At 70.9% G+C, this 55,515-nt stretch carries 49 protein-coding genes and 1 pseudogene (1 of these 50 only partly in view); 29 read left to right on the top strand and 21 right to left on the bottom strand.

Features of this window, described 5'->3' with window-relative positions; translation table 11 throughout:
• A protein-coding gene (locus tag QZ749_RS20285; protein WP_296950502.1) for a cation:proton antiporter crosses the window boundary here: on the bottom strand, window positions 1–963 show its 5' portion. The gene continues 246 nt to the left of window position 1, outside the view; only the first 963 of its 1,209 coding nucleotides appear in the window; it begins with the start codon at window positions 961–963; its stop codon lies beyond the left edge, outside the window.
• Window positions 956–2,035 (bottom strand): hypothetical protein, encoded by a 1,080-nt coding sequence (locus QZ749_RS20280; protein WP_296950498.1) that lies wholly within the window; start codon window positions 2,033–2,035, stop codon window positions 956–958. Before QZ749_RS20280 ends, QZ749_RS20285 begins: the two co-directional genes overlap by 8 nt.
• A gap of 203 nt (window positions 2,036–2,238) precedes the next feature.
• Here QZ749_RS20280 and QZ749_RS20275 point away from each other — a divergent pair, with 203 nt between their 5' ends.
• Window positions 2,239–3,303, top strand: a complete 1,065-nt coding sequence (locus QZ749_RS20275) for a serine hydrolase (RefSeq protein WP_296950496.1) — start codon at window positions 2,239–2,241, stop codon at window positions 3,301–3,303.
• Between the two features lie 81 nt (window positions 3,304–3,384).
• A complete protein-coding gene (locus tag QZ749_RS20270) occupies window positions 3,385–4,107 on the top strand; it encodes a cupin domain-containing protein (protein WP_296950494.1) in 723 nt (240 codons plus the stop codon).
• Here QZ749_RS20270 and QZ749_RS20265 read toward each other — a convergent pair.
• Complete coding sequence (locus QZ749_RS20265) at window positions 4,056–4,349, bottom strand: hypothetical protein (RefSeq protein WP_296950491.1); 294 nt, start codon at window positions 4,347–4,349, stop codon at window positions 4,056–4,058. The genes QZ749_RS20270 and QZ749_RS20265 overlap by 52 nt on opposite strands.
• A gap of 49 nt (window positions 4,350–4,398) precedes the next feature.
• The gene (locus QZ749_RS20260; protein ID WP_296950488.1) at window positions 4,399–5,433 is read right to left on the bottom strand and encodes a hypothetical protein; all 1,035 of its coding nucleotides are present in this window, start codon (window positions 5,431–5,433) and stop codon (window positions 4,399–4,401) included.
• Between the two features lie 235 nt (window positions 5,434–5,668).
• Between QZ749_RS20260 and QZ749_RS20255 the strand changes: the two genes are divergently transcribed.
• The 7 genes from QZ749_RS20255 to QZ749_RS20225 are packed head-to-tail and all read left to right on the top strand — an operon-like array spanning window position 5,669 to window position 12,033.
• The gene (locus QZ749_RS20255; protein WP_296950485.1) at window positions 5,669–6,310 is read left to right on the top strand and encodes a thermostable hemolysin; all 642 of its coding nucleotides are present in this window, start codon (window positions 5,669–5,671) and stop codon (window positions 6,308–6,310) included.
• Complete coding sequence (locus QZ749_RS20250) at window positions 6,294–7,808, top strand: AMP-binding protein (protein WP_296950482.1); 1,515 nt, start codon at window positions 6,294–6,296, stop codon at window positions 7,806–7,808. Before QZ749_RS20255 ends, QZ749_RS20250 begins: the two co-directional genes overlap by 17 nt.
• A 1-nt stretch (window position 7,809) precedes the next feature.
• On the top strand, window positions 7,810–8,493 hold the full coding sequence (locus QZ749_RS20245; protein ID WP_296950480.1) for a TenA family transcriptional regulator: 684 nt from the start codon (window positions 7,810–7,812) through the stop codon (window positions 8,491–8,493).
• Window position 8,494: 1 nt separating this feature from the next.
• Complete coding sequence (locus QZ749_RS20240; protein WP_296950477.1) at window positions 8,495–9,283, top strand: SDR family oxidoreductase; 789 nt, start codon at window positions 8,495–8,497, stop codon at window positions 9,281–9,283.
• A gap of 14 nt (window positions 9,284–9,297) precedes the next feature.
• Window positions 9,298–9,936: a tetratricopeptide repeat protein gene (locus QZ749_RS20235; protein ID WP_296950474.1), complete on the top strand. Its 639-nt coding sequence runs from the start codon at window positions 9,298–9,300 to the stop codon at window positions 9,934–9,936.
• A 25-nt stretch (window positions 9,937–9,961) separates the two neighbouring features.
• Window positions 9,962–10,627, top strand: a complete 666-nt coding sequence (locus QZ749_RS20230; protein ID WP_296950471.1) for a response regulator transcription factor — start codon at window positions 9,962–9,964, stop codon at window positions 10,625–10,627.
• The gene (locus tag QZ749_RS20225) at window positions 10,624–12,033 is read left to right on the top strand and encodes an ATP-binding protein (protein WP_296950468.1); all 1,410 of its coding nucleotides are present in this window, start codon (window positions 10,624–10,626) and stop codon (window positions 12,031–12,033) included. The genes QZ749_RS20230 and QZ749_RS20225 overlap by 4 nt, the downstream gene beginning before the upstream one ends.
• A gap of 7 nt (window positions 12,034–12,040) precedes the next feature.
• On the opposite strand, the gene QZ749_RS20220 is transcribed toward QZ749_RS20225, so the two are convergent.
• The 4 genes and pseudogenes from QZ749_RS20220 to metE all read right to left on the bottom strand — a co-directional run bounded on the left by QZ749_RS20220 (window position 12,041) and on the right by metE (window position 16,428).
• The gene (locus tag QZ749_RS20220; RefSeq protein ID WP_296950465.1) at window positions 12,041–13,138 is read right to left on the bottom strand and encodes a hypothetical protein; all 1,098 of its coding nucleotides are present in this window, start codon (window positions 13,136–13,138) and stop codon (window positions 12,041–12,043) included.
• Window positions 13,139–13,255: 117 nt separating this feature from the next.
• Window positions 13,256–13,768: a peptide-methionine (S)-S-oxide reductase MsrA gene (msrA, locus tag QZ749_RS20215; protein ID WP_373896843.1), complete on the bottom strand. Its 513-nt coding sequence runs from the start codon at window positions 13,766–13,768 to the stop codon at window positions 13,256–13,258.
• Between the two features lie 175 nt (window positions 13,769–13,943).
• A pseudogene (locus tag QZ749_RS20210) lies at window positions 13,944–14,063 on the bottom strand (LysR family transcriptional regulator); the annotation flags it as partial.
• Window positions 14,064–14,091: 28 nt separating this feature from the next.
• Complete coding sequence (gene metE, locus QZ749_RS20205; RefSeq protein WP_296950455.1) at window positions 14,092–16,428, bottom strand: 5-methyltetrahydropteroyltriglutamate--homocysteine S-methyltransferase; 2,337 nt, start codon at window positions 16,426–16,428, stop codon at window positions 14,092–14,094.
• Window positions 16,429–16,526: 98 nt separating this feature from the next.
• Between metE and QZ749_RS20200 the strand changes: the two genes are divergently transcribed.
• Window positions 16,527–17,414: a LysR family transcriptional regulator gene (locus QZ749_RS20200; RefSeq protein WP_296950453.1), complete on the top strand. Its 888-nt coding sequence runs from the start codon at window positions 16,527–16,529 to the stop codon at window positions 17,412–17,414.
• Between the two features lie 46 nt (window positions 17,415–17,460).
• Here QZ749_RS20200 and QZ749_RS20195 read toward each other — a convergent pair whose 3' ends face one another.
• A complete protein-coding gene (locus tag QZ749_RS20195; RefSeq protein ID WP_373896842.1) occupies window positions 17,461–17,976 on the bottom strand; it encodes a DUF1993 family protein in 516 nt (171 codons plus the stop codon).
• A gap of 204 nt (window positions 17,977–18,180) precedes the next feature.
• On the opposite strand from QZ749_RS20195, the gene QZ749_RS20190 reads away from it, so the two are divergent.
• Window positions 18,181–20,688: a PAS domain-containing protein gene (locus QZ749_RS20190; RefSeq protein WP_296950448.1), complete on the top strand. Its 2,508-nt coding sequence runs from the start codon at window positions 18,181–18,183 to the stop codon at window positions 20,686–20,688.
• Between the two features lie 37 nt (window positions 20,689–20,725).
• Here QZ749_RS20190 and QZ749_RS20185 read toward each other — a convergent pair whose 3' ends face one another.
• The gene (locus tag QZ749_RS20185; protein ID WP_296950445.1) at window positions 20,726–21,892 is read right to left on the bottom strand and encodes a mandelate racemase/muconate lactonizing enzyme family protein; all 1,167 of its coding nucleotides are present in this window, start codon (window positions 21,890–21,892) and stop codon (window positions 20,726–20,728) included.
• A gap of 114 nt (window positions 21,893–22,006) precedes the next feature.
• Here QZ749_RS20185 and QZ749_RS20180 point away from each other — a divergent pair, with 114 nt between their 5' ends.
• Complete coding sequence (locus QZ749_RS20180) at window positions 22,007–22,900, top strand: LysR substrate-binding domain-containing protein (protein ID WP_296950596.1); 894 nt, start codon at window positions 22,007–22,009, stop codon at window positions 22,898–22,900.
• Between the two features lie 348 nt (window positions 22,901–23,248).
• Here the strand turns inward: QZ749_RS20180 and QZ749_RS20175 are convergent, their stop codons facing one another.
• Entirely contained in the window at window positions 23,249–23,653 is a 405-nt protein-coding gene (locus QZ749_RS20175) for a hypothetical protein (RefSeq protein ID WP_296950441.1), read from the bottom strand.
• A 233-nt stretch (window positions 23,654–23,886) separates the two neighbouring features.
• Here QZ749_RS20175 and QZ749_RS20170 point away from each other — a divergent pair, with 233 nt between their 5' ends.
• Window positions 23,887–24,774: an SDR family NAD(P)-dependent oxidoreductase gene (locus tag QZ749_RS20170; RefSeq protein WP_296950439.1), complete on the top strand. Its 888-nt coding sequence runs from the start codon at window positions 23,887–23,889 to the stop codon at window positions 24,772–24,774.
• A 10-nt stretch (window positions 24,775–24,784) separates the two neighbouring features.
• On the opposite strand, the gene QZ749_RS20165 is transcribed toward QZ749_RS20170, so the two are convergent.
• Complete coding sequence (locus QZ749_RS20165) at window positions 24,785–25,045, bottom strand: hypothetical protein (RefSeq protein ID WP_296950437.1); 261 nt, start codon at window positions 25,043–25,045, stop codon at window positions 24,785–24,787.
• Between the two features lie 180 nt (window positions 25,046–25,225).
• On the opposite strand from QZ749_RS20165, the gene QZ749_RS20160 reads away from it, so the two are divergent.
• From QZ749_RS20160 to QZ749_RS20150, 3 genes are read left to right on the top strand one after another with little or no spacing between them, the layout of a single operon-like run.
• Window positions 25,226–27,568, top strand: a complete 2,343-nt coding sequence (locus QZ749_RS20160; RefSeq protein ID WP_296950434.1) for an FdhF/YdeP family oxidoreductase — start codon at window positions 25,226–25,228, stop codon at window positions 27,566–27,568.
• Between the two features lie 9 nt (window positions 27,569–27,577).
• A complete protein-coding gene (locus QZ749_RS20155) occupies window positions 27,578–28,978 on the top strand; it encodes a cytochrome ubiquinol oxidase subunit I (protein WP_296950432.1) in 1,401 nt (466 codons plus the stop codon).
• Window positions 28,979–28,993: 15 nt separating this feature from the next.
• Window positions 28,994–29,977 carry a cytochrome d ubiquinol oxidase subunit II gene (locus QZ749_RS20150; protein WP_296950428.1) on the top strand — a complete coding sequence of 328 codons (984 nt, stop codon included), beginning with the start codon at window positions 28,994–28,996 and terminating at the stop codon, window positions 29,975–29,977.
• Window positions 29,978–30,035: 58 nt separating this feature from the next.
• Here QZ749_RS20150 and QZ749_RS20145 read toward each other — a convergent pair whose 3' ends face one another.
• From QZ749_RS20145 to QZ749_RS20130, 4 genes are all read right to left on the bottom strand, one after another.
• On the bottom strand, window positions 30,036–31,259 hold the full coding sequence (locus QZ749_RS20145) for an EAL domain-containing protein (RefSeq protein WP_296950426.1): 1,224 nt from the start codon (window positions 31,257–31,259) through the stop codon (window positions 30,036–30,038).
• Between the two features lie 133 nt (window positions 31,260–31,392).
• Window positions 31,393–32,850 carry a PLP-dependent aminotransferase family protein gene (locus QZ749_RS20140; RefSeq protein WP_296950424.1) on the bottom strand — a complete coding sequence of 486 codons (1,458 nt, stop codon included), beginning with the start codon at window positions 32,848–32,850 and terminating at the stop codon, window positions 31,393–31,395.
• A 92-nt stretch (window positions 32,851–32,942) separates the two neighbouring features.
• The gene (locus tag QZ749_RS20135) at window positions 32,943–33,737 is read right to left on the bottom strand and encodes a LytTR family DNA-binding domain-containing protein (RefSeq protein ID WP_296950421.1); all 795 of its coding nucleotides are present in this window, start codon (window positions 33,735–33,737) and stop codon (window positions 32,943–32,945) included.
• Window positions 33,734–34,897 carry a sensor histidine kinase gene (locus tag QZ749_RS20130; RefSeq protein WP_296950418.1) on the bottom strand — a complete coding sequence of 388 codons (1,164 nt, stop codon included), beginning with the start codon at window positions 34,895–34,897 and terminating at the stop codon, window positions 33,734–33,736. The genes QZ749_RS20135 and QZ749_RS20130 overlap by 4 nt, the downstream gene beginning before the upstream one ends.
• Before the next feature lie 237 nt (window positions 34,898–35,134).
• Here QZ749_RS20130 and QZ749_RS20125 point away from each other — a divergent pair, with 237 nt between their 5' ends.
• The 3 genes from QZ749_RS20125 (at window position 35,135) to QZ749_RS20115 (ending at window position 38,816) form a co-directional block, all read left to right on the top strand.
• On the top strand, window positions 35,135–36,103 hold the full coding sequence (locus tag QZ749_RS20125) for a ribonuclease Z (protein WP_296950416.1): 969 nt from the start codon (window positions 35,135–35,137) through the stop codon (window positions 36,101–36,103).
• A gap of 77 nt (window positions 36,104–36,180) precedes the next feature.
• Window positions 36,181–36,411 carry a hypothetical protein gene (locus QZ749_RS20120; RefSeq protein ID WP_296950414.1) on the top strand — a complete coding sequence of 77 codons (231 nt, stop codon included), beginning with the start codon at window positions 36,181–36,183 and terminating at the stop codon, window positions 36,409–36,411.
• Between the two features lie 251 nt (window positions 36,412–36,662).
• Window positions 36,663–38,816 carry a TonB-dependent siderophore receptor gene (locus QZ749_RS20115; RefSeq protein ID WP_296950407.1) on the top strand — a complete coding sequence of 718 codons (2,154 nt, stop codon included), beginning with the start codon at window positions 36,663–36,665 and terminating at the stop codon, window positions 38,814–38,816.
• A gap of 4 nt (window positions 38,817–38,820) precedes the next feature.
• On the opposite strand, the gene QZ749_RS20110 is transcribed toward QZ749_RS20115, so the two are convergent.
• Window positions 38,821–39,714 (bottom strand): LysR substrate-binding domain-containing protein, encoded by an 894-nt coding sequence (locus tag QZ749_RS20110; RefSeq protein WP_296950402.1) that lies wholly within the window; start codon window positions 39,712–39,714, stop codon window positions 38,821–38,823.
• Between the two features lie 87 nt (window positions 39,715–39,801).
• Here QZ749_RS20110 and QZ749_RS20105 point away from each other — a divergent pair, with 87 nt between their 5' ends.
• Complete coding sequence (locus QZ749_RS20105; protein WP_373896841.1) at window positions 39,802–40,578, top strand: sulfite exporter TauE/SafE family protein; 777 nt, start codon at window positions 39,802–39,804, stop codon at window positions 40,576–40,578.
• Window positions 40,579–40,587: 9 nt separating this feature from the next.
• Window positions 40,588–40,893: a hypothetical protein gene (locus tag QZ749_RS20100; RefSeq protein ID WP_296950396.1), complete on the top strand. Its 306-nt coding sequence runs from the start codon at window positions 40,588–40,590 to the stop codon at window positions 40,891–40,893.
• Between the two features lie 8 nt (window positions 40,894–40,901).
• Here the strand turns inward: QZ749_RS20100 and QZ749_RS20095 are convergent, their stop codons facing one another.
• Both QZ749_RS20095 and QZ749_RS20090 read right to left on the bottom strand, forming a co-directional pair.
• Window positions 40,902–41,201 carry a putative quinol monooxygenase gene (locus tag QZ749_RS20095; protein WP_296950393.1) on the bottom strand — a complete coding sequence of 100 codons (300 nt, stop codon included), beginning with the start codon at window positions 41,199–41,201 and terminating at the stop codon, window positions 40,902–40,904.
• 72 nt (window positions 41,202–41,273) lie between these two features.
• A complete protein-coding gene (locus tag QZ749_RS20090; RefSeq protein WP_296950391.1) occupies window positions 41,274–42,023 on the bottom strand; it encodes a siderophore-interacting protein in 750 nt (249 codons plus the stop codon).
• Between the two features lie 102 nt (window positions 42,024–42,125).
• Here QZ749_RS20090 and QZ749_RS20085 point away from each other — a divergent pair, with 102 nt between their 5' ends.
• From QZ749_RS20085 to QZ749_RS20055, 7 genes are all read left to right on the top strand, one after another.
• On the top strand, window positions 42,126–42,533 hold the full coding sequence (locus tag QZ749_RS20085; RefSeq protein ID WP_296950389.1) for a MarR family winged helix-turn-helix transcriptional regulator: 408 nt from the start codon (window positions 42,126–42,128) through the stop codon (window positions 42,531–42,533).
• A 230-nt stretch (window positions 42,534–42,763) separates the two neighbouring features.
• Window positions 42,764–45,514 carry a type VI secretion system Vgr family protein gene (locus QZ749_RS20080; RefSeq protein WP_296950387.1) on the top strand — a complete coding sequence of 917 codons (2,751 nt, stop codon included), beginning with the start codon at window positions 42,764–42,766 and terminating at the stop codon, window positions 45,512–45,514.
• Between the two features lie 18 nt (window positions 45,515–45,532).
• Entirely contained in the window at window positions 45,533–47,284 is a 1,752-nt protein-coding gene (locus QZ749_RS20075) for a triacylglycerol lipase (RefSeq protein ID WP_296950384.1), read from the top strand.
• Entirely contained in the window at window positions 47,281–48,657 is a 1,377-nt protein-coding gene (locus QZ749_RS20070; protein WP_296950381.1) for a T6SS immunity protein Tli4 family protein, read from the top strand. The genes QZ749_RS20075 and QZ749_RS20070 overlap by 4 nt, the downstream gene beginning before the upstream one ends.
• A gap of 3 nt (window positions 48,658–48,660) precedes the next feature.
• The gene (locus tag QZ749_RS20065) at window positions 48,661–48,927 is read left to right on the top strand and encodes a PAAR domain-containing protein (RefSeq protein ID WP_296950378.1); all 267 of its coding nucleotides are present in this window, start codon (window positions 48,661–48,663) and stop codon (window positions 48,925–48,927) included.
• A 133-nt stretch (window positions 48,928–49,060) separates the two neighbouring features.
• The gene (locus QZ749_RS20060; protein ID WP_296950374.1) at window positions 49,061–50,503 is read left to right on the top strand and encodes a methyl-accepting chemotaxis protein; all 1,443 of its coding nucleotides are present in this window, start codon (window positions 49,061–49,063) and stop codon (window positions 50,501–50,503) included.
• A gap of 264 nt (window positions 50,504–50,767) precedes the next feature.
• Window positions 50,768–53,056, top strand: a complete 2,289-nt coding sequence (locus QZ749_RS20055; protein WP_296950371.1) for a TIM-barrel domain-containing protein — start codon at window positions 50,768–50,770, stop codon at window positions 53,054–53,056.
• A gap of 42 nt (window positions 53,057–53,098) precedes the next feature.
• Here the strand turns inward: QZ749_RS20055 and QZ749_RS20050 are convergent, their stop codons facing one another.
• Window positions 53,099–53,245 (bottom strand): hypothetical protein, encoded by a 147-nt coding sequence (locus QZ749_RS20050; protein ID WP_296950369.1) that lies wholly within the window; start codon window positions 53,243–53,245, stop codon window positions 53,099–53,101.
• A gap of 131 nt (window positions 53,246–53,376) precedes the next feature.
• Between QZ749_RS20050 and QZ749_RS20045 the strand changes: the two genes are divergently transcribed.
• Window positions 53,377–53,766, top strand: a complete 390-nt coding sequence (locus QZ749_RS20045; RefSeq protein WP_296950366.1) for a hypothetical protein — start codon at window positions 53,377–53,379, stop codon at window positions 53,764–53,766.
• 76 nt (window positions 53,767–53,842) lie between these two features.
• On the opposite strand, the gene QZ749_RS20040 is transcribed toward QZ749_RS20045, so the two are convergent.
• On the bottom strand, window positions 53,843–55,515 hold a 1,673-nt coding region (locus QZ749_RS20040), incomplete at its 5' end, for a Calx-beta domain-containing protein (protein ID WP_296950364.1).

The following is a 55,515-nucleotide window of genomic DNA, read 5'->3' as shown; positions in this document are numbered from 1 at the left end:
GCGCGTGACCGCGATGCGCGCCGCGAACAGCAGCAGCGCCATTAGCACGATCTGCCATTGCAGCACCTGCCCGAACTGGACCAGCGCGGCCGACATCATGAACAGCAGCGCATAGCCGATGTCCTGCACCGTCTTGAGCTGGGCCTGGAACACGTTCTCGCGCTTCTCGGCGTTGCGCAGCAGCAGGCCCATCAGCAGCAGCGACAGCAGCGCGCTCGACGCGGTGACCGAGCACAGGCCCAGGTCCAGCATCAGCGTGGCCAGCAGGATGCCGGGGCGCAGGCTGGCCTCGGCGCGCGACACGCGCGAGGCCAGCTTGTACACGCCGTAGCACAGCAGCGCGATGGCGGCGCCCGCCAGCAGCTTGCCGCCCTGGTGCAGCAATTGCTCGGCGAACGGCACTTCCTCCGTCACGCCGTGGCTGCGCAGCCAGGCCAGCGAGACCGACAGCGCCACCAGCGCCACCAGGTGGCTCAGGCCGACGGCGTTGGCGGCCGCATAGGTCGCCACGCCGGTGGCGTTGTGGTCGGACACGCTCGAGGTGAACACCACCGGGTTGATGGCGATGAGGATCGAGGCGATGAAGGCGGCGTCGGCCCAGCCCACGCCGAACGGCACCAGCAGCGCCACCGCGCAGGCGCCGCGCAGCAGGCAACCGAGCAGCAGCGACGCGCCCTGGGCGCGGCTGCGCCACAGCCAGGCCAGGTCCATCTTGCGCCCGGCCTCGAACAGCACCAGGGCCGAGGCGGCATTGAGCAGTTCCTGGAAATAGGACAGCAGGGCGTTGTCGACCAGGCCGAAGCCGCTCACGCCCAGGATCAGGCCGGCGGCGACGGCGCCGTACAGCCGCGGCACGCCGCGCCGCTGCAGCAGCACGCCGAAGATCTGGGCCAGCAGCAGGCCGGCGCCGATGATGGCCAGCGGCGAAAACAGGAACAGGGGCAGGGTCGAGGCGTCATTCATGGACGGCCGCCCATTGTTGCGCGATCGCCGCCAGCTCCTGCTCGACGGCCGCCTTGGCGGCCGGCAGCGCGGCCGCTTCCTTGTCCGGTCCCTTCGGCAGGCGCGCGCCGACCCGTACCCGCACGACGGGCGCGTCGCCCTTCTGCGGGATCCACAGCTGGCCGATCACCTGGCCGCCCTCGACCCAGGTCGCGAGGAACTTGGCGCCGCTGGGCAGGCTGGCGGGCATGTCCAGCATCTTGAACGGCGTCAGCCAGCGCACGTCCGGATGCTGGCGGCTCAGTTGCAGGTGCATCGCGGCGCGCTGCTCCAGGCGGCTGTCGTTGGGGCTGTACGACAGCGGCAGCCTGGACGGGCCGGGCAGGGGGTTGCTGGCCTGCAGGCACAGGCCGGCGGCGGCGAGCGTCAAGCCTTCCGGCCCCAGTTCGCCCGGGCGCGTGCCCAGCAGCCGGCGGAACACCGGCCGCATCGGCGCGGCCTCGGCGCCGCCGGCATCGGGAGTGCCGAACCCCGGCTGCGCCACCGCCGCCATCAACAGCTTCCAGCGTCCCTCCTGCCAGCGCCGCGTGGCCGGGCGCGGATTGGGATTCCAGCGCCACTCGGTCGCCTGCCAGCGTCCCTTGGCGTCGCGCCGCAGCAGCAGCAGGCGCTCCTCGCCGCCGACCTGCATGTGCAGCGTCTGCGTGGTCCAGCGCCGGTCCCAGACGCTGCGCAGCGCCGTGGGCGGCAGCCCGGCCTGGGCGCGGTTCCACCAGCGCGCCTGGGTGCCGAGGCACGCGGCGGCGCCGTCGTCGCTCCAGCTCCAGCTCTGCCTGCGCAGGCGGTTCTGCCAGGCGCAGGCGGCCTGGCCGTCCGGCCAGGTGGCGTCGAGCCCGGCGCGCGCCGCCGCCGGGCAATCCCAGGGGCGTTGCTGCGCCAGCACCTGGAAGTCGCCGACGACGTCGGCACGCGCCGGCGCGGCGCGGCGGGACGCCGCGGCGGAATGGGCCGGGGCCGCGGCCATGGCGAGCGTCGCCACGACGGCGCAGGCGGCCGGCAGGCGTTCGAGCGGGAAGGGGAGTCGTCTTGTCAATGTCGTTCGCTGAGAGAGTTGGCTTGGATCAATGGATGAATACGTATTGCCATGGTAGGGAAGAAGACTTAGCGAATACTTAGCGCAAACTTAGCCAATGCGCCATTCGTGTCCTGCGAGCACTGTTTCTGTGCGCTAAGGGTTTGCTAAGTATGGCTGACTACGATGGCCGGCATCGCTTGCTTGCCCTGCCCATCGACGACATGACACGATTTGCTCCCCTGATCCTGGGACTGGCGCTGCTGGTCGCGCACCCATGCCCCGTTCGCGCCGAGGAAGGCCGCGCCGTCGCCGCATCCGCGCACGCGGCATCGACGGCATCGACGGCGGCGCCGGCAGCGCGGCCGAAGGCGAAAGCGCGGGTGACGGCGAAGGCCAGGCCGAAGGGCAGGGTCCGGGCCAGGCCGACGGTGAAGGCGAAGGCGCGGGCGAAGGCGCGGGCGAAGGCGCGGATCGTCAGGAAGCGCCCCGTCGTGAAGGCGGCCACGCGCCGCCTGGCCGCGGCGCCGCGCGCGACCAAGCTGGCGGCGCTCAAGTCGAGCGCTGTCCTGATCCTCGATCCGAAGAGCGGCGCCGAGCTGTACCGCAAGAACGCGGACGCCGTGATGCCGATCGCCTCGCTGACCAAGCTGATGACGGCGCTGGTGGTGCTGGAAGCGAAGCAGGACATGGCGCAGCAGCTGACGGTGACCGGCGCCGACGTCGACCGCCTCAAGTTTTCCTCGTCCCGGCTGCAGGTGGGCACCAGCCTGCCGCGCTCGGCCATGCTGCACATCGCCCTGATGAGTTCCGAGAACCGCGCCGCGTCCGCGCTGGGGCGCCACTATCCGGGCGGCACCGCCGCCTTCGTCGCGGCGATGAACGCGAAGGCCCGGGCGCTGGGGATGCGCAGCACGCGCTACGTGGAGCCGACCGGCCTGTCGAGCGCCAACGTGTCGACGCCGGCAGACCTGGCCAGGCTGGTGATCGCGGTGGAACAGCATGCGCTGATCCGGCGCTACTCCACCGACCGCAGCTTCACGATCCGCCAGGGCCGGCTGCGCACCGCCTACCACAACACCAACCGGCTGACGGCCAACCGCAGCTGGCGCATCCGGCTGCAGAAGACCGGCTACATCTGGGAAGCCGGGCGCTGCATGGTGCTGTACGCCAGCGTCAAGGGCCGGCCGACCGTCATGGTGTTCCTCGACGCGCAAGGCAAGTACGCGCGCGCGGCGGATGCCAACAGCGTGCGGGCATGGCTGGCGAGTTACCGGCCGCCGGGCTAGGAGTCTGCGCGGCGGCATGCGGCGCCCGCGACGGTGCCGCCTGCGCTACGATGTCGGCCTGCACCGACCAGGAGGACACCCATGCTCGTCAACGCCGACTTTTCCCGGCCCGCCATCGTGACCCCGCGCGACTACCGGTGGGTGGACTCGCCGCAGTCCGGCGTGCGCCGCGTCATGCTCGACCGGGTGGGCGCGGAGCAGGCCCGCGCGACCAGCCTCGTGCGCTACGCGGCGGACTCCCGCTTCCCGCCGCACCGCCATCCCGGCGGCGAGGAAATCCTGGTCGTGTCCGGCACGTTCTCGGACGAGGACGGCAACTATCCGGCCGGCTGGTACCTGCGCAATCCACCCGGGTCCGGCCACCGGCCGTTCAGCGTCGAGGGCGCGCTCATCTTCGTCAAGCTGCGCCAGATGGACGCGGGCGAAGGCGCCCGCGTGCGCGTGGACACCCGCGACGCGGCGCGCTGGCAGCGGCGCGCCGATCGCGCTGCCTGTCCGTTGTTCGCGGATGCGTCCGAGCAGGTGAGCCTGCAGCGGCTGGATGCCGGCGCCGGCGTGTTCGCGGGCGCGGTGGACGGCGCCGAGCTGCTGGTCCTCGGCGGCAGCCTGGCCGCCGGCGACCGCGTCCTGGACGAGGGCAGCTGGCTGCGCCTGCCCGCGGGCGCGCATCCGGACGTGCGCGCCGGCGCCGGCGGCGCCACGTTCTACCTCAAGACCGGACGTCCGGGCGGGCTGGCGCCGCAGGACCGGGGTCACGGCGCCCAGCCCTCGCCGAGGCGCCGGATGAACGGCGGGATCTTGTAGTCGCCGGTCCCGGGCGGCGGCTCCAGCCGTCCCGTGCGGCAGCTGCGCACGCCCGCGACGTCGTGGCACAGCACCGCCAGCACCTGCCAGGCGTCGTTGATGTCGAGGGCGTAGTCGGCGGTCCAGCCGGCGGGGCCGTGGCGGAAGTTGGTGCGGCGCTGGCCGGCAGGGCCGCCAGCGCGACCGCCGCCGCCGCGCACGCGAGCCCGGCGCCGGGCGGGGACGATGGGGGCGATGGGCATGAGGGACTGCTCGGGGTCGGCGGGCGGGCGCGACGGTGCTGCCGGCGCTTCAGCGCTGCGGCCGCGCCAGCGGTTCGAGCCTGACGATCCGGTATTCGTCCGTGCCGCGGGTCGCCCAGGACAGGATCTGGCCGCGGTCGTTGATCGCGACGGCCGCCTCGAGCCGCCAGCCGGTGCCGGGCACGACCAGGTCGTTGAGGTTGCGCATGACGCCGTGTTCGTACAGGAAGGCGTCGCTGGCGAGCCAGCGGACATTGGCGCCGCCGACCACCTGGCCGCGGTTGTTGACGGCGAGCGCGTAGGCGAACGGTCCGCCCAGCGTGCCCAGGTCGACGGTCCGGCCGCCACGGTAGAGAAAGGCGCGGCCGTCGTTCGGACCCGCGGACCCGGGCAGGGCGGCCGTGCCGACGACGTCGCCGCGGTCGTTGATGTCGGCCGGCCGGCTCCAGCCGGCGATCCGTGTCCCGATGACGTCGATGCGGTCGCCCTGCCAGACGACGGCGTCCTCGGTCGCGGCGCTGCCCGCCACCTGGCCGCGCGCGTTGAGGGCCTGGGCGAAGGCGTCGTTGGTCTTGTCCGGCGGCACGAGTTCGCGCAGGCGGCCGCCCGTGTACAGGAACGGGACGTTGTCCCTGCCGGGCGGCACGTGGTTGCCGGCGATCTCGCCGCGCTCGTTCAGGCCGACGACGCGGGCGCTCGCGCCCAGCGGCCCCAGGTCGCGCAGCACGCCGTCCGCGTACAGGACCAGGTGGTCGAGGCCGTCGACGCCGAGCGATACCCCGGCCACCTCGCCGCGGTCGTTGAGGGCGTCGGCCCGGCTGTAGCCGCCGAGCGAGCCGATATCCGTGCGCACCCCGTCGGTCTCGATGAAGCCGTGCTCGACGCCGGTCGCCGTGACGACGTTGCCGATCGCCTGGCCGCGGTTGTTGATGGCGTGCACCGGCACCTCGGGCGCGACGATGCGGTAGGCCGGCCCCGGCCGCTCGGCCGCCTGGCCCGCCTGGGCAGCGCCGGCGGGGGCGGGCGGCGCCGCGAGCAGCAGGGCGGCGACCCCGGTGGCGAATGCCTTCAGACAGCCGATCATGGTCACCTCACGATGCAGGAAAGAGGACGTCCTCCCACGCTAAGTGGCCCCCGTCCGCATCGTTTGATATGCATCAGGGGTACGCCGGGTGGCCACGCAGGCTCGACGGTGCCGGCGCCAGGCCGGGCGCATGGTCGCGGGCATGCCCGCGCTTATCCTCGCGCTTATCCTCGATTAATCTGGCCTTAATGTTGCCCGCATAAATTTTGTCCCGAATCAACAACGGGAGAAACCTGTGTCCATCGTCCTGCCATCCGCGGCGGCGTGCGCCCATGGCGCCGCCGGCGCCGAGAACGCCGGGAGCGCCTGGCCCGTCCAGGGCGCCTGCCGGCTCGAAGTCGTGCCGCCGGGGCACCCCGAGCGGCGCTCGCTGGAAGCCTTCATCGCGGCCGAGTTCGCGCGCGTCTACGGCGCCCGCGTCCAGCACTTCTGCCAGACGCTGGCCGGTTGCCGCGACGCCTGCGGACGCTGGATCGCGGCGCTCGGCTACACCCGGGCGCGCGACGGCATGCTGTTCCTGGAGCAGTACCTGGACCTGCCGGTCGAGGCGGCGATCGGCGCCCACGCGGGCGGGCCGGTGGCGCGCGCCGACGTCGTCGAGGTCGGCAACCTGGCGGGCGCCAACGTGGGCGCAGCGCGCGCCCTGATCGTCGCCATGACGCGCCACCTGCACCAGCAGGGGCTCGTCTGGGTCACGTTCACGGCCACCCAGGCGCTGCTGAACTCCTTCGCACGCCTGCGCCTGGTGCCGACCGTGCTGGCGCCGGCCGATCCGGCGCGCCTGGGCGAGGCCGGCCGCGACTGGGGCAGTTACTATGCGACCCGGCCGCAAGTCATGTTCGGCAACATCGGATTCGGCCATGCGCAACTGGCGTGAGGGTGTCGCCGCCGCAGGCGTGGCGCTGGCGGGCGCCGAGGGAGAATGGAGCGCGGACAAGCTGGCACGGCGCGTCGACGTGCTGGCGCAGGTGCTGCGCGCCTCGTTCCGGCCGGGCGCCGCGCTCGGCATCCTGGCCGACAACGGGCCCGACTGGATCGCCGCCGACCTGGCCGCGCAGCAGGCGGAGATGACGCTGGTGCCGCTGCCGTCGTTCTTCACGCCGGCCCAGTGGCGGCACGCGCTCGCGACCGCCGGCGTGGAAGGCCTGTTCTGCCGCAGCGCCGAGCATGCCGGCATGCTCGGCTTCGGTCGCCCCGTGGCCGGCGCCACCGGGCTGGCCCTGTACGCCGGACCGGCGCCGGCCATGGTCGTGCCGCCGGGCGTGCAGAAGGTCACTTTCACGTCCGGCACGACGGCCCAGCCCAAGGGCGTGTGCCTGAGCGCCGGCCAGCAGTGGGAGCTGGCCGCCGTGCTGGCCGACGCCCTGGCCGGCCTGCAGGTGCGGCGCCACCTGAACCTGCTGCCGCTGTCGGTGCTGCTGGAAAACATCGCGGGCGTCTACACGGCGCTGCTGTCCGGGGCTGTCAACGTCTGCCTGCCGCTGGCGCAGACGGGCCTGTCCGGCGCGGCGCGCTTCGACCCCGTCACGTGCCTGGAGACGATCGCGCGCGAGCGCGCCGAGAGCGTGATCCTGCTGCCGCAGATGCTGCTGGCGCTGGTCGCCGCGGCCGCGCCGCACGATGCGCGCCTGCGCACGCTGAAATTCATCGCCGTGGGCGGCGCCAAGACGCCGCCGGCGCTGATCGCGGCGGCGCGCGCCAAGGGTTTTCCCGTCTACGAAGGCTACGGCCTGTCGGAATGCGGTTCCGTCGTGGCGCTGAACCTGCCCGGCCAGGACCGCCCCGGCAGCGCCGGCCGGCCGCTGCCCAACCGCGCCGTGCGCATCGCCGCGGACGGCGAGATCGAGGTCGGCGGTGGCGCGATGGTCGGTTACCTGGGCGCCGCCGACGTGCCCGCCGCCTCGGGTGCCTCAGTTGCCTCCGCTGCCTCAGCTGCCCCCGCCGGCGGCTGGCTCGGCACCGGCGACCTCGGCCACCTCGACGCCGACGGCTACCTGCACATCGACGGTCGCAAGAAGAACGTGCTGGTGACGGCGTTCGGCCGCAACGTCTCGCCCGAGTGGCCGGAGGCGCTGCTGCTGGGCAGCGGCGTGGTCGCCCAGGCGCTGGTGGTCGGCGACGCGCGCCCGTTCCTGGTGGCCGCCATCGTGCCGCTGCGCGCGGACGTGCCGGACGCCGCCATCGAGGCCGCCGTCGCCGCCGCCAACCGCGCGCTGCCGGACTATGCGCGCGTGCAGGCCTGGTTCCGCAGCGCGCCGTTCGGCGAGGCGGACGGCACCGCCACCGCCAACGGCCGGCTGCGCCGCGACGCCGCCGCCGCGCGCTGCGCCGCCAGCATCGAACGGCTTTACCGGACCCCCACCATTGGAGATTGACATGCGGTTCTACGACACCCTGCGCCAGCGTACCGAAGCGGATCGCCAGCAGCTGTTTTCCATTCCCGTGATCCAGGACGCGCTGCGCGGCGAGATCGTCACCGGGCAGTACATCGCTTTCCTCACGCAGGCCTACCACCACGTGAAGCACACCGTGCCGCTGCTGATGGCCTGCGGCAGCCGGCTCGACGACGAGCACGGCTGGCTGCGCAAGGCGGTCGCCGAATACATCGAGGAAGAACTCGGCCACGAGGAGTGGATCCTGGCCGACATCGCGGCCTGCGGCGGCAGCCCCTCGCTGGTGCGCAACTCGCGCCCGCATCCGGCCACCGAAGTGATGGTCGCCTATGCCTACCACCAGATCGATCGTGGCAACCCGGTCGCCTTCTTCGGCATGGTGCACGTGCTGGAAGGGACCAGCACGGCGCTGGCCACCCAGGCGGCCGACACCATGCGCCTGGCGCTGGACCTGCCGCAGGAAGCGTTCACCTACCTGACCTCGCACGGCAGCCTCGACCTCGGTCACGTGGCCTTCTTCGAGGGGCTGATGAACCGCGTCGAGCGGCCCGACGACCGCGAGGCCGTCGTGCACGCCGCGCGCATGATCTACCGGCTGTACGGCGACATCTTCCGCGCGCTGCCGCGCGGCGCCGACGCCGGTGCCGACGCCGCCAGGGAGGCATGAGATGACGCAACGTCGATGGAAACTGGTGCTCACCGGCGCCTCGGGCGGGATCGGCCAGGCGCTGGCCGTGGCGCTGGCGCCGCGGTGCGAATGGCTGGTGCTGGCCGGGCGCAACGCCGCGCCGCTGGCCGCGCTGCGCGAGCGGCTCGGCCCGGACCGGGCGCACGTGGTGTGCGGCGACCTGACGCAGGAGGCGACGCTGGCGCAGCTGGAGGCGCTGGCGCGCCGGCTCGGCGGCTGCAACCTGCTGGTCAACAATGCCGGCGCCAACGATTTCCACGCCTTCGCCACCCAGGACGCGGACGCCCTGCGCGGCCTGCTCGATACCAACCTGCTGGCGCCGATGCTGCTGACCCAGCGCCTGCTGCCGCAGCTGCGCGCCCAGGCGCCGGCGCAGGTCGTCAACGTCGGCTCGCTGTTCGCCTACCTCGGCTATCCGGGCTTCGCCGGCTATTGCGCCAGCAAGGCCGGGCTGCGCGGCTTCACCCAGGCGCTGCGGCGCGAGCTGGCCGATACCGGGGTCGACGTGCGCCACTTCATCCCGCGCGCGACGCGCACCGCCATCAACCGCGGCGCCGTCGAGGCGATGAACGCCGAGATGGGCGTGCCGGTCGACAGTCCCGAGGACGCCGCGCGCCAGCTGCTCGCCTTCCTCGACGGCGGCGGCTGGGAGCGCAAGCCCGGCTTCAAGGAAGCGCTGCTGGTGCTGGTCAACCAGCTGCTGCCGTCCGTGCCCGACCGCGCCATCCGCGGGCAACTGCCCGTGATCCGCAAGCACCTTCCCGAATGAGCAAGGAGACAACCATGTACAAAACCCTCCCGGCCGCGATGGCCGCCCTCGTCGCGACCGCCGCGTTCGCGGCGCCCGCCGACGACGCCGTCGCCCGCCTGCAGCAGCGCTGGGCCGAAATCAAGTACGCCACGCCGGCCGCCGAGCAGGAACGCGGCTTCCAGGCGCTGGCCGCCGAGGCCGACCAGACGCTGGCGCGCTATCCGGACCGCGCCGAGGTGCTGATCTGGCACGGCATCGTCGTGGCCAGCTATGCCGGCGCCAAGGGCGGCCTGGGTGCGCTCGGCCTGGCCAAGGACGCGCGCAAGGACTTCGAGTCGGCGCTGAAGATCGACCGCCAGGCCCTGTCCGGCTCGGCCTACACGAGCCTGGGCAGCCTGTACTACCAGGTGCCGGGCTGGCCGATCGGCTTCGGCGACGACAAGAAGGCGGTGGAGAACCTGAAGCAGGGCCTGGCCGTCGACCCGGCCAGCATCGACGCCAACTACTTCTATGGCGACTACCTGTTCCGCAACGGCAAGTACGACGAGGCCGAGACCTACCTGCGCAAGGCGCTGCAGGCGCCGCCGCGGGCCGGGCGCAAGCTGGCCGACGAGGGGCGCCGCAAGGAAATCGACGCGCTGCTTGAAAAGATCGCCGCCAAGCGTCGATAATCACCGCATCACTCCTGGAGCAACCGTGCGCATCCTGCTGGTCGAAGACGACGAATCCCTGGCCTCCGGCCTGCGCCTGGCCCTCGGGCGCGCCCGCTACACCGTGGAGCACGTGCGCGACGGCGTGGCAGCGGCGGCGGCGCTGGCCGACAACGCGTTCGACCTCGCCATCCTCGACCTCGGCCTGCCGCGCCTGGACGGCCTGGACGTGCTGGCGCGCCTGCGCGCCGGCGGCGGCGTCGTGCCGGTGCTGGTGCTGTCCGCGCGCGACGCCGTGCGCGACCGCATCCAGGCCCTGGACCTGGGCGCCGACGACTACCTGACCAAGCCCTTCGACGTCGACGAACTGCTGGCGCGCCTGCGCGTGCTGGAACGGCGCCGCTCCGGCCTGCCGGTCAACCAGTTGCGCCGCGGCGCGCTGCAGCTCGACCTGGCCGCCATGTCGGTGCGCTGGCAGAGCCGCGAGGTCGAGGTGCAGCACCGCGAATTCATGCTGCTGCGGCGCCTGCTGGAGCATCCGAACAAGGTGTTCAGCCGCCAGGAGCTGGAGGAATCGATGTACGGCTGGGGCGACGGCCTGGCCAGCAACGCCATCGACGTCTACGTGCACCACCTGCGCCGCAAGATCAGTCCGGACGTCATCCAGACGGTGCGCGGCCTGGGCTACCGGATCGGGACCGGCGACGCATGAGGGCGGGCCGCTATTCGATCCGCCAGCGCCTGGTCACGCGCACCATGGCGTGCCTGCTCCTGGTGCTCGGCGCCACGGCGGTCGCCGCGCACCTGTTCGCGCGCCACGAGTCGCAGGAATTCTTCAGCGCGCGCCTGGCCAGTTCCGCGCGCGTGCTGGAGTCGCTGGCGGCGCACCAGCTCGAGACGGCCACGGTGGCCGCCCCGATCGAGATCCCGATCCCCAGGGAGATCGGCCTGCACGGCGGGCCGTCGCGCTACGGCCACCCGTACGAGCACAAGATCGCGTTCCAGGTCTGGAGCGCGGACGGCCGCCTGCTGGCGCGCTCGGCCTCGGCGCCGGCCGCCGCCTTCGGCCCGTTCGCCCCGGGCTTCGCCGAGAAGCGCATCGACGACGTGCTGTGGCAGGTGTTCGTGCTGCGCTCCGGGAACGTGTGGCTGCAGGTGGCCGAGAAGGACGAGGTGCGCGAGGAGATGGTCGAGCAGCTCGGGACCTCGGTGCTGCTGCCGCTGGCCGTCGGCGGCCTGCTGCTGGTGGTGGCGGTCAACCTGGTGCTGACGGCGAACCTGGCGCCGCTGCGCACGCTGGCGGACCGCATCGCCGGGCGCGAGCCGGAATCGCTGGAACCGGTGGAGCAGGCCGGCCTGCCGGACGAACTGACGCCGGTGGTGGACGAGTTGAACAGCCTGCTGCTGCGGGTGCGCCGCGCCTTCGAGCGCGAGCAGCAGTTCATCGACGCCGCCGCGCACGAGATCCGCACGCCGGTCGCCGCCGTCCAGCTGCACGTGCAGAACGCCCAGCGCGCCGGCGACGACGCCGAGCGCGCGCAATCGCTGGCCGAGGCCAGCGCGGCCCTGCGCCGCACCACGCTGCTGGCCGAGCAGCTGCTGACCTTCAGCCGGCTGGCGTCGAAGACGGACCTGGTGCGCCACGAGCCGGTGGTGCTGGCCGAGGTCTGCCGCGACGTCGTGTCGCTGGAAGCGCCGCTGCTGGAGCGGCGCGGCCAGTCGATCGGCCTGGACGTGGAGGACGACGGGCAGGCGCCGCTGCAGGTACTGGGCGACCGCTACCGCCTGGAGCAGCTGCTGCGCAACCTGATCGACAACGCCTCGCAGCACGGCGCCGCCGGCGGCGACGTCGACGTCGCCGTGCTGGCGCGCGCGGGCAGGGTGCTGCTGCGCGTGGCGAACGACGGCGTGCCGGTCCCGGAGGAGGAAACCGAGCGCATCTTCCTGCCCTACTACCGCCTGCAGGCGGGCGCCGTCTACGGCGCGGGCCTGGGCCTGAGCATCGTGCGCGAGATCGCCAGCCAGCACCAGGCCACCGTGGCGGTGGGGCGCAAGGACGACGGCCAGGGATGCGTCGTCACCGTGACGTTCGCGCCCGGCCACGGTCCAGCCGCCTGACACCGTCCTAGGCCGTGAAGTAGCGCTGCCCGCGCAGCACCAGCAGGCCGGCGCCGTACAGGTCGGCCACGACCTCCTTGAGCGTGTCGATGCGCTGCGTCGTCCGGTTGCGCCAGCCGCAGGGGCGCGCCAGGACGCCGAACAGCAGGTCGGCCAGTTCGTCCTTGCGGCCGCCGCCCGGGCAATGCCTGTGGATGGCGCGCAGGGCCAGCAGCCGCTGTTCGCCGATGCCGAACACCTGCTCGTCCAGGTGGCGCGCGTGCACCCGCACCGTCTCGCCCGGCCGGGTGTACGCGCTCGCGCAGTTGCTGGCGAATTCGACGGCCAGCGCGTCGATGCGGGCCGCGCCGGACGGCATCTCGTCGACGAACCTGCGGATGCGCGCCTTGTGGCGCATCGTGTGGTGATCCGGCCGTTCGCCCGTGAGCAGTTCGAGGAAGGTGATGGCCGTCGCGTACAGGTCCACGCCGGGGCGCGCCACCCGTTCGCCCGAATCGTAGCCGGGCGTGTAGGCCAGCACCGGATTGCCCTGCGCGGTGCCGATGCCCATGTCGATGATCTTCACGAGGCGTTGCGCGGGCGGCATGCGGAACACCGTGTCCGGCCGTTTCTTCGGCTTCACCATCAGGAACAGGTTGTCCGGCTTGATGTCGGCATGGACGAACTTCTGCTTGCGGCTGTAGGGACGGCCGTGGATCTGCGCCAGGCCGGACAGCAGGCTGCGCGCGATCTCGAAGCAGTCGAAATAATGCTGCAGGTCGTCGGGCCGGTAGCGGTGCGCGCGGATGAAGCGGCCGACGCCCATCCACGGCGCCTCCAGCAGTTCCATCGCATAGGCGTTCCAGTCGTCCGCCGCGCGGAAGTAGTCGAACACCCTGACGGTCTGGCCCTCGATGTCGCGGCACAGGCAGAGTTCGTCGGCCATGTCGCGGTCGCTGAACTTCAGCGCCACGTCGCGCTCGAGCCACAGGTCGCGCGCCTTCCAGACGGCGCCGAAGCCGCTCGGCGCGCCGATCGGCCGGTCGCCGTGCAATGCGTAGCGCGCGGCGATCATCGGGAACTTCTTGCCGATCGCGGCGGGAGTCAACTTGCTTGCTGCGTTCATCGTCATGCCTCGGTTGCGGTCCCGGCGTCCGCGCGGACGCCGGCATGACGGTATTCTAGTCTTGCAGCAAGGAAAATGGCAGGGGCCGGCGGGGCCGCCCGGCCCCTGCGCCGTCCGTCAGGCCGGGGCGCCGTCGCGGTGCGGCAGGCGCCAGTCCTTGCGGATGAAGTGGCAGGTATAGCCTTGCGGATGCTTGACCAGGTAGTCCTGGTGTTCCGGCTCCGCTTCCCAGAACGGACCCGCGGGCACGACCTCGGTCACCGCCTTGCCGGGCCACAGGCCGGAGGCGTCGACGTCGGCGATGGTGTCCAGCGCCACCTCGCGCTGGGCCCCGCTGGTGGTGTAGATCGCCGAGCGGTAGCTGGTGCCGATGTCGTTGCCCTGGCGGTTGGCCGTGCTCGGGTCGTGGATCTGGAAGAAGAATTCCAGCAGGCGCCGGTAGCTGATGGTGTCGGGATCGAACACGATCTCGACCGCCTCGGCGTGCGTGCCGTGGTTGCGGTAGGTGGCGTTCGGCACGTCGCCGCCGGTGTAGCCGACGCGGGTGGAGATGACGCCGGGCTGTTTGCGGAGCAGGTCCTGCATGCCCCAGAAGCAGCCGCCGGCGAGGATGGCGGTGTCTTGTTTCACGGGAAGTCCTTTCATGATGGGCGCACCGTCACCGGGTGCGCCGTCGTCCCCGCACTATAGCGCGTTCCGCGCAATCCTTCAGTCCGGGCACGGGAATCGCGGGCCGGGGCGTCGATGCCCGACGCCCGCGCATGGCGCCGGTACGGCGTGGCGGCGGCTGGCGAACGTGCCACGCTCAGTCGGCGAACAGGCCGGCGACGGCCGCGCGCAGCCAGATGCTGGCGTCGTCCTTGTGGTACTTGCGGTGCCAGTGCTGGCGCAGGTCGAACTTCGGGATTTCCAGCGGCGGCTGGATCATGCGGATGCCGGCGATCGGCGCGCGTTCAGGCCGCCCGCCGCAACTCCCGCGCCGCCTCCACCATATTGCGCAGCGCCGGCAACACCTCGTCCCACTGGCGCGTCTTCAGGCCGCAATCAGGATTGACCCACAGGCGCCGCGCCGGGATGCGCTCGGCCGCCTTCCTCATCAGCCGCACGATGTGTTCGCGCGTGGGAATGTTCGGCGAGTGGATGTCGTAGACGCCCGGGCCGATCCCGTTCGGGTAGCGGAAGTCGTCGAAGGCGTCGAGCAGTTCCATGTTCGAGCGCGAGGTCTCGATGGTGATCACGTCGGCGTCCATCGCGGCGATCGAGGCGATGATGTCGTTGAACTCCGAATAGCACATGTGCGTGTGGATCTGGGTGCGGTCCTGCACGCCGTTGGCGCTGATGCGGAAGGCCTCGACCGCCCAGTCCAGGTAGTCCTGCCACTGGGCGCGGCGCAGCGGCAGGCCCTCGCGCAGCGCCGCCTCGTCGATCTGGATCACGCGCACCCCGGCGCGCTCCAGGTCCAGCACTTCGGCGCGGATGGCCAGGGCCAGTTGCAGGCAGGATACCCGGCGCGGCTGGTCGTCGCGCACGAAGGACCAGTTCAGGATCGTCACCGGGCCGGTCAGCATGCCCTTCATCGGCTTGTCGGTCAGCGACTGGGCGTAGGCGATCCATTCCACCGTCATCGGATGCGGGCGGCGGATGTCGCCGAACAGGATCGGCGGCTTGACGCAGCGCGAGCCGTAGGACTGCACCCAGCCGGCCTGGCTGAACGCATAGCCCTCGAGCTGTTCGCCGAAGTATTCGACCATGTCGTTGCGTTCCGCCTCGCCGTGCACCAGCACGTCCAGGCCCAGCGCTTCCTGCTCGCGCACGCTGCGTGCGATCTCGGCGCGCATCGCGGCGCGGTAGCCGTCGGCGTCCAGCGTCCCGGCCCGCAAGGCGCTGCGCGCCTGGCGGATCTGCGCCGTCTGCGGGAAGGAACCGATGGTGGTGGTCGGGTAGGCCGGCAAGTCGAGCAACGCGGCCTGTTCGGCGGCGCGCGCCGGGTAGGGGCTGGCGCGGCGGCCCAGGCCGGCGTCGACGGTCGCCACGGCCGCCTGCATGGCCGGGTCGTTGACGCGCGGCGAGGCCCGGCGCGACGCCAGCGCGGCGGCGTTGGCGGCCAGCGCATCGGCGACCGCGCCGCGGCCGGCGCGCAGCGCCTGCGCCAGCACGCGCAGCTCGTCCAGCTTCTGGCGCGCGAACGCCAGCCAGGACTTGACGTCGGCGTCGAGCCTGGTCTCGCCGTCCAGGTCGACCGGCACGTGCAGCAGCGAGCACGAGGGCGCGATCCAGAGCCGCTCGCCGAGGCGCTCGGCGACCGGCTCCAGCCAGTCCAGCACCGCGGCCAGGTCGGTCTTCCAGATGTTGCGGCCATTGATCACGCCCAGCGACAGCACCTTGTGGTCGGGCAGCAGGTTCAGCAGCGGGCGGATGTCGTCGTGGCCGTTGACGGCGTCGATGTGCAGGCCGGCCACCGGCAGGTTGGCGGCCAGGTATTGGTTGTCCTGCAGCTGGCCGAAATAGGTCGCCAGCAGCAGCTTGACCGGGCAGGCCTTCAGGTGGTGGTAGGCGGCGTTGAAGGCGTGCCGCCAGTCGGCGTCGAGTTCCGTCACCAGGATGGGCTCGTCGACCTGCACCCATTGCACGCCCTGCGCGGCCAGGGTGCACAGCAGCTGCGAATACGCTTCCAGCAGGGCCGGGAGCAGGTCCAGCCGGTTCGATCCGTCCCTGGCCTTGCCCAGCGCCAGGTAGGTGACCGGGCCGATGATCACCGGCTTGGCGGGCACGCCCCGGTCCCTGGCCTCGGCCAGCTGGGCCAGCAGGCGCGCGGCGTCCGGCGCGAACGTGGTGGACGCCGTGAATTCCGGCACGATGTAGTGGTAGTTGGTGTCGAACCACTTGGTCATCTCGCCCGCCGCCACGCCGCCGCAGCAGTCCGCATGCACATCGCCCGCATGCACTGCGCCTGCATGCACAGCGCCCGCATGCGCGTCCTCCGCGTGCACCGAGCGGCCGCGCGCCACGCGGAAGTAATTGTCGAGCGCGTCGCCATGAAAGCCGCGCACGCGCTCCGGCAGGTTGCCCAGGGTGAAGCTCATGTCCAGCACTTGGTCGTAGAACGAGAAGTCGCCTACCGGCACCAGGTCGAGCCCGGCCTGGTCGTCCCAGTGGCGGCGGCGCAGCGACGCGCCGAGGGCTTGCAGGTCGGCGCGCGTGGACTCGCCCTTCCAGTAGGACTCCAGGGCGAACTTCAGCTCGCGCCTGGCGCCGATGCGGGGGAATCCCAAGTTATGAACGGTGACCATGCAAACTCCATGAATGATTGAATTCGTTCATGGTAAATAGGCATATCAATGAAGTAAAATGGTATTAATTCACATATCCATGCAATCCATTCATAAATATGCTCGAGCGTTCCCATCTTGAGATCCTGTTCGAAGTGCGCCGCCAGGGGTCCGTCACCGCCGCCGCCGAGGCGCTGCACCTGAGCCAGTCGGCGCTGAGCCACAGCATGAAGAAGCTGGAGCAGCAGGCCGGCACCGAGATCTGGAGCCGCGAGGGCCGCTCGCTGCGCCTGACGCAGGCGGGGGAGTACCTGCTCGCGGTGGCGCAGCGCCTGCTGCCCCAGCTGGCGCTGGCCGAGGAACAGCTGGCCCAGTACGCCCAGGGCGAGCGCGGCACGCTGCGCATCGGCATGGAATGCCATCCGTGCTACCAGTGGCTGTTGAAGGTGGTCGCGCCCTACCTGGCGGCGTGGCCGCTGGTCGACGTGGACGTCAAGCAGAAGTTCCAGTTCGGCGGGATCGGGGCGCTGCTGGGCTACGAGATCGACCTGGTGGTCACGCCCGACCCGGTGCTGCGCCCGGGCCTGCGCTTCGAGCCGGTGTTCGGCTACGAACAGGTGCTGGTGGTGCACGAGGCGCACCCGTGGGCCGGCCAGGAGGAGGTCCGGCCCGAACAGCTGGCCGGGGAAACCCTGATCACCTATCCGGTGCCGATCGACCGCCTCGACATCTACAACCTGTTCCTGCTGCCGGCGCACTGCGCGCCGCGCCGGCACAAGACCATCGAGACCACCGACATCATGCTGCAGATGGTGGCCAGCGGCCGCGGCGTGACGGCGCTGCCGAAGTGGCTGGTGACCGACTACGCGCCGCAGCTGCGGCTGCGCACGCTCAGGCTCGGCCCGAACGGCATCCGCAAGCACATCCACCTGGGCGCGCGCGAGGCCGACTGGGACACCGACTACCTGCACGCCTTCGTGGCGCTGGCGCGCCAGACCGGCCAGTAGGCGGGCGGCGGCCGACGGTGCCGGCCGCGGGGAAGACGGCTGCGGCCTACAGCGGCGCGAACGGCCCCAGGTAGTCCAGCTTGCCGATGCGCACGCCCTGGTTGCGCAGAATGCCGTGGGCGATGGCGATGTGGAAGTAGAAGTTCGGCAGCGCGAACGTGGTCAGGTAGCTGGCGCCGGTGAACGCCGCGCCGGCAGCGCCGAAGGTCAGCACCACCTCGCGCTCTTCGCCCGCGTCGAGGCTGGCCGTGTCCACGCTTTCCAGGTAGGCGATGGTCTTCGCGATGCGTTCCTGCAGCTGGTCGAACGAGGTCTCGTCGTCGGCGAACTTCGGGGCGTCCACGCCGCTCAGGCGCTGGGCGGCGAACTTCGACGTGTCGCTGGCGCGCTGCACCTGGGCCGACAGCGGCAGCATGTCCTCCGCCAGGCGCGCGCCCAGCAGGGCTTCCGGCACCATGCCGGCTTGCGCCGCATGCTCCTCGCCCTTCTTGAGCAGGGCGGACAGGACGTTCAGGCCGCGCACGAAAGCGGGCACGGAGGCTTGGGACATCGTCAGGGACATGGTTTCCTCTTCATGGGGACGGGTTGAATTGTGATCGTAATTTGCACAATTAAAACTGTCAAGCGCCGCCGCGTGCGCAGGCCCGTCATGCAACGGGCATGCACGCAGCCGTCGTGCGCCGCCCGGCCCCGCGCAATGCCGGCCAGCATTGCCCCGTGCGGGTACAATGGCCGCCAACGACCACCCTGTACATACGGATCACCGATGCCCACCCCCTGCGACCCCGGCCGGCCTGCCGTCACCGACACCATGCCGCCGCCCGGCGCCACCCCGGCCGCGGGGCTTGCCGGCCCGCCGGCACACTGGCCGGCGGCGCCGCGCTGCGCCGTCGCCATGGCCGGCGATGCGCCGCTGCCGATGTGCGTGGCCTGGGGCGGGGACCTGGCCACGTCCTGGAACGCGCGCTTCGCCGCGCTGCTGCCGGCCGCACTGGCGCCCGGGACGCCGCTGTGCGCGGCGCTGGCCGCGGCCTGGCCGGACGCGCGCGACGCGCTGGCGCCGCTGGTCGAACGGGTGCTGGGCGGCGAAGGGGTGCGCAGCGCCGACCTGCCGTTCCCGGTTGCGGGCGCCGGCGCGCAGGCCTGGCACGCGCTGGCGCTGACGCCGTTGCGCGACGAGGACGGCGCGGTGCGCGGGCTGGCCTGTACGGTGTGGGAGACCACCGATGCCGTGCTGGCGCGGCAAAGGCTGGCGCGCCAGGCGGACGAGGCCAGCCGCAGCGACGAGCAGGCGCGCGAGGCCGTCGAGCGCTATCGCCTGGCGCGCCTGGCGACCAACGACGCCATCTGGGACTGGCGGCTGAACGACGGCCACGTCGTCTGGAACCGCGCCCTGCGCGAGCTGTTCGGCCACGACCTGGAGCAGACCTCCGCCGACTGGTGGCTGGCGCACATCCACCCGGAAGACCGGCCGCACATCGACGCGAGCATCCATGCCGTCATCGATGGCGACGGCGCCGCCTGGTCCGGCGAATACCGCTTCCGCCGCGCCGACGGCAGCTATGCCGAGATCTTCGACCGCGGCACGGTGCTGCGCGACGCCGCGGGCCGGCCGCTGCGCATGATCGGCGCCATGGTCGACCTCAGCGAACGGCGCGCCACGCAGCGCGCGCTGCACGAGAGCGAGCGCCTGTTCCGCACCCTGTTCGAGTCGATCGACGAAGGCTTCTGCGTGATCGAGTTCCTGGACGGCCCGCACGGGCCGCTGAGCGACTACGTGCACGTGATGGCCAATCCGGCCTATGCGTCGAACGCCGGCATCGAGGACGTGGTCGGGCAGCGCGTGCGCGACATGGTGCCGCTGGAAGCCGACGGCTGGGTCGAGATCTACCGGCGCGTGCTGCTCACCGGCGAACCGGTGCGCTTCGAGCGCGAACTCGAGCGCACCGGCCGCTACCTGGAGCTGGCCGCGCTGCGCATCGAGCCGGTGGAGCGGCGCCAGGTGGCCGTCCTGTTCCAGGACATCACCAAGCGCCACCGCGCCGAACTGGCGATGCGCGGCATGAACGACGTGCTCGAGCGCCGCGTCGCCGCGGAGGTGGCCGAGCGCGCGCGCACCGAGGACGCGCTGCGCCAGGCCCAGAAGATGGAAGCCGTGGGCAAGCTCACCGGCGGCATCGCCCACGATTTCAACAACATGCTGGCGGTGATCTCGAACGCGCTGGAACTGCTGGGGCGGCGCGCGGGCGCCGACGAGCGCATGCTGCAGTACGTGGCGATGGCGAAGGGCGGGGTGCGGCGCGCCTCCCAGCTGACCCAGCGGCTGCTGGCCTTCTCGCGCCAGCAGCCGCTGCGGCCGGTCGCGCTGGCGCCGAACGCGCTGGTGGCGGGCATGTCCGAACTGCTGCGCCATTCGCTCGGCGCCGACATCGCCTTCGAGACCGTGCTGGCGCCGGACGCCTGGCCGGTGCATGCCGATCCGAACCAGCTCGAGAACGCCATCCTGAACCTGGTCGTGAACGCGCGCGACGCGATGGAGCGGGGCGGCCGCCTGGTCATCGAGACCGCCAACCGCGACCTGGACGAACGGGCCGCCGCGCCCGGCGCCCTGGCGCCCGGCGCATACCTGATGATCGCCGTCGGCGACACCGGCGCCGGCATGTCGGCGGAGGTGATGGCGCGCGCCTTCGATCCGTTCTTCACGACCAAGGAAGTCGGCCGCGGCACGGGGCTGGGCCTGAGCCAGGTGTACGGCTTCGTGCGCCAGTCCGGCGGCCACGTCGAGATCGACTCGATGCCGGGAACGGGAACGATCGTGCGGATCTACCTGCCGCGCCACGGGCAGGCGCCGCGCGAGCTGCACGCGCCCGCGCCCGCGCCGCTGGCGGGCATCCCGCGCGCGCGGCCGCACGAGGAAGTCCTGGTGGTGGAGGACGAGACGGCGGTGCGCGTGCTGCTGGCCGACATGCTGGCGGACCTCGGCTACCGCGTGTTCGTGGCGGAGGGCGGGAGCGCCGCCCTCCAGGTGCTGGAAGCGCAGCCCGGCGTCGGCCTGCTGCTCACCGACGTCGTCATGCCCGGCATGAACGGGCGCGAACTGGCCGAGGAAGCGCTGCGGCGGCGGCCGCGCCTGCAGGTCCTGTTCACCACCGGCTACAGCCGCGACATCATCGGCGCCGGCGACGTTCCCGGCCAGGAGAACCGGCCGATCGCCAAGCCGTTCGCGCTCGACGAACTGGCGGGCCGGGTGCGGGCGGCGTTCGACGCGGCCTGAGGCGCACCGGCGCGCGGCCATGGCGCCGGGGCGCGCCTCAGGCCGACAGCTTGCGCATCACCGCATGCAGGTCCGCCTTGCCCTCGTAGCCGATGCCCGGCAGGTCCGGCATCGTGATGTGGCCGTCTTCCACGGCCACGCCGTCCGGGAAGCCGCCGAAGGGCTGGAACAGGTCGGGATAGGATTCGTTGCCGCCCAGGCCCAGGCCGGCCGCGATGTTCAGCGACATCTGGTGGCCGCCGTGCGGAATGCAGCGCGCGGGCGACCAGCCGTGCTCGCGCAGCATGTCGAGCGTGCGCAGGTATTCGACCAGGCCGTAGGACAGGGCGCAGTCGAACTGCAGCCAGTCGCGGTCGGCGCGCATGCCGCCGTAGCGGATCAGGTTGCGCGCGTCCTGCATCGAGAACAGGTTCTCGCCGGTCGCCATCGGACGCGGGTAGTAGGCGCGCAGCGTGGCCTGCAGCTCGAAGTCGAGCGGATCGCCCGGTTCCTCGTACCAGAACAAATCGTACTGCGACAGCGCCTTGGCGTAGCGGATCGCGGTGTCGAGGTCGAAGCGGCCGTTGGCGTCGACCGCCAGTTTCTGCCCGTCCTGCAGCACCGACAGGATCGCATCGATGCGGCGCAGGTCCTCGTCCAGCGAGGCGCCGCCGATCTTTTTCTTGACCACCGTGTAGCCGCGGTCGATGTAGCTGCGCATCTCGTCCTTCAGTTTCCGGTGGTCCTGGTCCGGATGGTAGTAGCCGCCGGCGGCATACACGAACACCCTGCGCTGCGGCTTGCCGTCGCCGTAGCGCTCGGCCAGCAGCTGGAACAGCGGCTGGCCCGCGATCTTGGCGACGGCATCCCAGACCGCCATGTCGATGGTGCCGATGGCCACCGAGCGCTCGCCGTGGCCGCCCGGCTTCTCGTTCGTGAACATGCAGTTCCAGATCCGGTGCGGATCCAGGTTGGTGCCGGCGTCGTCGACGAGCGTGGCCGGATCGGCCTGCAGGATGCGCGGGATGAAGCGCTCGCGCATCAGGGTGCCCTGGCCGTAGCGGCCGTTGGAGTTGAAGCCGTAGCCGACCACCGGCTTGCCGTCCCGGATCACGTCCGTGATCACGGCCACGAGGCTCAGCGTCATCTTGCTGAAGTCGATGTAGGCGTTGCGGATGGGCGAACTGATCGGCAGGGTCTGTTCGCGGATGTCGACGATTCTCATGCGGTGCTCCGGGTGGGTTGGACAGCCCGTAGGGTAATCCGCGCGTGCCGACTTATAATTTCCCCAAATTCAATTCAGAAGTGAGCGCCAGTGAATAACGACCCGACCTGGGACATGCGCCTGTTCGTGCTGATCGCGCGCCACGGCAGCCTGGCGGCGGCGGCGCGCGCGCTCGACCTGACGCCGCCGGCCGCCACCAAGCGCCTCGCGGCCCTCGAGGCGCGCCTGGGCGTGCGCCTGCTGAACCGCACCACGCGCAGCCTGTCGCTGACCAGCGAGGGCGAAACCTACCTGCAGCACGCGACGCGCATCCTGGCCGACATCCGCGAGATGGAAGACGTGCTGGCGCAGGGCCGCGCCACGCCGCGCGGCCTGCTGCGCGTGAACGCGACGCTGGGGTTCGGGCGCGACACGATCGCGCCGCTGGTATCGCGGTTCTGCGCGCGCCATCCGGAGGTGGAGGTGCAGATGGAGGTGACGGACCGCCCGGTGGACCTGGTGGAAAGCGGCTTCGACCTGGCGATCCGCTTCGGCGCGCTGCCCGACAAGCGCCTGAACGCGCGCCGCATCATGTCGAACCGGCGCTTCCTGTGCGCCTCGCCGGCCTACCTGGAAGCGCACGGCACGCCGGCCACGCTGGCCGACCTGGCGCGGCACCGCTGCATCGTCCACCGCCAGAACGACGACGCCCACGGCATCTGGCGCTTCCAGCACCACGACCACACCGAGGCCGTGAAGGTACGCGGCCGGCTCTCGAGCAACGACGGCGACATCGTCCTGGGCTGGGCGCTGGACGGCCACGGCATCCTGATCCGCTCGGAGTGGGACCTGGCCAGGTACCTCGACAGCGGCCGCCTGCGCGTCGTGCTGCCCGAGTTCACGCTGCCGGACGCCGACCTGTTCGTGTACTACCCGAGCCGGCGCAACCAGAGCGTGCGGATGCGGGCGTTCATCGATTTCCTGGTCGCGCAGTTCCAGGGCGGGCCGCGGCGCGGCGCTTCAGCGTAGCGCGGGCGCGCGGCCGCGTCTTCCAGCCGGAACGCGCTGACCAGCCGCTCCAGCCGCGCGGCCTGCTCCTGCAGGCTGCGCGCCGCCTCGGCGGCCTGCTGCACCGGCGTGGCGCTCCGCCGGGCCTCGTCCATGCAGCGCCGCCACGTCCTTCGCGGTCACCTTGTCGTACTGGTCGAGTTCCCAGGGGGCCGTCGAGAATCACGCAGACGGCAACTTCATGCGCGTGGCATCTGGGTGTGCGTGGGTGTCTGCGCAGGCGCCGCCACAAAAAAAACCCGGACGCGGCGAACGCGATCCGGGCGCAAGTGCCATCCGATCACGGGATGGCGGGGGAGACACGGGTGTTCAGCGGTCGGCGCCGTCCGCGCCGATGGGCGCGCTGGCCGCGCGCACGGCCGCGGCGGCGAGTGCGGCCTCGTCCGGGAACGGCGCGAGCACGATGCCGGGCAGCGGCAGGGCATGGGCCAGCAGCAGCAGGCGCGCCCGTTCCAGGCGCTTGTGCGCCACGTAGCGCTGCAGCGGGATGCCGACGAAGGCGGCGAAGGCGCTGGCAAAGCGTCCGGCGCCCAGGCCGCAATGGCGGGCCAGCGTGGTGACGTCGAGCCGGCCGTCGAGGTGGGCCTCGATGTAGGCGAGCGCGCGCTGCAGGCGCAGCCGTTCGAGGCGCCGGCGCCGCGCCGCGGGCCGCATGCGCCAGCCGGCGGGCCGCGCCGGCTGGTCGTGGTGCGGCGTAATGGTCAGCTGCTGCATGTTCGCCTCCGTGGGGTTGTCCGATGGGTTCCAAGGTACGCCTGTCGCGCCGCCCGGGCAATCATACGAAAGGATGGCTGCCCATACCTTCGGATGGCGCGTCCGTCATGCGCTCGGAATTTTAGGCAAGGATCTCGGAGCTTCGCCCATGGAGCATGGCGCCGCCATTCCATAGAATCCTCCTGCGGCGCATTGCCGCATTCCGTTTCCACCGGCCGCAGGAGGACACCACGATGCCGCACGATCCCACTCTCACCTGGTTCATCGCCGACGCCACGGCGGGCCTGGCCGCCGCCCTGGCCGAGGCCGTGCTCGACGCCGGCCAGCGCGCCGTGCTGGCGGCGCGCGATCCCGACCGCCTGCAGGCGCTGGCCGCGCGCCATCCGGGCCGCGCCGCGGTGGTGGCGCTCGACGTCACCGATGGCGCCGGCATCGACCGCGCCGTGCGCGCGGCCGAACAGGCCTTCGGGCGCATCGACGTGCTGGCCGCCAGCGCGTTCCAGCATTACCTCGGCGCCGTGGAAGAGGGCGACGAGGCCGCGCTGCGCGGCCTGTTCGAGGAAAACGTGTTCGGTCCGGTGAACCTGGCGCGGCGCGTGCTGCCGGCGATGCGCGCGCGCCGCGCCGGCCACGTGGTGCTGCTGGCGCGCGGCACGCCGGCGGCGCCGGCCGGGGAAGGCTTCGGCCACGCGGCGCGTTCGGCCCTGGAAGCCCTGGCCGAGGCCATGTTCCACGAGGTCGAGCGGTTCGGCATCGGCGTCACGCTGGTCGACCCGGGCGCGCACGAGGAAGGCGGCTGGGACGTGGCCGCGCCGGCGCGCGGGATGATTCCCGCGCCGATCGCCGACTACGCCGACCTGGCGCACCGCCATCCGGCCGCGCTGCGCGGCGTGCAGCCGGACCGGGCGCGCGCGGCGCAGGCCATCCTGCGCGCCGTCGAGGCCGGGCGCGGACCGCTGCGCCTGGTGCTGGGCCGGGCCGCGCTGCAGCGCGCCTACGACCGCCTGCGCGTGCTGAAGGTCGGCTTCGACGCCTGGGCCGAACTGGCCGCGTCGGCCGATCCGGAGCTGCCGCCGCCGGCGCGCGGCGGACCGCGCGGCGCAGGGCGGGCGCGCGCCTAGACGCGCGGTGTCAGGACGGCTGTGCCGCCAGCGTCCCGCACAGCAGGCGGCCGCTGGCGCTCAGGCGGATGCCGGCTGCGCCTTGCGCATCGTGCTCGATGGCGATCCAGCCGCCGCCGGCGAGCGTCGTGAGGTCGCGCATCAGGTCGCTCATGCGGCAGTCGCACAGCTTGCGCAGCCGCGCCAGCGAGCAGCCGCCGGGAGCCTGCGCCTCGGCGTCGCGCAGTGCCAGCAAGATGGTGGCCGGCCGGGCCAGCGTCGCTTCGTTCATCGTCGTTCCTCCTGTTGATGGCAACCGCGCCAGCATGGCCTCGCGCCGCCGCGGCCAGCGGCACAGTTGCGGCCGCGCGCGGGGAGCACAGCACTGTACTGCTGCGATCCCCCCCGACGTGTACCGGTCCGCGCCGCGGGGTGCGGGTTACCGTCTGCGTGTCCATGAAAGGAGCACGCAATGGCTGACGACACGACGCACGACACCGGGCAAGACATCGGGCACGACGCAGAAAACCAGGGCAGGGTCGCCCCCTACACGCACGCCGCCGCCGGCTGGGGCGCCCTGAAATTCGTCGCCCTCAACCTGTACCGCGAAAAGGTGCAGGGGCTGAACTACAAGATGCTGTTCGGCCAGAACCAGCCGGGCGGCTTCGACTGCCCGGGCTGCGCTTGGCCCGACCGCGAGCACGCGTCGACGTTCGAGTTCTGCGAGAACGGCGTCAAGGCGGTGGCGGCCGAATCGACGAGCAAGCGCGTCACCCCGGAATTCTTCGCCGCGCACACCGTGGCGGAGCTGATGCGCGAGTCCGACTACGCGCTCGAGCAGCATGGCCGCCTGACCGATCCGATGGTGTACGACGCCAGCACCGACCGCTACGTGCCGATCGCCTGGAGCGACGCCTACGCCATGGTGGCGCGCCACCTGCGCGCGCTGCCCAGTCCCGACATGGCGGCCTTCTACACCTCCGGCCGGGCCAGCAACGAAGCCGCCTTCCTGTACCAGCTGTTCGTGCGCGCCTACGGCACCAACAACTTCCCCGACTGTTCGAACATGTGCCACGAGGCCACCAGCCGCGGCCTGCCGCAGACCGTGGGCGTCGGCAAGGGCACCGTCACGCTGGACGACTTCGAGCATGCCGACACCATCCTGATCTTCGGCCAGAACCCGGCCACCAACCACCCGCGCATGCTGGGCGAGCTGCGCGAATGCGTGAAGCGCGGCGCCACCATCGTGTCGATCAACCCGCTGCGCGAGCGTGGCCTGCAGCGCTTCACCGACCCGCAGAGCGTGATCGAGATGGCGACGATGGGCAGCACGACGATCAGTTCCTTCTTCGTCCAGCCGCGCCTGTCCGGCGACTTCGCGCTGATCAAGGCCGTGGCCAAGCGCACGCTGGAACTGGACGAGGCGGCGCGCCTGGCGGGCGCGCCGCGCGTGCTCGACATCGGCTTCATCGAGCGCCACACCACCGGCTTCGACGCCTTCGCCGCCGACCTGCGCGGGGAAGACTGGGAGCTGCTGGTGCGCGAGTCGGGCGTCGGGCGCGACCGCATCGAGCGGCTGGCGCAGACCTTCGTGCAGGGCCGGCGCGTGATCTGCACCTGGGGCATGGGCCTTACCCAGCACAAGAACTCGCTGCAGGCCGTGACGATGCTGTCGAACCTGATGATGATGCGCGGCCAGATCGGCATCCGCGGCGCCGGCCTGTGCCCCGTGCGCGGCCACTCCAACGTGCAGGGCAACCGCACGGTCGGCATCGAGGAGCAGCCCAGCCAGGCCTTCCTCGACCGCCTGCAGCAGGTGTTCGGCTTCGCGCCGCCGCGCCACCACGGCTACGACGTGGTGCGCACCATCGAGGCGATGATCGCCGGCGACGTCAAGGTGTTCATGGGCCTGGGCGGCAACTTCGCCAGCGCCACGCCGGACACGCCGCGCACCTGGGTGGGCCTGCGCAACTGCGACCTCACCGTGCACATGGCCACCAAGCTCAATCGCAGCCACCTGGTGCACGGGCGCGAGGCGCTGCTGCTGCCGGTGCTGGGCCGCACCGAGGTGGACGTGCAGGACGGCGTGGCGCAGGGCGTCACGGTGGAGGACTCGATGAGCATGGTCCATGTGTCGTACGGCATGAACCGTCCGGCCAGCCCGAACCTGCGCTCGGAGACGGCGATCGTGGCGGGCATCGCCCAGGCCACGCTGGGCAAGCACCCGGTCGACTGGGCGTGGCTCGCCGCCGACTATGCCCGCATCCGCGACCTGGTCGAGCAGGTGTTCGACGATTTCGAGGACTACAACGCGCGCATCGCCCGCCCGGGCGGCTTTCACCTGAAAGTGGCCTCGCGCGAGCTGGAGTGGAACACGCCGAGCGGCAAGGCGCAGTTCCTGGCGCACCCGGTCGACACCGACGGCCCGCTGCACCGCGCCAGGGCGCGGCACGGCGAGCGCCTGCTGACCCTGATGACCACGCGCTCGCACGACCAGTACAACACCACCGTGTACGGGCTGGACGACCGCTACCGCGGCGTGTTCGGCCTGCGCCGCGTGCTGTTCGCGAACGCCGAGGACATCGCCATGCTCGGCTTCGCGGACGGCCAGCACGTGGACATCACCAGCGTCTGGGACGACGGCGTCGAGCGCCGCGCCGAGCGCTTCCGCCTGGTCGCCTACGACATCCCGCGCGGCTGCCTGGGCGCCTACTATCCGGAGACCAATCCGCTGGTGCCGCTGTCGAGCTTTGCCGACGGCTGCGGCACGCCCACCTCGAAATCGATCCCCGTGCTGCTGCACGCCTGCGCCTGAGGAGCCGCCATGAACCTGTTCACCACGCTGGACCTGTCGCGCCTGCAGTTCGCGCTGACGGCCGTGTTCCACATCCTGTGGCCGATCCTCACCATCAGCCTGTCGGCCTTCGTGTTCCTGGTCGAGGCGCTGTGGCTGCGCAGCGGCGAAGTGGTGTGGTATCGCCACGCGCGCTTCTGGAGCCGCCTGCTGCTGCTGAACTTCGCCGTCGGCGTCGTCAGCGGCATCCCGATGGAATTCCAGTTCGGCACCAACTGGGCCGGCTTTTCCGCATTCACCGGCCAGTTCGTCGGCAACATCCTCGGCTTCGAGGGCGCCATGGCCTTCATGCTGGAGGCGGGCTTCATCGGCATCATGATGTTCGGCTGGGGCAGGGTGCCGCGCGGGGTGCACCTGTTCGCCACCGGCATGGTGGCGCTGGGCTCGTCGATCTCGGCGTTCTGGATCATGGTGACAAATTCCTGGATGCAGACGCCGGCCGGCGTCGCCGTCGTCGACGGCAAGGTGGTCGTGACCGACTACGCGGCGGCGATCTTCAATCCCGGCATGGCCTTCGGCGTCGGCCACATGTGGGTCGCCGCGATGGAGACCGGCCTGGTCGTCGTGGCCGGCATCTCGGCCTGGCACCTGCTGCGGCGGCGCCAGCCGGCGTTCTTCGTGCGCTCGTTCAAGCTGGCGCTGCTCACCCTGGCCGTGGTCGCGCCGCTGCAGGTGGTGCTGGGCGACGCCAGCGGCGTCGAGGTGTTCGCGCGCCAGCCCGCCAAGGGCGCGGCCATCGAGGGCCACTGGGACACCAATGCGCCCGGCAGCGGCGCGTCCTGGTCGCTGCTGGCCTGGCCGGACCAGGACGCGCAGGACAACGCCTGGTCGCTCGAGGTGCCCGGCATGCTCAGCGTGCTCGGCACCCACAGCCTGCACGGCAGGGTGACCGGCCTGCGCGACATCCCGCGCGCCGACCAGCCGCCCATGCTGCCGCTGCTGTACTACGCCTTCCGCCTGATGGCCGGCATCGGCTTCGCCTTCCTGCTGCTGGCCTGGTGGACGGCCGTCGTGGTGCGCCGCACCCGGGGCGACCTGGCGGGCCTGCTGGCGCACCGGCGCCTGCTGTGGGCCTGGGTGCTGGCGATCCCGCTGCCCTACCTCGCCGTCGAATGCGGGTGGATCGTGCGCGAGGTGGGGCGCCAGCCCTGGGTCGTGTACGGCCTGCTGCGCACGCGCGACGCCGTCTCGGCGGCGGTGGCCGCGCCGGAGGTGGGCGCCACCATCGCCATGTTCCTCGGCTTCTACGTCGTGCTGCTGGGCGCCTTCTTCGTGTTCGCCCGCCAGTGGCTGCGCGCCGGACCGGACCTGGCGGCGCTGCCGCCCGCGCCCGACGCGGCGCTGTCCGCGGCGCCCGTCTCCTACCATTGAATCGAAAGGCAAGCCATGACCGCTTCCACCCACGACCTGCTCGCCAACGCCTGGTTCGTCCTGATCGGCCTGATGCTGGCGTTCTACGTGATCACCGACGGCTTCGACCTCGGCGTCGGCATCCTCAGCCTGTTCACCCGCCGCGAGGACCAGCGCGACCAGATCTTCGCGTCCATCGCCCACGTCTGGGACGCCAACGAGACCTGGCTGGTGGTGCTCGGCGGCGCCCTGTTCGGGGCCTTCCCGGCGGCCTACGCCGCATTGATGTCGCAGCTGTACCTGCCGGTGATGGGCCTCGTCGCCAGCCTGATCCTGCGCGGCGCGGCGATCGAGTTCCGCCACGCCGCCCGCGACAAGCGCGGCTGGGACCTGGCCTTCGGCCTGGGCAGCCTGGGCGCGGCGCTGGGCCAGGGCGTCGTGCTGGGCCGCTTGATCACCGGCCTGGCGCCCGGCGCCGGCAGCCTGGCGTTCGTGGCCGCCGCGGCCCTCGGGGTGACGGCCGGCTATGCGCTGCTGGGGGCCGGCTACCTGCTCAAGAAGACCGGCGGCGCGCTCGCGCGCCGGGCGCGCGGCTGGGTCGGCGCCAGCCTCGCCGCCACGCTGGCCATGGCTGCCGTGCTGACGGCCTTCACCCTGTTCTTCAGCGACCTGGGCCGCCAGCGCTGGACCCAGCCGGGCGCGATCGCGGTGCTGGCGGCGCTGGGCGCGCTGGCGCTGCTGGCCGCCGGCTGGATCGTCTACGCGTTGTTCGTCGGCGACCGGCGCGGGCCGTTCCGCGGCGCGCTGCTGCTGTTCCTGGCCTCGTTCGCGGGCCTCGCGTTCAGCCTGTTCCCGAACCTGGTGCCGGGCCGCCTGACGGTGCTGCAGGCGGCGTCGGACAGCACGACGCTGGTGTTCATGCTGCTCGGGATCGGCTTCGCGTTTCCCATCATGATCGGCTACAACCTGTACCAGTACCACGCCTTCCGCGGGCAGGTGGCCCAGGCGCCGCATTCCTGACCGCGTCCCGCCGCGCCGCTGCATGCTGCCGTCCCCGCCCGTGCGGGGACGGCGTCGTTTACCAGCGCCCCATCCCCGCCCACTGGCCCAGCAGGCGCTCCAGGTCCGCCGCCGGCATCGGCCGCGCCAGGTAGAAGCCCTGCGCCTGGTGGCAGCCCAGCCGCCGCAGCAGGTCCAGGTCGGCTTCCTGCTCGACGCCTTCGGCCACCGCCTCGATGCCCAGCCCCTCGGCCAGGTCGATCGTGCTCTTGAGCAGCGGCAGCAGGTGCGGCCGGGTCCAGGCTTCGTGCACCAGCGAGCGGTCGATCTTCAGTTCCGTGAACGGGATGCGCGACAGGCGCTGGATCGAGGAAAACCCGACCCCGTAGTCGTCCAGCGACAGGCCGAAGCCGTGCAGGCGCAGCTTGATCAGGACGCGCAGCGCGACGGCCAGGTCGGCCATCTCGGTGTCCTCGGTGAGCTCGAAGGTGATGGCGGACGCGGGCACGCCGGCCGCCTCGGTGGACGCGATCAGGCGCGCGGCCAGGCTCGGATTGCCCAGCAGCCCGGCCGGCAGGTTGATCGACAGCGGCAGCGCCGCGCCGCGCGCCTGCCAGTCGCGCCAGTCCGCCTGCGCCAGTTCCAGCACCTCCAGCGTCAGCGGCGCGAACAGGTCGGCCTCGCGCACCTGGGCCAGGAAGGCGCAGGGACCCAGCAGGCCGTGGACGGGATGGCGCCAGCGCAGCAGGGCCTCGGCCCCGCGCGGGCGCATGCCGTCCAGCGCCACCTTGGGCTGGTAGTGCAGTTCGAATTCGTGCCGGCGCAGCGCGCGCATCACGTCGGCGCCGTCCAGCGCGGGACGCACGCCGGCCACCGGCGCCCGGCGCGCGCGCGCCAGCAGGCCGAGGGCGCGCTGCAGCGCCTCCGGCTGCACCGGCTTGGGCGCGGCGCCCAGCACCGCCAGGCCGAGTTCCTGCGCCAGCGTGCAGGCGGCGTCGAGCAGGCGCGGCTCGCCGGCGCTGCAGATCACCAGGTTCGTCGACGGCGCCAGCAGCGCCAGGGCCTGCATCAGGTCGGCGCCGTCCATGTCGGCCAGGCGCAGGTCGACGATGGTCAGCTCGGGCGTGCGCGGCAGCGTTTCCAGCAGTTCCAGGCCGGCGCAGCCGTTGTCGGCCGCGCCGCTGATGCGGATGCCGAGCCGGCGGCAGGCGGCGATCGTGTGTTCGCGCGCGCTCCCGTCGGCATCCAGCACGATGGCATGGATGACGCCCGCGCCGGCGGGGGCGGCGGAAGAGGTACTCATGGTGAGGCTCCTGTCGTTTTGGGTCAGGATCGACGATACGACGGGACGCGCGCGCGCCGGGGGAGCAGTTCGGGCGCCGCTGGTGGGGTACAGCGCGGGCAAGGAGGGGCGGCGGCGGCGCCGCCGGCCGGCGTCAGCGGGCCAATGCCACCGGCGCCGCCGTGCCTGGACGGCGCGCGAGGTCGCCGGCCAGCAGGCCCAGCGTGCGCAGCGCGGCCTCGCTCTCCGGCGTCCACGGGTAGCTGTAGTTCAGGCGGATGTGGTGCCGGAACGCCGGGCCGGTGGCGAACATGTCGCCGGGACCGACGCTGATGCCGCGCTCCTGGGCGCGCGCGTACAGTGGCAGCGCCGCGGCCCCGCCGGGCAGCCCGACCCACAGCACGTAGCCGCCGGCCGGCTCGCTGACCGTGGTGCCGGGCGGGAAGAAGCGGCGCACGGCGGCCGCCATGATGCGTGCCTGCTGGGCCAGGTGCTTGCGCAGGCGGCGCAGGTGGAAGTCGTAGCCGTCCTGCTGCAGGTACTGCGCGATCGCCAGTTGCGGCAGCGCCGGCGTGCCCAGCGTGTTCAGGAACTTCAGCTTTTCCACCTGGGCGCGGTAGCGGCCGGGCAGGGTCCAGCCGATGCGGCTGGCCGGCGTCAGGCTCTTCGAGAAGGAGTTGCAATGCAGGACCAGGCCGTCGCGGTCGAAGCCCTTGAGCGAGGTCGGATGGGCGTCGCCGAAATACAGCTCGTTGTAGACGTCGTTCTCGATCAGCGGCAGGCCGTGCGCGTGCATCAGGTCGACCAGCGCGCGCTTGCGCGCGTCGCTCATCTCGAAGCCCAGCGGGTTCTGGTAGTTCGGCATGACGACGGCCGCGACGATGCCGTCCTCGCGGATGGCGCGCTCCAGGCCCTCGAGCGAGATGCCGTCGCGGCCGTCGGCGGGAATCTCGACGGCGCGCATGCCGGCGTTGGCGATCGCGTGCAGCACGGCGTAGTAGCACGGCGACTCCACGGCGATCGCGTCGCCCGGCCGCGCCACGGCCTGCAGGCACAGGTTGATGGCCTCGGTGGCGCCTACCGTGATCAGGATCTCGTTCGGATCGACGGCCAGCCCGTTTTCCAGGTGGCGGCGGGCGATCTGGCGGATCAGTTCCGGATTGCCCGGCGGCAGGTCGGCGGCATGGCCGTGGCCGTGCTGGCGGCCGATGCTGCTGGCGTGCTGGTTGATGCGGGCGGCCGGATACAGTTCGGGATCGGGATAGGGCGAGCCGAACGGCACGCTGCCCTGTTCGATCGAGCGCAGCGTCGACAGCACCAGGTGGCTGACGTCGAGCTCGGGCGCCAGCGCCACCGCGATCGGGCACGACTGCGGCATGGCGGGCGCCTCCGGCAGCGGCTTGCGCAGCGGGCGCACGAAGTAGCCGGATTGCGGCCGGCTCTCGATCAGTCCCTGGCTTTCCAGCAGCAGGTAGGCGCGGATCACCGTCGAGATGCTGAGGTTGTGGTGCTGGCTGGTCTGGCGCACGGACGGGATGCGCTCGCCCTCGCGCATGACACCTTGCTCGATCAGGCTGGCCACATCGGCGGCGAGGGATTCGTACAGCTTCAAGGGGGCTCCCGGCATGAAGGTGGAACGGCGACGGTTCCAGTGTAGTCCGGGCAAGCGGCGATTTCCACCATACCTAGGTATGACGGCGCGCGTCACATCTGCTTGAACAGGTGCGCGAACAGGGGACTGACCCGCAGCCTGTCCTGGCGCCCGCGCAGCTGCAGCGCCAGCTTGCCGGCATCGTCGCGGCTGGCGCCGGCCACGTGGCGCAGGTTGACGATGGCGCCGCGGCTGACCTGCAGGAACTGCCCCGGGTCGAGCTGGGCGAGCAGTTCCTTCAGCGGCAGCCGGATCAGCGCCTCGCCGTCGGCGGTGGCCACGCTGACGTACTTGTCGAGCGCCTGGAAGTAGACGACGTCCTGCACCGGGATCAGGCGCACCATGCTGCCCACGGCCGCGCGGATGACGGACAGCCGCGGTCCCGGCGCGACGGCCGGCAGCAGGCCGCGCATCCGCTCGACGAGGCCGGCCAGCGCGCCGGCCGCATCGGCACCGGCCTGCAGGCGTTCGCGCAGGCGCTGCACGGTGCGCGCCAGGCGCGCCTCGCTCACCGGCTTCAGCACGTAGTCGAGCGCCGCCTGCTCGAAGGCCTGCACGGCGAATTCGTCGTAGGCGGTGACGAACACCACCAGCGGGAACGGCCGCTCGCCGTCCCAGCGCTCCACCAGTTCGTGCGCCGCTTCCAGGCCCGTCATGCCGGGCATCTTGATGTCCAGGAACAGGACCTGCGGCCGGTGCGCCAGCGCCGCGGCCACGGCGGCCATGCCGTTCGGCGCCGGCGGCAGCAGTTGCAGGTCCGGCCACAGGGCCTGCAGCGTCCTGGCCAGCACGGCGGCCAGGACCGGCTCGTCCTCGGCGATCAGCGCGGTCGGCGGCGCGGGATTCATGGGCGCTCCAGCGGCAGGGCCAGGCGCACCAGGGTGCCGTGCGGCACGTTCGGCCCCAGGTCGAGCCGGGCGCGCGCGCCGTACACGGCGTGCAGGCGCTCGCGCGTCGTCGCCAGGCCGACGCCGCCACCGCCACCGCCGCCACCGCCGCGGCGTCCCCGGTCGTCCTCGTCGTCGCGGTCGTCCCGGGCGTCTTCATCGTCCTCGCCGGGCAGGCCCTGGCCGGTATCGGCGACGACGATCTCGAGCATGCCGTCGCGCGCCGTGGCGGTGACCAGCAGTTCGCCGCCGGCCACGCTCGGCTCCAGCCCGTGCACGATCGCGTTCTCCACCAGCGGCTGCAGCAGCAGCGGCGGCAAGCGCGCCGCGCGCAGCGCGTCGGGCAGCACGAGGCGCGGACGCAGGCGCTCGCCCATGCGCACGCCCATCAGGCCGAGGTAGGCCTCGATGGCGTCGAATTCCGCGCCCAGCGTGGTGCTGTCGAGGCGGGTGGCGGCCAGCGTGGCGCGCAGGTAGCGGATCAGCTGGTCGAGCATGCCGCTCGCGCGCTGCGGGTCGATGGCGATCAGGCCCTGCAGGTTGGCCAGCGTATTGAACAGCATGTGCGGCTCGATCTGCGCCTGCAGCAGGCGCAGCTGGGCCTGCAGCGCCTGGCGCTCGATGGCGTCGGCACGCGTGCGCGCCTCGGCGCGCTCGGCCTTGATGCGCTCGACGCGCTCGCGCGAGAGGATCAGCAGTCCCACCGCGCAGATGGCCAGCAGGGTGTACACGATCATGCTCAGGCGCGGCACGGTCGGATAATCGGCCAGGCTCGGCCAGCCGGTGCCCAGCAGCACGCCGCCGAGCACGATGCCGCTGTAGTGCGCCACCGGCGCCGTGACGACGACCAGCGCCAGCATCGGCAGCGCCCAGCGGCGGCGCCGCGCCGGATCGTCCCATACCAGCACGCGCGCGCCGTTGAGGATGACGAAGGCGACCAGGCAGATCGCCAGCGAGTACACGATTTGTTGGTACATCTCTTCCGGGCGGCCGTTGGCGAGGGTCAGCAGCACGCCGGCCCAGGTACTGACGATGACGGTCAGGCCGAGGTCGTCGGCGAAGCGGCGCAGGCGCGGGCGGGTCGGGGGGCACGGCGGCAGCAGGCGGGCGAGGGTCAACATGATCTTGCCTTGTTCGAGATGCGATGCGGCCATTGTGCAGGCCGGGTCCGGCGCGGGCAAGCAGCATGCGACGAAGCCGGCCCGGCGCGGCGCGAAACGGGCCTGGGCGGCGACGGGAGGGCGATGGAGAAGGACGGGAACCCGCCGCAGGCGGGCGCGGGCGCCAGGCCGGCCCGGACTGGCGGATAATGGCGACATCGTCAACAGCATCGGCACCGCCGACACCGGCCAGCACGCATGGAATTCCAGTTTCTCGGCACATCTTCCGGCACCCCGAGCCGGTCCCGCAACGTCAGCGGCCTGGCGCTGCGCTCGTCCGCCAGCGCGGGCTGGGCGCTGGTCGACTGCGGCGAGGGCACGCAGCACCAGGTCCTGCGCACCAGCCTCACGCTGCACGGCCTGCGCGCCGTCTTCATCACCCACATGCACGGCGACCACTGCTACGGCCTGCCGGGCCTCCTGGCCAGCGCCGGCATGCTGGGGCGCACGGCGCCGCTGCCGGTGGTCGGCCCGGCACCGCTGTGGCGCTACCTGCAGGCCGTCATGGAGACCAGCGAGCTGGCGCTGCCGTTCGCGCTGGAGTTCGTGCCGATCGAGGAGCTGGAACGCACGCGGGTGCTGGACGACCTCGACGTGCGTCCGCTGCCGCTGTCGCACCGCCTGCCGAGCTGGGCGTTCCGCTTCACCGAGCGCGAGGTCGAGCGCCGCCTCGACCCCGAGCGCCTGCGCGCCGCCGGCGTGCCGCGCGGCGAGGACTGGGGCCGCCTGCAGCGCGGCGAGGACGTGGTGCTGGACGGCGGCCGGGTGGTGCGCGCGCTCGACGTGCTGCAGACGCCGCGCAGGCCGCGCGCGCTGATCGTCGGCGGCGACAACGACAGCCCCGGCCTGCTGCTGCAGGAGGCGCGCACGGCCCAGGTGCTGATCCACGAGGCGACCTACACCGAGGCCGTGCGCCAGAGGATCGGTCCCGGCCCGCAGCACAGTTCCGCGCAGATGGTGGCGCGCATGGCCCAGGAGGCGGGCCTGCCGAACCTGGTGCTGACCCATTTCAGCCCGCGTTACCAGGACCGGCCCGGTCCCGGCCAGCCGGGCATCGCCGACGTCGAGGCGGAGGCGCGCGCGGCCTATGGCGGCCGGCTGTTCATGGCGCGCGACTTCGCGCGCTATGCGCTGGACCGGCAGGGAAGGCTGGAGGCCGAGGCGTGATGGCGCTGTGAGATTCGGCGCATTTTCCGTCCATCGCCGTGCGTTATGCTGCGCTGTGCGGAAAGGGGAACAGGGACATGAAACAGGACGACATCAACGAGGCCGAATGGCGCAATCCCGCCAACTGGAGCGGGCCGGGACGGTTCGGCATCTATGCCAGCAAGCGCGACACGCGGCTGTGGGTGCCCAAGGGGATGCCGGCGATGGGGTTCACGATCAACTGCGCCCATCCGGCCACCACGAAAGTGATCGTCGCCGTGGCGCTGCTGCCGTTGTTCCTGCTGCTGGCGCAAAGGCTGGCGTCCTGACACCGGGGGGCGTGGCGGCGCCTGCTGCACGCCCCGTGTGCAGCGGCCGTGTGCGTCATGCTGGCGCGAGGCGGATCCCGTCCTGATCGATGTCCCCGAGGCCCGCCTTGGCCAGCGGCGCGTGCAGGCGCTGGTGGGGCAGAGCGCGCGCATCGGGGCGCGTCGGCGCAATCAGGCCGGTGCAGTACGAGGATGATAATGAGAAGTGTTATCATTCGCATCTTTGTGCCGTATTCCAGGAGTCGTCCCGCATGCCGTCCCGCCAGTCCGCCGTCCGTTCGCCGTTCTCCCATCCGTCCTCCCATCCGTCCAGCCTGCCGCCGACCCGCTGCGCCGCCGCCGTGGCGCTGGCGCTGGCATTGTCCGTGCCGGCCCAGGCGCAGCAGGCGGCCGCCGTCGCCGGCGAGGCCGACGGCGGCGGGCCGATCGAGACGGTGCAGGTGACCGGCAACTGGCTGGGCTCGGGCCTGCAGAACAGCGTCAAGAATTTCGCCGGCGCGCGCACCGTCGTCCAGAAGCAGGACATCGAGGACAGCGGCGCCGCCAGCATCGGCGACTTCATGCGCCGCATCCCGGGCGTGCAGAGCACCGACAACTCCGGCACGGCCGGCAGCGCGATCTCGCTGAACATCGGCGTGCGCGGCCTCACCGGGCGCTATTCGCCGCGCTCGACGGTCCTGCTGGATGGCGTGCCGCTGGCCGTGGCGCCCTACGGCCAGCCGCAGCTGTCGTTCGCCCCGGTCAGCCTGAACAACATCGAGTCGATCGACGTCGTGCGCGGCGGCGGCGCCGTGCGCTACGGCCCGCAGAACGTGGGCGGCATCATCAACTTCGGCACGCGCGCGATTCCCGACGCGCCGGGCCTGGAAGGCGACGCCAGCGTGCGCTACAACCACTTCGGCGAAGGCGGCGGCCACAACGTGCAGTACGGCGCCTTCGTGGGCGCGGCGATGGACAACGGCTTCGGCGTGGCCGTGCTGTATTCGGGCATGGACGGCAGCGAGTGGCGCGCCGGCAGCGACGAGCGCGTGAACGACCTGGCCGTCAAGATGCGCTACGCGCTGGGCGCCGGCGCCCAGGTCTACGGCAAGCTGTCCTACTACGACGCGCGCTCGCTGACGCCGGGCGGCCTCACCGTGGCCCAATACGCTGCCGACCCGTTCCAGAACACCCGCCCGACGGACTACTGGCGCGGCGACCGCCAGGGCCTCGACCTGGGCTACCTGAACACCATCGACGCCGACCGCGAGGCCGAGGTCAAGGTCTACTACAACGAGAGCAGCCGCGAGAGCGGCCTGGTCAACGCCGCCCGCACCCAGGTCACCTACCAGCCGCGCAACTACACGGTGCTGGGCGTGGAACCGCGCTACACCCAGCGCCTGCGCCTGGCCGGCAGCGTGCACGACGTGACGGTCGGCTACCGCTACCTGCGCGAGCGCGGCGACGACAACAGCTTTACCCGCAACGTCGCCACCGGCGCGACGGGCGCCGTCAGCACCTTCGACAACCGCACCGACGCCCACGCCGCCTACGTCGACGACCGCATCGCGCTGGGCGCCTGGCGCATCACGCCGGGCCTGCGCTTCGAGCACATTGCCTCGGAACGCGCGGCGCGCGGCGGCACCCAGGCGTTCAAGAGCGACAACGACAAGCCGCTGCCGGCGCTGAACGTGGCTTATCTCCTGACGCCGGCGCTGACGCTGTTCGCCAACTACGGCACCTCGTTCGGGCCCGTGCAGAACCTGCAACTGAATTCGCAGAGCGCCACCAATCCGCTGAACCCGGAAGTCGCCAGGACCTTCGAGCTCGGCGCGCGCTACAAGGCCGCCGGCATGACGGCCGAGGCGACCGCCTACAAGCTGCGCTTCGACAACCAGATCATCCAGGTGCCCGGCCTCACGCCGGCCACCTTCCGCAACATCGGCGCCACCGACCACGAAGGCATCGAGACGGCGCTGGACTACCGCTTCGCGCGCGACGGCGCGCTGGCCGGCCTGGCCGTCTACGCCAACTACAACTACACGCGCGCGCTGCAGGAGTCGGGCGCGACCAGCGGCCTGGACGTGCCGTTCTACGCGCGCCACACCGGCTCGCTGGGCGCGCGCTACGTGAAGGGCGCGTTGTCGCTGAACCTGTCCGGCACGGCCCAGAGCGCGCAGTACGCGGACGCCGCCAACACGGTGGCCGAGTCGGCGGACGGCGGCAACGGCCGCATCCCGGGCTTCAACCTGTGGAACGCGCAGGCCGGCTGGAAGTTCGACGGCACGCCGCGCCTTGAGCTGGTGGCGGGCCTGAACAACCTGGCCGACCGGCGCTACTACACGCGCAACGTCGACGGCAACGCCGGACGGATGGTGGGGGCGCCGCGCACGGCCTACCTGCAGTTGCGCGCACTGTTCCGCTGACGGCTCAGGCCCCGAGCTCCTCGACCAGCCGGCGCGCCGGCCGGGCGAGGGCGTCGAGGCTGCGCACGCACACCACCAGCCGGCGCAGCGCCCAGGCATCGGCCAGTTCGACGACGGCCAGGTCGAGCGACTGCGCGCCGCGGCGCGCCGCCGGTTCCGGCACGATGCCCACGCCGATGCCGCGCGCGACCAGCGCGCATACGGCGTCGAAGCTGCGCACGCGCACCCGCACATGCAAGGTGCGGCCGGCGTGTTCGGCCTGGCGCGCCAGGTAGCGCGCCAGCGCGCTGTCGCCGGCCAGGCCGACGTGCTCCAGGTCGAGCAGGCGCGAGAACGACACCGCCTGCGCGCCGGGCGCCAGCAGCTGCCGCGCCAACGCCGGCGCGCTCACCGCCACCAGGCGGTCGGTGCGAAAGGGCAGCGCCTGCAGGCCCGCCAGGTCGACCGTGTCGGCCGCGATGCCGACGTCGGCGGCGCCGATGCGCACGGCACGCGCCACCTCGGCGCTCAGGGCTTCCTCCAGGTCCACCGCGATGCCCGGATGGCGCGCCATGAAGCCGGCCAGCGCGTCCGGCAGGTACTCGCTCATGGCCGCCGTATTGCACAGCAGGCGCACCGTGCCGCGCAGGCCGCCGGCATGGTCGGCCAGTTCCGCATGCAGCAGGTCGACCTGGCGCAGCACCGCGCGCGCATGCCGGGCCAGCGTCTCGCCGGCCGGCGTCGGCGCCACGCCGCGCCGGCCGCGCACCAGCAATGCCACGCCGGCCTGGTCTTCCATCCCCTGGATGCGCTGGCTGGCCGAGGCCAGCGCCAGGTGCGCCCGCGCGCTGCCTGCCGTGATGCTGCCGGCTTCCACCACGTGCAGGAACAGCCGCATGTCGGCCAGGTCGATCTTCATCGTGTCTCCTTCCCGGGCCAGCCTTCGGTCGGGCCGAAGGCTGGCTATGCATCTTCCGCATTTTCCGCGCGGCGCCCGGCGCGCAGAATGCCGGCCATGGACATCATCTTACCTGTACACGGCGCGGCCGGCCTGGCCGTGATCTTCGTGGTTTTCCTGGTGGCCGGCACCGTCAAGGGCGTCGTCGGCCTGGGCCTGCCGACGGTGGCGGTTGGCCTGCTGGGCTTGGTCATGGCGCCGCGCGAGGCGGCGGCGCTGCTCGTCATTCCTTCGTTGGTGACGAATCTATGGCAACTGGCCGCCGGTCCCGCGATCGGCCCGCTGTGGCGCCGGCTCTGGCCGATGCTGGCCGGGATCGGCGCCGGCACGCTGCTCGGCGGCGCGCTGTTGCCGCCAGCAGGGTCGGACGGTGCCGTGGCCGCGCTGGGCGGCGCGCTGGTGCTGTACGCGGCCGGCGGCCTGGCCGCGTTCCGGCTGGAGGTGGCGCCGGGCGCCGAGCGCTGGGCCGGGCCCGTCGTCGGCGCCGTCACCGGCGCGGTCGCCGCGGCCACCGGCGTGTTCGTGGTCCCGGCGGTGCCCTACCTGGGCGGCCTGGGACTGGGGCGCGATGCGCTGGTGCAGGCGCTCGCCCTGGCGTTCACCGCGTCGACCTGCGCGCTGGCGGGGGCGCTGCTGGTGGCGGGCGAGCTGCCCCTGCGCGCGGCCGGCACGTCGCTGTACGCGCTGGCGCCGGCCCTGCTCGGGATGGCGTTCGGCCAGGCGATCCGCGGCCGGATCCGGCCCGCGCCGTTCCGGCGCTGCTTCTTCCTCGGGCTGCTGGCGCTGGGGGCGCACCTGATGCTGCGCCCCTTCGTGGGCGGCTAGAATGACGGCATGACACGCAAACTCCCCATCTTCCCCGGCCCGCGCACCGCGCGCGGCGCCGTCCTCGCCGTCCTGCTGTCGAACCGCGACCAGGCCGGCGCCGAACCGCTGCGCGGCCGCGTGACGCTGGCCGCCATCGTCCGCGCGCTCAAGCGCAAATACCACTGGCCGGTCGAGACCACCAGCTTTCCGTCGAACGCCGCCGACGGCCGCGCCACCTGGGCCACCGTCTACAGCCTGCCGCCGGACGTCATCGCGCGGGCGCTGGACGAGCGCGGGCGCGACTGGCTCAGGAGCGCGCTGGGAGGGGACTGAGCCTGCGCTCAGGCCGGGCCGCCGGCCAGGTGCTCCAGCACGATCACCTCGGACGATTCGACGAGGTCGGCGAACGAGGAGAACAGCGCCTTGATGTGCGCGGTGGCCAGGTGGCGGTCGAGGTGTTCCTGGCTTTCCCAGTCCTCGATCCAGACGAAGCGGCGCGGGTTGGCCGTGTCGCGGTTGAGCTGGTAGACGTTGCAGCCGTCTTCCGCGTGCGTGGCGGCGATCACGCCGCGAAAGCGTTCCTCGAGTTGCTGTTCCAGGCCGGGCTTGGCGGTGACGATGGCGACGACGGGGGTGGTCATGGGGCTTCCTGATTCCGTGGATAAAGGAGAAACCTTATCACGCTGCCACGATTCCTGCCGGCGCCGGTCCCGTCACGCCAGGTCCTCGTGGTGCTCGGCCACGCCTTCCTTCCAGTAGGCGGAGACGCGCATCGCCTGGCGCGGCAAACCCTTGTCGGCGAGCAGCGCGCGCACCTGGGCCATCACCGCCGCCTCGCCGCCGCCCCAGGCGAAGCCGTGGCCGGGCGGCAGCGGCAGGGCGCGCAGCGCGTCCAGCAGCGCCTGCGGCGTATCGAACCAGCGCACCTCGGCGCTGGCGCGCGTCGGCAGCGCGCGGCGTGCATCGGCGCCGGCCAGCGCCAGCACGACCACGCGCGCGCCTTCCGGCAGTTCCTCCAGCCGGCGCGCGATCGCGGGCAGGGCGGTGGCGTCGCCGACCAGCAGGTGCCAGGCGCATGCCATCGGGACGATCATCGAGCCGCGCGGACCGCCGACGGTGAGGCGCTGGCCCACCCGCGCCGTGCGCGCCCAGGTCGAGGCGACGCCATGGCCGTGCAGGGCGAACTCGATGACGAGTTCGCGGGCTTCGCGGTCGTGGCGCCGTGGGGTATAGTCGCGCCGCGCCGGTGCGTCGCCGGCGGCGCCGTCGAAGAACAGCTTGACGTGGTCGTCGAACGAGAGCGAGACGAAGTCGGCCAGCGCGTCGCCGCGCAGCGTGACGGCGACGAAGGCCGGACCGAGCGGCTCGACGCGCACGACGTCGAGGTCGCGCAGTTTCAGTTCGTGGCGCACGCGCCGGATTTCCGGCCAGGCGCCGGTGTCGAGAAGGGTATCCTGTTGCATCACCGCTCCACAATTAGTTGATAATGTCCCCCAATTATGCAAAGTAAAGTTGATAAAGTCAACCAAAAGTCCCTGTCGCCCGCCGGCGAGGTGCTCGAGTCCATGCACGCGATCATGCACCTGTACCGCGCGCGCCAGTTCCGCAGCCTGCGCGCCGGCACGCACGAGCTGGCGCACATGGAGGCCAAGGCGCTCGGCTACTTCGCGCGCCATCCCGGCGCCACCCAGAGCGACCTGGTCGCGCACTCCGGGCGCGACAAGGCCCAGGTGGCGCGCCTGATCCGCGTGCTGCGCGAGCGCGGCCTGCTGCAGGCCGTGGCGGACGAGGCGGACCGGCGCAGCACGCGCCTGTCGCTGTCGCCGGAGGGCGCGGCGCTGCACGCGGCGCTGCACCGGGACGACGGGCGGCTGGCGGAGGCGGCACTGGTGGGGATCGCGGAGGCGGACAGGGAGGTGTTGCGGGGCTTGCTGGCGCGGGTGAGGGCGAACCTGGAGGCAGAGACGGGCTGAGTGGCTCGAGGCGATTCCCGGCATGCAGCGCGCAGAAGACTGACGCGCGCATGCATGCTGGCGTCGGGCGGCTGCAGAGCGGCCCGCCGTGGGTGTGCCCCGGTGTCGCCATCCCAGGTCGTTCGTCCGACCATTGGATTCGAGCAAGAATTAGATGGGTATCAAGGAGTTGCTGCGTCGCCTCCCTACCATCGATCCTTGGAGTGCGTTCCGCTGACCAGGGAGCTTGCATGAACCTCAAGGATCTATTCGACAGCGCATCCGGTTTATCGGACGCCCATCGGCCGATTCGGTTGCGCTGGCCGCACACCTGGCCGCTACGCGACGACGTCCTGCTGGTCAACCGGGTCACGGGCCGAGAGACAGTATGCGGCGGACTGGAATATCGGCTTTTCTGCGTCTCGGCGCGGGCCAATATTCCGCTGAAGACATTTATTGCTTTACCGGTCGAACTCCAGTTCGTGACTGACCGGGGAACGCTGCGCGCCGTGTGCGGCATCGTCGCGCAAGCGGCCGCGGGCCAGGCCGATGGCGGCTTGGCGACCTATGAACTGGTGGTGCGCGATGCCTTGGCGCTGATGGAACAGCGCACGAACACCCGTGTGTTTCGCAACCTGAATGAACTGGACATCACGCAGGTCGTCCTCGATGCGTGGCGGCGCAATAATCCGGTAGTGGCCGAAGCCTTTGACGTGGATTGGTCGTGCGTCACCGGAACCCATGCTGCGCGGGAATTCACGATGCAGCACAACGAGTCCGATGCGCACTTCTTGCGCCGCCTGTGGAAGCGCCGCGGCATCGTCTGGTTCGTACGGTCCGCGCATGCCGACGATACGCAGGGCCGCAATGTGCCGGCCCATACCCTCGTGCTGTGCGACGATGCACTCCTTCTGGGACGCAATGCCGCCGGCACCGTGCGCTATCACCGCGACGACAGTGCAGAGCAAAGCGATACCATCTTCGCGTGGAGTTCCGTGCGCAAGCTCAAGCCCGGCAACGTCAACCGCTTGAGCTTGAACTACATGCAGGCGTATCCGATGACCGCAAATGCGCCGTCCCACATCGACCAGGGCAGTGCCGGCAACGTGTTCGCAGCCGGTCTCGATGATTACCTCATCGATGTGCCGCATGCCGGCGCGGACGGCGACGACTACCGGGAACTTGGCGACTTGCGCATGAAACGCCATGAATACGAGTCCAAGTGCTTCCATGGCGAGGGCAGCGTACGTGCCCTGTGTGTCGGCGAATGGATGGCATTGAGCGGCCATCCCGACATCGACGCGCATCCGCCGATGGAACGGGAATTCATCGTCACGCACCTGGAAGTCGACGCGGAAAACAACCTGCCGAAGCTGCTCAGCGACCGGATACAACGCCTGTTTGCGTTTGGCCGGACGGATGACGGCTCGTCCGGCCGCGCGCTGCAGCAGGCCAGTGCGGAGCGAGGGACGCGGTTTACCAACCGCTTTACCTGCGTGCGTCGCGGTATTCCCCTCGTACCGGTCTTCGATCCCCGTACCGACGTGCCGCGTCCGCGACTGCAAAGTGCGATTGTGGTCGGCCCTGCCGGTGAAGACGTGCATTGCGATGAGTATGGCCGGGTGAAGGTACGCTTTCCCGGCACCAGGATGGAAGACCACGCGCATGCCCAGGGCGCCGGCGCCAGCGGCAGCGACCGGGACTCGGCCTGGGTCAGGGTCGCCAGCAACTGGGCCGGCAATCGGTGGGGAGCCCTGGCGCTGCCGCGCGTAGGCGACGAAGTCATCGTCGACTTCCTGGGTGGCGACCCCGACAAGCCGATCGTCATGGCGCGTGTCTACGGTGGCGTGGCGCCGCCGCCTTCGTTCAGCCATGCCGGCGGCCTTCCCGGCAACAAGTATCTTGCCGGGATCAAAAGCAAGGAAGCCAGGGCTGCCCGCTACAACCAGCTGCGACTGGACGATACGCCCGGACAGATCAGTGCGCAGCTGGCGTCCGAACATGGATATAGCGAACTGAACCTTGGCTGGCTCACGCACCCCCGCAGCGACGGCAAGGGCGAGGCGCGCGGCGAGGGGGTGGAATTGCGCAGCGACCACGCCGTCGCGGTACGCGGCGCGCGAGGTGTTCTCATCAGCGCCGCCGCGTGTCCCCAGGCCGGCGGTCGGCAACTGGACCGCGCGGAACTGGTCGGCCTGGCCGAAGCGTTGCATGGTGTGTTACGACAGTTGTCCGAACTGGCCGCGGTGCATCGTGCGGACGAGACGGACGGCAAGCAGTTGCAGCAACTGATCGGCTTCCTGAAGTCGTGGGAGGCCGGCAGCAATACGGACAAGGACACCGGCGGCGCCGGCGGCAGGCCGGTGGTGGCGGTATCCGCGCCAGCCGGCGTGGCGGTGACCAGCCAGGATAACCTGGCGATCGGCGCGCAAACCCATATCGACATGGTCAGCATCGGCAATACGCAATTGTCGGTGGGGCGCAAGTTGCTGGCCCGCGCGTCGGAGAGTATCAGCCTGTTCGCACATCGCCTCGGCATCAAGCTCGTTGCTGCCAGCGGCAAGCTCGAACTGCAGGCGCATGACGACGACGTCGCGCTCACGTCGTCCAGGCGCATCGTGCTGACCGCGGCCGACGAGATCGTGCTGCAGGCACCGAAAGTCCGATTCGTGGCGCAAGGCGCGCAGGTGGACATCGGCGGCGGCGCTATCACGCAGCAAAGCAGCGGCGAGCACACGATCAAGTCGTCGAAGTTCGCCCATGTCGGCCCGGGCGGTGGCGGCCCGGCCGTCGTGCCGCTGCCGGGGAGTGCCGCGGCCCACGACCAGCAAGTCGTCCTGCGCTGGATCGGTACCGACGAACCCATGCCGAACCAACGGTATCGCATCACCACGGAAGATGGCCGCGTGTTCGAGGGGCGAACCGACGCCGCCGGACTGACCGAACGTTTCAGCAGCGCCGTGCCGTTCGGGCGCTACGACATCGAGGCGCTGGACGACTGATCTCACAGGAGGAGTGCGATGGCGACTGCCGAACATCCCTTGCCCGCCCGGCAGCACGACGGCGCTGCGCGCAAGGCCGAAGGGTTCGCGACACCGAAGGAGGATCAGAAGCCGCAGTGCGCCAGGGTGCTGCCCACGCGCGTACTGCCGGTGATTTTCCTGCCCGGCATCATGGGGTCCAACCTGCGCATGAGCGAGCAGCGGCGCGAGGAACTGGGCAAGAAGGACAATATCGCCTGGCGCCCCGATAGCCTGGGCGCGGCCAACGTGCGCGCGAACGCGAAGGAATCGCCGGGCGACCGCCAGTTGCGGCTGGATCCGCTGCAGACCACGGTCGACATCTATGACCCTGCGGCGGAGTTCGGCGTCAGCGGCGATGGCCGGCACGGCAATGTCGGGCTGGAGGAGAATTTCCGCTCGCCCCTGCTGACCGACGATCCGGCCACGATGCCGAACAGGCGAACCGCCGTGCAAAAGGCAAGGGCGCGAGGCTGGGGCGAGGTCTTCTTCAAGAGCTACGGGAAGCTGTTGCAGCATCTCGAATCGCGCCTGAACAGCACCTTTGCCCACGGCAAGTTGCAGCCGGCATGGCAGGACGTCGTGGGCGTCGATCCACAGGCATGGTCACCGGATCCCAAGCTGCCCCAGAAGGCATTGACCGAAGAGGAGCTGAGGAAGGTGGCCACCGGCTGCTGGTTTGCGGTGTACGCGTTCGGCTACAACTGGCTGCAGTCGAACGGCGACAGCGCGAAGATCATCGCGGTGCGTATCAATCGGGTCATCGACGAGCTGAAGGCTTCCGGTTACGACTGCAACCAGGTGATCGTCGTCACCCATTCCATGGGCGGGCTGGTCGGGCGGGCACTGGTCCACCCCAGTTACGGCAACCTGCAGGACAAGGTGCTAGGCATCGTGCATGGCGTGATGCCGGCCATCGGCGCCCCGGCCGCCTACAAGCGCATGCGGGCCGGTTTCGAGGATCCGGGGATGATGCACGACGCGAAAGCCAGCATTGGCGCGAAGGTTGCCGGTAACTTTGGGGCCGAAGTCACGGCGGTGCTGGCGAATTCACCGGGCGCCTTGCAATTATTGCCCACCGAGTCCTATGGCAATGGCTGGCTGCGTGTGCAGCACAATGGGCGCGAACTGGATGCCTGGCCGAAGCAGGGCGACCCGTATCGTGAAATCTACAAGGTGCGGGCTCGATGGTATGCGCTGTTCCGCGAGGAATGGATCAATCCCTGTGGGCTGCCTGTGGATCATGGTGGCGGAACCTTTGACAGGACGTGCGAGTACATCGACAAGGTGCAGGTTTTTCACAGGACCATCGCCAACACTTACCATCCCAACAGTTATGCGCACTACGGCGCCGACCGCGCACGGCGCAGCTTCGGCGAAGTAGTGTGGGATATCCGGAATTGTGGCAATCCCGCCGGCTGGCAGAACTGGCCCATCGTCCGCGACAGCGGGCAGGGGAGGCTGGAATTTACGGAATGGGATCCGGAAGGCGTCAACAATATCGGTGCGATGCCTTTCGGCGAGAGTTTGTCCGAGCCGATCCATGCAACGCTCCTGGCGCCCTCGGCGCCGGGTGACCAGACCGTTCCCATGAAGTCCGCCGATCACCAGTTGCGCAGTGGGCTGTTCAAGGGGGTATTCCGACAGACCGGCTACGAACACCAGTCCAGTTACCAGGACCCGCGGGCCATTGCGTCGACCCTGTACAGCATCGTGCGTATCGCCCAGCAGGCGAACTGGACGTGCAAATGAGAGCCATTCGACGCCTGCTCCTGGCCGCATTTGCCGCGATCCCGTTGCTCGCCGCCTGCGATGACTATCCCACAGCATGGAAGACGCCGAACATGACCGCCCTCACACCCCGCCTGCAACCGCTGTTCGAAAAGACCAAGCCCGTCTGCTTCGGTCGCTTCATGGTCGATGTGCCGGCGACGGCGACCGTCGTCTGGGGCCGGACGAGTGCGCCGCTGAACATTACCGTCTATCCCAGTGGCCTGGACGAAGTGAAGGCACTGGCGCAACAGTTCATCGACGAACTGAGGAACGAAAAAGCCATTTATCTCGACGATATTCCCTTGCTGATTGCGGTCGATGACGTACGCGAGCCCGACGGGAAAATCGTCACAGGCTATGACGGTTTTGAAGCAATTGCCGGACTCAAGATCAATGGTTACTTCAACTTGAACAACGACGGCGTGGTCATCAATGCGCGCACCCTGAAGCCGCGTCGGGAGCTGGCCACGGCGCTGGTCAATGGCATGGCCCGGCGCATGCGCCAGCGCGCCGAAACCGAGATACCGAGCGAGCCCGGCAACTGTATCGAATATGCCTTCGTGGCCGACGATCCGGACCCGGAAAAGGTGCCGCGCGCCGAATTGGTACGCATCGGCTTCCGCTTGCAGGAATTCCCGGATGCGCACCTGTCGATCGAGATCTATCCGTCGAATCCCCACGATCCGGAAAGCGGCTCGTTGCAACGCCAATGGAAACGCATCCGGGAAGATCCCGCCACGCCCGAGGAACGGAAGGTGCTCGCCGCCACGGCATTCTTCCGCGAAGGAGCGCGCCGGATCCAGGAATGGAAGACCGGCTATGAGGTGCTGATGCGTTCGCCCGACGAGGAGGGATCGTTGTCCCACCATGACTTCCAGCTCAAGTTCTACGGCGTGCCGCACGATCCTTTCCAGCCCGTCATCAAAGTCCGCTTCGAAACCGGCGTCGGCGACAACGCCGCCGGCGCCACCAGGGCCAGCCTGAGCGACGAGGAGGCCATCGCGGTGTGGGATCGGATCACCGGCACACTGCGCATCCGCCCGACGACCGCCGCGCCGGCCAGCGGCGCGCCAGGCGCTGCCGCGCCGCGTGTCGCGCTGGGCGAGCTGGCGGCCACCGGGCGTACCTGTCCCCAGGCCGGCTGGTGGGAACCCACGGCGGGGAGCGGGGCGGCGAGCGGCCCGCGCCGGCACATCGCGGCGGGCGAACGCATGCCGCCGGTGCTTGCGCCCGGAGAGCCGTCGCTGTGGCAAAAGTTCAGGGGCGAGCGCCCGACCCACCGCACGGCGGCGGTCTGGAGACTGGTGGACTACGGCGATGCGCCCGGCCCCGCGCCCGCTCACGAAGGTTGACCGATGCGCAACGTGATTCGTCTCGGTGACGCGACCTCCCATGGGGGCAAGGTCGCCAGCGTGCGCGCGACGCATTGCACGGCCGACGGCGTCCCGGTGGCGTGCGTCGGCGATGCATGCAGCTGTCCCGTCGACGGCCATGACGGCTGCACGATTGCCGAAGGCGATCCCGGCCACGTCATCGACGGCATTGCCGTTGCCTACGACGGACACAAGACGACGTGCGGGGCGATACTGATGGCATCCAGCCGGTGCTTCGGCGGGCAATAGCCAGCCGGGCTGTTGCACCCTGGCAGTCGCCTGCCTCTCGAAAGGTGACACCGCTCAAGATGTTAGCTATAGTTTCCTCAAATAAATAACCGGCCAGCATATCCGCGGAGCCGGCAACGCCGAGGAGACGATCATGAAGTGGTTGAAACGACGCCTGTCGGCCATCACGGAAGCCTTTGGCCTGCGCCGCCGCCTGGGCGCGCTGGTGACGCACGCGCGCGACGGCAGCATCCGCACCGCCATCAATGCCGCGCGCCTGCGCAAGGAAGTCGACCATTCGCTGGACCAGGCGCGGCGCCAGCACCAGGCGGCCACCGAACTTGCCGCGGCCGCGCGCCAGGTGACGGCGCTGTCGGCCGACGTGCGCGCCGGCACCGACGACATCGCCGGCACCGCCGGGCGCAACCTGGCAGCGGCGCGCATCTCGATGGACGAACTGGCCGGCCTCGAGAAACGCATGCGCGCCATCGAATCCCAGGTCGAGGGCTTCGCCCGCACCGTCGGCCAGCTGGTCGACCATTCGCGCGCGATCAGCGAGTTCGGGGCTATCATCGACCGCATCGCCAACCAGACCAACCTGCTGGCCATCAATGCCGCCATCGAGGCGGCGCGCGCCGGCGAGCAGGGACGCGGCTTCGCGGTGGTGGCCTCCGAGGTGCGGCGCCTGTCCCAGCTCGTCAACGCGGAAACCGCCAAGATCGCCGGCGTCAACGGCGAGATGCGCGTGCTGGTCGAATCGGCCAGCGGCGCCACCGCCGACATCCTCGACGGCGTGCATGCCTCCACCCGCGACGCCGGCACGGCGGCGGGACATTTCCAGGCCTTCGTGGCCGACTTCGAGCGCCTGACCGGCACCGTCAACGAGATGGCGGCCGCCACCCAGGCGCTGGACGGCATCAGCCAGGACATCGGCCACAAGGTCGGCGAGGTCGCGCGCAACGCATCCGAGGCCGGCAAGGCGATGGCGGACGCCTCGCGCCGGGTCGACGAGGTGCGCGCCACCACCGAGGAGATCCAGTCCACGCTGGCCGGCTTCCGTACCGGCGGCACGCCGTTCGACGCGCTGGTCGAGGCCACCACGTGGCTGCGCGACGCCGTCGCGCGCTGCCTGGAAGGACACGCCGCGCGCGGCGCCGACGTCTTCGACCAGGCCTACCGCCCGATCCCGCAATCCGATCCGCCGCGCTTCACCACGTCCTACGACGGCGCCGTCGAACGCGACCTGCAGGCCCTGTTCGACCGCGTGCTGGCCGAGCTGCAGGGCTGCGCCTATGCGCTGGCCGTCGACAACCGCGGCTATGCGCCGGCCCACAACGGCAAGTTCTCGCAGCGCCCGACCGGGCGGCGCGAGCACGACCTCGTCCACTGCCGCAACAAGCGCATCTTCGACGACGCGGTCGGCGCGCGCCTGGCGGCGAACCGCCAGCCCTTCCTGTTCCAGACCTACCTGCGCGACACGGGCGAGGTCATCAACGACCTGTCGATGCCGGTCGAGATCCAGGGGCGGCACTGGGGCGCCGTGCGCATCGGCTTCGACTCGGCGCAGATGCGCGCGGCGTTGCCGCTGGCGGCGTGAGCGCTTGGCCGGCGGCGGGTGCACGTCTCCCCGGCGCAGGCCGGAGTCCGATTCCTGCGTACGCGGCTGCACCGGAACATCGGGTCCCGGCCTGCGCCGGGACGCCGGTTTTTCTGCCGACATCACTATGCGTGCCGGCGCGGCCGCGATTGCAAATGTGATCGCTAACATGCACAATGTCGTCTCAACAATAAAGCCAAAGAGGACTGGATGAGACTGCAATTGACGCGCATGCTGGTTGCGCTAACATCGGCATATGCCTGCATGCCGGCCGCGGGCGCCGCGCCGCTCGCCACGCTGGACCGCAACGGCGCCTGGGTATCGGTCGAGGCCTGGGGCCCGAACGTAGTCCACGTGACCATCGCCGTGGACAAGGCCGAGGTGCTGAAGGGCCCCGGCTACGGCATCCTGCCGAAGAACGCCGACAACAGCGCCTTCCGCCACGTGGCCGGCGCCGACGGCGACGTGTTCACGTCGAAGGGCATGACGCTGCGCGTGAACCCGGCCCCGCCGGCGCGCACGCCGAGCCAGGGCGAGAAGTACTTCGCGCCGGCGCTGGCCCCGGTCGGCCTGCAGGTGACCAATGCCAAGGGCGACAAGGTGCTGGACATGGGCGGCTGGGAGATGTCGCCGCACACCGTCAACGGCGAAAAGACCTGGCAGGTCGGCGCCTCGTTCGCCGCGCCGCGCGACGAGCACCTGTACGGCATGGGCCAGAACCAGGAGTCGCTGTCCGGCATCGACCTGCGCGGCCGCGTCCTCGATTGCAAGCACTGGTACGACGCGCCGGGCGGGGAGAGCGTGTGCGTGCCCTTCATGGTGTCGTCCAAGGGCTACGGCATCGTCTGGGACAACCCGTCGGCGACCCGCTTCCAGGGCGCCATCAACGGCCGCACCGTGTTCCAGTCGCAGGTGGGCGAGCGCGTCAGCTTCTTCGTCATCACCGGCGCCACGCCCGAGGAGATCTACTCGGGCTATGCGCGCCTGACCGGCCGGACGCCGATCCCGCCGAAGGCCGCGTTCGGGCTGATCCAGTCCAAGGCGCGCTATGCCTCGCAGGACGAGGTGCTGCGCGTGGCGAACACCTACCGCCAGAAACAGTATCCGCTCGACGTGATGGTGGTCGACTGGTTCTACTGGACCCGCATGGGCCAGATGGACATCAACCCGGCCGAGTTCCCCGATCCGGACGGCATGAACAGGCAGCTGCACGGCATGGGCATGCAGTCGATCATCTCGATCTGGCCGCGCTACGAAACGGCGGGCCGCTATTTCAACGAGCTCGACGCCAAGGGCTACCTGCTGAAGGATAAGGAGGGCAAGACCGTCGACGGCCTGCCGTTCCGCTCCGACCGCACGGGCGGCCTGATCGACGCCACCAATCCGCAGGCGCGCCAGTGGTTCTTCGAGAAGGCGCGCGACAACATCCTGGCGCACGGCTTCGACTACCCGTGGCTGGACGAGACCGAACCGGACCTGGTGCCCAGCGGCTTCTTCTATGCGATCGGCTCGGGCGACCGCTACCACAACCTGTTCCCGCTGCTGCACGTGGAAGGCTTTTCCGACAACCTGCGCGCCTGGAAGCCGAACAAGCGTGCGCTGGTACTGTCGCGCGCCGCCTACCTCGGTTCGCAGCGCACCGGGGCGCTGTTCTGGTCCTCGGACATCCAGTCCACCTGGGAAGCGCTGCAGCGCCAGATCCCGGCCGGCCTGAACATGGTGGCGTCCGGGATCGCCCTGTGGGGCAACGACATCGGCGGCTGGCAGTCGCTGCCGGCGACCACGACGGCCACCAAGGCGCCGCTGGTCGACCCGTCCGACGCGCGCGCGGTGGTGGGCCAGTACCACGACTACCCGGAACTGATGACGCGCTGGTTCCAGTACGGCACCTTCCTGCCGACGCTGCGCCTGCACGGCCAGCGCAAGGAGTCGGAAATGTGGTCCTTCGGCAAGGACGCCGAGCGCATCATGGCGCGCTACGACACGCTGCGCTACCAGCTGATCCCGTACATCTACAGCCAGGCCAAGTTCACCCACGACACCGGCGCGCCGTTCATGCGTCCGCTGTGGATGGATTTCCCGAACGACCCGAACGTGGCCAACCTGGGCACGCAATACATGTTCGGCCCGGCCTTCCTGGTGGCGCCGGTCACGGAGCAGGGGCAGGTCGAGAAGGACGTCTACCTGCCGGCCGGCAGCGCGTGGTACGACTTCTGGACCAACCAGAAATTTGCCGGCGGCCAGTGGGTCAGGACCGCCGCGCCGGTCGACCGCATCCCGGTCTACGTGAAGGCCGGCTCGATCGTGCCGCTGGGCGCCGAGGTGCAGTCGACGGCGAGCAGGCAGGCGATCGCACAGGTGCTGGTGTACCCGGGCACGGACGGCGAATTCGACCTGTACGACGACGACGGCATCTCCTACGACTACGAGAAGGGCAAGTCGAGCCTGACGAAGCTGCGCTGGAGCGATGCCGGCGGCAAGCTGAGCGCCAGTGGCGGCGATGCCGGCGTGGCGAAGGCGTTGCCGGGGCTGGTGAAAGTGGTCGGCAAGTAAGCCGATGGCGTGCACGGTGGCGCCACCGTGCACGCGCGAGCACTACATCGGCGCGCCAGGCCCGTCGGCGTACGGCCCGCCCGCCAGTTCGAAGGCGCGGCGCACTGCCCGCAACAGGCGCGCGGCCAGGCCGGTCGAGGCGGGGAACGGGCGGCGGGGGGCGGGGACGCCGGTCGTATTCATGCTCATGCGAAAATGTGGAAAACGGCAAGCCCCGACCTTACCCCCAGGACGGGCGCCGGTCCAATTTCGTTTTCCGATCGCGGTAATAAGCGCAGGAAATAGTACACAAAGCGGCACCGAACACAGCGGAGGCGGGAATGTTCGAAGTCATCCTCCAGTTCCTCGTCGAGTTCGTCGGCGAAATCCTGCTGCAGATCCTCGTCGAATTCCTGGTCGAAATGGGCCTGCACGGCGTGGCCGAGCCGTTCCGGCGCCGGCCGCATCCGGGACTGGCCGCCATCGGCTACCTGGTCTTCGGCGCCGTGGCCGGCGCCGCCAGCCTGTGGCCGTTCCCGGCCTACCTCGTGCCCGGCCCCTGGCGCATCGCCAACCTGGCGCTGGCGCCCGTGCTGGCCGGGCTGGCGATGTGCGCCGTGGGCGCCTGGCGCGCGCGCCGCGGCCAGCCGGTGCTGCGCCTGGACCGCTTCGGCTACGGCTACCTGTTCGCACTGGCGCTGGCGCTGGTGCGGTTCTGGTTCGCGCGCTGAGCCGCCGAGCCACCGAACCGCTGCTGCGGCGCCGCGGACCGCCGCAGCGGCACGGGCCCTGGCGGCGCGGCGGCGTTCAGCCGTACGGCGTGTAGTCGAAGCCGTTGCCGATGATCGCAGCGACGGCGCCCTGGTTTTCCGCGCTCTCGCTGATCATGCCCAGCGCCTGGGCGGCGGTCACGACGTGCTGGTCCAGCGCATTGGTCCAGTAGTCCAGGCCGGCCTGTTCGGCGGGGCGGTGCAGCACGTTCATGTAGATCTTCGAGACCAGGTCCAGGTTGCTCGGCGCGCTGCCGTAGGCATCGATGAATTCCTTCGACTGCATGAAGCCGGCGGCCACCTCGGTCAGCGTGGTGCCGTGGTCCATGGCGTTCATCCAGAAGCCCAGGCCACCCTTGTCCGGGGTGCGGTTGAACGCGGCCTGGTAGATGCGGTAGGCCTGGCCGCCGGTGCCGTCGATGTCCAGCGCGACGCTGGTGTCGCCGAAGTGCAGGCGTTCGACGCCGCTGAGCAGGTCGGTGCCGCCGTGCGCCGCCACGGTGAAGCCGCCGCCCGCGGCCTTCGCGATCGCATAGTCGGCGCGCGCGCCGCCGTAGGCAGCCGTGTCGAGGCCGGCGCCGCCGGCCACCTGGCGGAAGCTGGCGCCGTCGACGATGGTCGCGGTCGCCGCGGGTTTCGCCAGCGTCGCGTTGGTCGGGCTGCCCAGCGACAGCGAAAACGACTCCAGCGCTTCCGCGCGCGTATCCGCGTCGATCGTCACGCGCACGGTCTGCGTGGTCGTGCCGGGCGCGAACACGAGCTTGCCGCCGGCGCTCTCGAAATCGTTGGTGTCGGCGGTGCCCGAACGGGTGTCGTAGTACACCTCCACCATCGACGCCGACGGGGCGTTCAGGGAAACCACGAAATCGACGTAGCCGTCCTTCTCGCCGACGATCGTGTCGGCCACGCTGATCAAGGGCTGCGCCACGCTGGCCTGGCCGTGCGCGCCGATGGTCGCATGGCCGCTGCCGCGCGCCACGTCCACCACGCCGGCGCCGCTGCCCGAGAGCGCGCCCAGCACCAGGCTGAACATCTCCGCCGGTTCGGCCGCGCCGTCGTGCGGCAGGGCGACGGTGACCGTCTTGACGGTCTCGCCGGCGCCGAAGGTGAGGGTGCCGCTGGCCGGGACGTAGTCGCTGCCCGCGACGGCGCTGCCGTTGGCCGTGCCGTAGGCCACGCTGAACGCGCCGCCGACGGCCTTGTCCAGCACCACGGCGAAGGTCGCGGTGTCGGCGCTGGCGTCGACGACGACGTCGCGCACCGACAGCGCGGCGTGGTGGGCGGCGTCGGCCAGCGTGTCGTCGTCGACGATGGTGGCGACGCCGGCAAAGTTGGCGATGACGGCGTTGGCGGGGCTGTTGAGCGTCAGCGCGAAGGTTTCCAGCCCTTCGACGTTCAGGTCTTCGGGGATCGTCACGCGCACCACCTGCGTGGTCTGGCCGGGCGCGAACACCAGCTGGCCGCCGGTCGACTCGAAGTCGCCGGAGCTGCCGGCGGTCAGCGAGTAGGAGTTGTAGTAGACGCTGACCTCGTTCTGCGAGGGCGCGTCGAGCGTGACGACGAAGTCGACGTAGCCATCCTTTTCGCCCACGAACGGGTTGTTGACGCTGATGGCCGGCTGGGCGCGCGGGGTCTGGCCATGCGCGCCGATGGTGGCCTGGCCGATGCCGTCGGCGACGTCGACGACGTTCGCGCCGGCGCCGGAGACGG

Source organism: uncultured Massilia sp., from assembly GCF_913773735.1.
In the GTDB taxonomy this organism is placed as follows: Bacteria; Pseudomonadota; Gammaproteobacteria; order Burkholderiales; family Burkholderiaceae_D; genus Telluria.
Note: the sequence above shows the minus strand (reverse complement) of the source record. Positions and strands in the feature narration are given on the sequence as shown.

Excerpts from the sequence above, each read along its gene's own strand:
- QZ749_RS20060 (WP_296950374.1), top strand. The coding sequence starts at position 49,061 with ATGAAGTGGTTGAAACGACGCCTGTCGGCCATCACGGAAGCCTTTGGC.
- QZ749_RS20125 (WP_296950416.1), top strand. The coding sequence starts at position 35,135 with ATGGAATTCCAGTTTCTCGGCACATCTTCCGGCACCCCGAGCCGGTCC.
- QZ749_RS20135 (WP_296950421.1), bottom strand. The coding sequence starts at position 33,737 with ATGAATCCCGCGCCGCCGACCGCGCTGATCGCCGAGGACGAGCCGGTC.
- QZ749_RS20175 (WP_296950441.1), bottom strand. The coding sequence starts at position 23,653 with ATGCAGCAGCTGACCATTACGCCGCACCACGACCAGCCGGCGCGGCCC.
- QZ749_RS20145 (WP_296950426.1), bottom strand. The coding sequence starts at position 31,259 with ATGAGTACCTCTTCCGCCGCCCCCGCCGGCGCGGGCGTCATCCATGCC.
- QZ749_RS20275 (WP_296950496.1), top strand. The coding sequence starts at position 2,239 with ATGACACGATTTGCTCCCCTGATCCTGGGACTGGCGCTGCTGGTCGCG.
- QZ749_RS20165 (WP_296950437.1), bottom strand. The coding sequence starts at position 25,045 with ATGAACGAAGCGACGCTGGCCCGGCCGGCCACCATCTTGCTGGCACTG.
- QZ749_RS20250 (WP_296950482.1), top strand. The coding sequence starts at position 6,294 with ATGCGCAACTGGCGTGAGGGTGTCGCCGCCGCAGGCGTGGCGCTGGCG.
- QZ749_RS20110 (WP_296950402.1), bottom strand. The coding sequence starts at position 39,714 with ATGAAGATCGACCTGGCCGACATGCGGCTGTTCCTGCACGTGGTGGAA.
- QZ749_RS20090 (WP_296950391.1), bottom strand. The coding sequence starts at position 42,023 with ATGCAACAGGATACCCTTCTCGACACCGGCGCCTGGCCGGAAATCCGG.
- QZ749_RS20200 (WP_296950453.1), top strand. The coding sequence starts at position 16,527 with ATGCTCGAGCGTTCCCATCTTGAGATCCTGTTCGAAGTGCGCCGCCAG.
- QZ749_RS20245 (WP_296950480.1), top strand. The coding sequence starts at position 7,810 with ATGCGGTTCTACGACACCCTGCGCCAGCGTACCGAAGCGGATCGCCAG.
- QZ749_RS20160 (WP_296950434.1), top strand. The coding sequence starts at position 25,226 with ATGGCTGACGACACGACGCACGACACCGGGCAAGACATCGGGCACGAC.
- QZ749_RS20235 (WP_296950474.1), top strand. The coding sequence starts at position 9,298 with ATGTACAAAACCCTCCCGGCCGCGATGGCCGCCCTCGTCGCGACCGCC.
- QZ749_RS20170 (WP_296950439.1), top strand. The coding sequence starts at position 23,887 with ATGCCGCACGATCCCACTCTCACCTGGTTCATCGCCGACGCCACGGCG.
- QZ749_RS20070 (WP_296950381.1), top strand. The coding sequence starts at position 47,281 with ATGAGAGCCATTCGACGCCTGCTCCTGGCCGCATTTGCCGCGATCCCG.
- QZ749_RS20055 (WP_296950371.1), top strand. The coding sequence starts at position 50,768 with ATGCCGGCCGCGGGCGCCGCGCCGCTCGCCACGCTGGACCGCAACGGC.
- metE (WP_296950455.1), bottom strand. The coding sequence starts at position 16,428 with ATGGTCACCGTTCATAACTTGGGATTCCCCCGCATCGGCGCCAGGCGC.
- QZ749_RS20220 (WP_296950465.1), bottom strand. The coding sequence starts at position 13,138 with ATGAACGCAGCAAGCAAGTTGACTCCCGCCGCGATCGGCAAGAAGTTC.
- QZ749_RS20080 (WP_296950387.1), top strand. The coding sequence starts at position 42,764 with ATGAACCTCAAGGATCTATTCGACAGCGCATCCGGTTTATCGGACGCC.
- QZ749_RS20045 (WP_296950366.1), top strand. The coding sequence starts at position 53,377 with ATGTTCGAAGTCATCCTCCAGTTCCTCGTCGAGTTCGTCGGCGAAATC.
- QZ749_RS20095 (WP_296950393.1), bottom strand. The coding sequence starts at position 41,201 with ATGACCACCCCCGTCGTCGCCATCGTCACCGCCAAGCCCGGCCTGGAA.
- QZ749_RS20240 (WP_296950477.1), top strand. The coding sequence starts at position 8,495 with ATGACGCAACGTCGATGGAAACTGGTGCTCACCGGCGCCTCGGGCGGG.
- QZ749_RS20115 (WP_296950407.1), top strand. The coding sequence starts at position 36,663 with ATGCCGTCCCGCCAGTCCGCCGTCCGTTCGCCGTTCTCCCATCCGTCC.
- QZ749_RS20180 (WP_296950596.1), top strand. The coding sequence starts at position 22,007 with ATGCGCCTGTTCGTGCTGATCGCGCGCCACGGCAGCCTGGCGGCGGCG.
- QZ749_RS20100 (WP_296950396.1), top strand. The coding sequence starts at position 40,588 with ATGACACGCAAACTCCCCATCTTCCCCGGCCCGCGCACCGCGCGCGGC.
- QZ749_RS20085 (WP_296950389.1), top strand. The coding sequence starts at position 42,126 with ATGCACGCGATCATGCACCTGTACCGCGCGCGCCAGTTCCGCAGCCTG.
- QZ749_RS20265 (WP_296950491.1), bottom strand. The coding sequence starts at position 4,349 with ATGCCCATCGCCCCCATCGTCCCCGCCCGGCGCCGGGCTCGCGTGCGC.
- QZ749_RS20150 (WP_296950428.1), top strand. The coding sequence starts at position 28,994 with ATGACCGCTTCCACCCACGACCTGCTCGCCAACGCCTGGTTCGTCCTG.
- QZ749_RS20130 (WP_296950418.1), bottom strand. The coding sequence starts at position 34,897 with ATGTTGACCCTCGCCCGCCTGCTGCCGCCGTGCCCCCCGACCCGCCCG.
- QZ749_RS20075 (WP_296950384.1), top strand. The coding sequence starts at position 45,533 with ATGGCGACTGCCGAACATCCCTTGCCCGCCCGGCAGCACGACGGCGCT.
- QZ749_RS20225 (WP_296950468.1), top strand. The coding sequence starts at position 10,624 with ATGAGGGCGGGCCGCTATTCGATCCGCCAGCGCCTGGTCACGCGCACC.
- QZ749_RS20260 (WP_296950488.1), bottom strand. The coding sequence starts at position 5,433 with ATGATCGGCTGTCTGAAGGCATTCGCCACCGGGGTCGCCGCCCTGCTG.
- QZ749_RS20190 (WP_296950448.1), top strand. The coding sequence starts at position 18,181 with ATGCCCACCCCCTGCGACCCCGGCCGGCCTGCCGTCACCGACACCATG.
- QZ749_RS20195 (WP_373896842.1), bottom strand. The coding sequence starts at position 17,976 with ATGTCCCTGACGATGTCCCAAGCCTCCGTGCCCGCTTTCGTGCGCGGC.
- QZ749_RS20050 (WP_296950369.1), bottom strand. The coding sequence starts at position 53,245 with ATGAGCATGAATACGACCGGCGTCCCCGCCCCCCGCCGCCCGTTCCCC.
- QZ749_RS20185 (WP_296950445.1), bottom strand. The coding sequence starts at position 21,892 with ATGAGAATCGTCGACATCCGCGAACAGACCCTGCCGATCAGTTCGCCC.
- QZ749_RS20155 (WP_296950432.1), top strand. The coding sequence starts at position 27,578 with ATGAACCTGTTCACCACGCTGGACCTGTCGCGCCTGCAGTTCGCGCTG.
- QZ749_RS20105 (WP_373896841.1), top strand. The coding sequence starts at position 39,802 with ATGCCGGCCATGGACATCATCTTACCTGTACACGGCGCGGCCGGCCTG.
- QZ749_RS20065 (WP_296950378.1), top strand. The coding sequence starts at position 48,661 with ATGCGCAACGTGATTCGTCTCGGTGACGCGACCTCCCATGGGGGCAAG.
- QZ749_RS20120 (WP_296950414.1), top strand. The coding sequence starts at position 36,181 with ATGAAACAGGACGACATCAACGAGGCCGAATGGCGCAATCCCGCCAAC.
- QZ749_RS20270 (WP_296950494.1), top strand. The coding sequence starts at position 3,385 with ATGCTCGTCAACGCCGACTTTTCCCGGCCCGCCATCGTGACCCCGCGC.